This is a genomic window from uncultured Enterovirga sp. (assembly GCF_964242715.1).
In the GTDB taxonomy this organism is placed as follows: domain Bacteria; phylum Pseudomonadota; class Alphaproteobacteria; order Rhizobiales; family Beijerinckiaceae; genus Enterovirga.
On record NZ_CAXTAZ010000034.1, the window covers coordinates 1 to 54,229 of the forward strand.

The window sequence follows — 54,229 nt, forward strand, 5'->3', positions numbered from 1 at the left end:
GAACAGCCATCTCGGAAACCGAGAGGAAGGCGATGGACCGGCTGGAAGCAATGGCGTCACTGCGGGGACGCGACCAGAACCTGCGCCTTTACCCGTCTGTCTTCGGTTGCCTTTGGGACCTGAAGAAAAAAGGCGTGTAGATCGTCGCTTACAACGAAATCAATGCGGTCTATGGCTCCGTCTGGGATCCGGATCGGGCAGCCTCCAGGAAAGCGGACAGGGACGCGGGCGGATGGTCCGGCGACCAGGCGATCGCCACGGTGACCTCCTTTGGGCCGTCGGGAAGGGTCAGCAATGTCACCCCGGACCTCGGCAGCCGGGCCGCCGACGCCGGAACGAAGGCGATGCCGAGGCCCGCGCCGACGAGCCCCAGCACCGTATGGATTTGCGTCGCCTCCTGCACCACCTCGGGGACGGCCCCGATCCGCGCGAAGGCGGCCGTGATCCGGGCGTGGAAGAGCGGGCTCGTCTCGCGCGGGAACATGATGAGGGGCTCGCCCGCGAGCTGCCGCAAGGTGATGCCGCGGCGGCTTGCAAGCGGGTGGCCTTGGGGCAAGGCGAGCAGGAACGGCTCCCGGAGCACGACCTCGCTCGAGAGGTCCTGCACATCCGGCAGCAGACGCAGGATGCCGACATCGATCTCGCCTGCGCGGAGCGCGCCGACCTGCGCCAGGATCGTCATTTCCCGAAGCTGGACGGATATTCCGGGCCGGAGCGACCGGAAGCCGGCGAGGAGGGCCGGCAGGATGCCGTAGGTGGAGGAGTGGATGAAGCCGACCCGCAGGACGCCGGCGGTGCCGACTCCGATGTCGCGCGCCTGCTGCACCGCGGCCTTCAGCGCACCGAGGACGTCCCGGGCTCTGCCCGCGAAGAAGGCGCCGGCCGGCGTAAGCTCGACCCGGCGGTGCGTCCGCAGGAAGAGCGGCGTGCCGATCTCTCGCTCGAGTTCCTGGATGCGCCGGCTGAGATGCGGCTGCGCGATGCCGAGCCGCTCGGCCGCCCGACCGAAATGCAGCTCTTCGGCGAGAAACAGCATGCTCCTGAGGCGGACCTCGTCCATGCATGCAGAAACCGTATCGATAAGCCGTTGACAAGTTATTGGACGTCTCGCGGCTCGCCGGGCAAGCTTGCTTTCAAAGTTCCAGGGAGAGACGCCCCATGCCCATCGGCTTCCGCATCGCCGCGCGCGGTCCCGCCGTGCCCCGAGAGGTCATTGAGTCGCTGAGCGGGATTCCGACCTCGATCGTCAGCGACAACATGGGTCGTCTCTACGCCGGCGGTGCGGCTCTGCGGCCCTATCACGACGGGACCGTCATGATCGGGGTGGCCGTCACCGTGCGGACGCGGCCGGGCGACAACCTCATGATCCACAAGGCCATCGACATCGCCGAGCCCGGCGACGTCCTCGTGGTCGATGCCGGCGGGGACCTCACGAACTCGCTCTTCGGCGAGATCATGCTGACCCTCGCGCGCCGTCGCGGCATCGTCGGCCTCGTGATCGACGGCGCCATTCGCGACCTCGACGCGATCGCTGCCTCGAGCCTCGGCGTCTATGCGCGCGGCGTGAGCCACCGCGGCCCGTACAAGGACGGACCTGGCGAGATCAACGTCCCGGTCTCGGTCGGCGGACAGCCGGTCTCGCCGGGCGACATCGTGATCGGCGACGCCGATGGCGTGCTCGCCATCCCGGCCTCCGAGGCCCCGGAGATCGCATCGCTTGCACGGCAGCAGATGGAGCGCGAGGCCGCCATCCTGGCCTCCATTGCCGATGGCAGCATCGACCGCTCCTGGGTCGACGCCACGTTGCGGGCCAAGGGCGTCGCCCTGTGATCCAGGTCGCCGCCATTCCGCTGACGCGTTTCTGCGCGGCCGTCTTCGAGGCCGCCGGAACGCCGGCCGATGTTGCCGCGACCGTCGCGGACTCGCTCGTCTATGCGGATCTGCGCGGGGTCGAGTCGCACGGCGTGCTGCGCATGGAGATCTATCTGCGTCGCATCGGCGAGGGGTTGGTCGACCCTCGCGCCGAGCCGGTCCTTGCAGAGGATGGGGGCGCGACGCTTCTCCTCGACGGCCGCAACAATTTCGGCGCGCATGTGGGCCGTCGTGCCTTGCGGCTCGGGCTGGAGCGGGCACGTGCACACGGCGTCGCGGCGGTCGGGGTCCGTCGCTCGAATCATTTCGGCACGGCCGCCTATTTTGCCGAAGCCGCGGCCCGCGAGGGCTGCGGGGCCATCGTGGTCTCGAACGCCTCGCAGACCATGCCGCCCCACGGGGGCCTGCGGCCCTTCATGGGCACGAACCCCTTCGCGCTTGCATTCCCGACCGGTGATGGAGCGCCCTTCGTCCTCGACATGGCGACGAGCCAGGTCGCCCGGGGCAAGATCATCGCTGCCGCCAAGCGCGGGGACAGCATCCCGCCGGGCTGGGCGATCGACGCCGAGGGACGGCCGACCACGGATGCCGAGGCGGCTCTGGACGGCGCCGTCCTCCCGCTGGGCGGCCCCAAGGGCTCGGGCCTGTCGATGGGGATCGACATCCTGGCCGGGGTGCTGACCGGCGCCGGCTTCGGCCCGACCGTGAACAACATGTACGAGAATTGGCGCGATCCGCAGGATGTCGGCCATTTCTTCATCCTGATCGACATCGGCCGGTTCGGGTCCCTGGGCGCCTTCGCCGCGCGGATCGGCCAGTACATGGCCTGGCTGAAGGCCGAGCCGCGGGCCGACGGCGTGAAGGAGATCCTGCACGCGGGCGAATACGAGCACCGACTGGCCGAGGAGCGCCTCCGGATCGGCATCCCGCTCCCGGACGGCCTCGTCCGGGACCTCATCCGGCTGGGCGAGCGCTCCGGCGTGGCGTGGCCGACGGCCGCGACCGAGAGCGCGGCCCATCACGCAGCCTGAGCAACGAGAAGCGGCGCAGACCGCAAAGGAGGACTCGCCATGATACGAAGCCTGACCCTAGCCGCAGCCGCTCTCCTGGCCACGTTTCCGGCCTCGGCCCAACAAGCCCAGCCCGGGTGGAAGCCCGACCGTCCGATCCAGCTCATCGTCGGCTTTCAGGCGGGCGGCGGCACGGACGTCACGGCGCGCCTGGTCGCCCAGGCCGCCGAAGGCATCATTCCCGTCCCGGTCATCGTCGTGAACAAGCCCGGCGCCTCCGGCGCGTTGGCAGCCGAGTTCGTCGCCAATGCGGACCCCGACGGAACCACCCTTCTGGTCGGCGGCGGCAGCGAGAGCACGACCCTGCCGATCTACACGAAGTCCAACTACAAGCTGGCGGACTTCAAGGGCATCGGACGGGTCAACCGCGAGCACATGGTCCTCGTCACCCGAAAGGGGAGCGGCCTCGACTCGGTCGAGGCGCTGATCAAGCGCGCCAAGGCGGAGCCCGGCAAGCTCACCTACGGCTCCTCGGGTCACGGCGGCATTCTCCAGGCCGGTTTCCAAGCGCTGGAGCGGGCCGCCGGGATCGAGCTCAGCCACGTGCCGTACCGGGGAGGCGCCCATGCCTTGCAATCCGTCCTCGGCGGGCATCTCGACATGACGCTGATCACGCCGGCGGAGGCGAAGTCGCAGCTTGATGCCGGATCGATCCACGCGCTCGCCACGACGTCCGACCGCGCGGCCGCAATCCCCAATGTCTCCTCTCTCAAGGAGCTCGGCTTCGACGTGGATATCGAGAATATGAAGGGCCTGATGATGCCGGCCCGGACGCCGGAACCCACGGCCCGCTACCTGGTCGAGGCCTTCCGGCAGGTGATCAACAGCCCGCGGCTGCGCGACATCGCGGCCAAGACCGGGTTCGAGGTGAACTATCTCGATGGGGAGGCCTTCTTCGCAGCCATGGACCGGACCTCGAAGGCGGTCCTCGCCGCCAAACGGGATTGAGCCCATGACCAGCACCGTCGCGGTCGCTTTCTTGGGGCTCGGCGTGATGGGAAGCGGCATGGCCGCCAACCTCGTCCGCAAGGGGTTTCCGCTTCGCGTCTTCAACAGGTCGCCGGACAAGATGACGCCGCTCGTCTCAAAGGGCGCGATCGCTTCCGGCAGTCCGGCTGGGGCGGCCGCCGGGGCCGACATCGTGGTGCTCAGCCTCCCGGCGACGGCGGATGTCGAGGCAGTCCTGTTCGGTGTGGATGGGATCGCCGCGACCCTCACGCCTGGCGTGGTGGTCGTCGACACGAGCACCATCGATGCGCTGGCGGCGCGACGTTTCGCCGGACGGCTCGCCGCCTCGGGGGTCGACTTCATCGACGCTCCGATCAGCGGGGGTCAGAAGGGCGCCCAAGACGGAACGCTGTCCTGCATGGTCGGCGGAGCGCCCGACGCGGTGGAGCGCGCGCGCCCCGTCCTCGAGGCCTTCGCCACCACCATCATTCACGTCGGCGACAGCGGCGCGGGACAGATCGCCAAGGCCTGCAACCAGATCTGTGTGGCATCCGCCATGGCCGGCGTGGCCGAGGCGGTCGCGCTCGCGAGGGCCATGAATGTCGACGGGCATCGCGTGCGGGACGCCCTGCTCGGCGGTGCCGCGAGGAGCATCGTCGTCGAGCGCCACATGAAGCGGCTTCTCGATGGCGACGTGAATCCGGGCTTTCGCTCGGTCCTCATGGAAAAGGACATCGCGATCGCGCTCGATACCATGCGCGCGCTTCGGATCGCCTCCCCGGTCACGGCCTCGGTGGACCAGCTTCTCCATGGGCTCGTCGCATCCGGGCGAGGCGACGAGGATTGGTGCTCGCTCGGTCTGTACGTCCAGCGATTGTCGGAGCCGAGCGAGGCGCGCTGACCCGAGGGGCCGCGCGGGCGCCCGCATTGCGGGGCTGTCCCTCTCCGCGTCCTCGGTCGTGCGCCCCGTGGGCGGAAGACCGGCGGCCCGGTCCGTCCCTGGGCCCATTCTCCTCGGCCACAGCCGGAAGTCGGATTGCCCAGCGGACGCGAACCTGCTCAATTCCGACCGAGAGCCACCCGAGTGGCCGCACGTCGTCTAGGGAGGTTGTCTGATGGGTCGAGTGTGGGTCGGCGCGGTTGCGCTCGCGGGGTTCCTGGCATCGACGGTGCCGGGGCTCACGCAGGAGAAGCTCACGGTCTGGTTCAGCAAGGGCTTCTATCGCTCCGAGGACGAGGCCCTCTGGGCCACGATCAAGAAGTTCGAGGAGAAGACCGGGATCAAGGTCGAGCTGTCGCAATACGCGATCCAGGACATGATCCCGAAGACGGTGGCGGCGCTCGATTCCGACTCGCCCCCGGACATCGGCTACGCCGATACCTACAACAACCAGGCCGCCGGCAAATGGGCCTCCGAGGGCAAGCTCGAGGACCTGACGGACATCCTCACGCCGATGATGTCGCGCTTCGCTCCGCAGACGGTCGAGCATATGCTGCTCTTCAACGAGCAGGCGAAGAAGAAAGGCTATTACGGCTTTCCCCTGAAACGGCAAACCCTGCACACGGAAATCTGGAGCGACATGCTCGAGAAGGCCGGGTTCAAGCAGAGCGACATCCCGACGACCTGGAAGGAATACTGGTCCTTCTGGTGCGACAAGGTGCAGCCCGGCTTCCGCAAGGCGAGCGGCACGCGGGCCTTCGGCATCGGCATGCCGATGGGCGTGGAATCGACCGATTCCTTCCAGTCCTTCTACGCCTTCATGGACGCCTATGACGCGAAGCTCGTCGACAATGACGGCAAGCTCCAGGTCGACGATCCGAAGGTCCGGGCCGGGCTGATCTCGGCCCTCAAGGACTATACCGATCCCTACGTGAAGGGCTGCTCGCCCCCGTCCTCTACGACCTGGAAAGACCCGGACAACAACGTCGCCTTCCACAACAGGACGACGGTGATGACGCACAACTTCACCATCTCGATCGCCGCGAAATGGTACGAGGATTCGGTCAATCCGAACGGCACGCCCGAGCAGCGCGAAGCCTCCAAGAAGGCCTACGAGGAGACGATCGTCACGGCTCCCTTCCCGGCCCGGCCCGACGGCAAGCCGATGACCTATCGGGCGGACGTCAAGCACGGCGTGATCTTCTCGGCCGCCAAGAACAAGGCTGCCGCGAAGGAGTTCGTGAAGTTCATCATGGAGGAGGAGAACCTCCGGCCCTATGTCGAGGGTGCGCTCGGCCGCTGGTTCCCGGTCACGAAGGACGGCGTCGAGAGCCCGTTCTGGCAGGCCGACAAGCACCGCAAGGCGGTCTACAGCCAGTTCAAGTCGGGCACGGAGCCCTTCGACTACGTCAAGAACTACAAGTTCACGACCCTCAACAACGAGAATGTCTTCGCCAAGGCCATGAACCGGGTCGTGAGCGAGAAGGTCCCCTTGGAGAAGGCCGCGGACGAGATGCTGGCGCGCATCAAGCAGGTCGCGGCGCAGTAAGAAAAACGAACGGCGCGGCCGCAGCCGGCCGCGCCGTCAGGAGGAGGGCCGCGCCATGTCGGTAACAATGGCCTCGACGGTCGGCGACATGGCGGTCGCGCCCGCACGTCCGCGCCCCCGGCTCAGCCCGTGGCAGGCCTGGGGGCTGATCATGATCGCCCCCTACCTCCTCGTCTTCGTCTTCTTCGTCGTCTACCCGGTCGGTTACGGCCTTTGGCTCGCCCGTCATCCGGCGAGCTATGTCCGCCTGGCGGAAGACCCGATCTTCTCGCGCGCGGTGGTCAATACGCTGATCTTTCTCGTGATCGGCATCAACATCAAGATGATGATCGCCCTCTTCCTGTCGGGCTTCTTCACCAACGAGCGCCGCTGGATACGCTGGCTCTCCGTCATCTTCATCCTGCCCTGGGCCGTGCCGTCGATCCCGACGATCCTGTCGCTCCGCTTCATGCTGAACCCCGAATGGGGCGTCGTGAACCACCTCGTCTTCTCGTGGACCGGCGACGACGGCCCGAACTGGCTGAACGATCCCGCCCTCGCCCTTACGCTCGCCATCGGCGTTCATATCTGGAAGTCGCTGCCGTTCTGGACGCTGATCATGATCGCGGGCCGGCTCGCGATCTCGTCCGACCTCTACGAGGCGGCCTCGGTCGACGGCGCGACCGGATGGCAGAAATTCCGCTTCGTGACCTGGCCGTCGATGCAGACGCTCTACATCACCTGCACGATCCTCTCGATGATCTGGACGCTCGGCGACTTCAACAGCGTCTATCTGCTGACCGGAGGCGGGCCGGCCGATCTCACCCATGTCTTGGCGACGCTCGGCATCCGATATCTCCGGCTCGACCAGGTCGACATGTCGATGGCGGCGGTCGTCTGCGCGATGCCGCTCGTCCTGCCGCTCGCCTATGTACTGATGCGGAGGCTCTCGAAGTGAGCGCGCCCGCATCCGCCGCCGCTCTGCCCCGCACCGTGCCGCATCGGCGCGCGTCGGCGCCCAACTGGCTCAAGGCGGCCGGGACCGAGGCGAAGCTGCTGCTGGTCGGCATCCCGGTCTTCATCTGGACGATGATACCGCTCTACCACCTCTTCCTGTTCGCGATCTCGCCGAAGGAATCGGCCTTTTCCGGCAAGTTGTTCCCGGATAACCCCACGCTGCGGAACTTCGAGATCGTCTTCGGGCAGAAGCACTATTTTCTGTCCCATTTCTGGCAGCAGCTCTGGAACTCGACGCTGATCGCCGTCACGACCGGAATCCTGACGCTCCTCATCGCGACCTTCGCGGCTTTCGCCATCAGCCGGCTCAAGGTCCGGGGCGGCCGCACGGTCATGAACCTCGCGCTGTTCACCTATTTCATCCCGGCCGCCTTCCTGGCGGTCCCGATGTACAAGACTATGGGGATCTACGGGCTCCTGAACAGCCAATGGGCGCTGATCCTCGCCATGGTCACGATCGCGAGCCCCTACGCGATCTGGGTCCTGAAACAGGCCTCGGACAAGCTGCCGGTGGAACTCGACGAGGCGGCGATCATGGACGGCGCCTCGCCGATGCAGCTGTTCCGCCTCGTCTACATCCCGCTGATGATGCCCTCGATCGTGGCGATCGGCATCTACGCGCTGCTGCTGGCCTGGAACGAGTACCTCTTCGCCTTCCTGCTGCTGTCCCGCGACACCGACGTCACCTTGCCGGTGGCGCTCGGCAACTTCCTGGCTGCCGACGACAGCCCCTGGGAACTCCTGATGACGACGGGGCTGATCTACTCGCTGCCGCCGGCCGCCATCTACTACGTCTTCAAGCGGTACATGGTCGGCGGCCTGACGGCGGGTGCCGTAAAGAGCTGAGGGGCCTCAGGGCACCCGGACGCGCCCGGTCGTTACCAGCTTGAGCTTCCAATCCTCCGATTCCGTCCCCTGCTGCCGGAGAAAGCCGGCCAGAAGGAAGAGCCGGTCGGTGTCGCGCCCCTTCCCGGTGCAGAACCTGTCCTGAAGGTAGAAGGGCGGCTGGGCCTGGTAGAAGAGCGTCGCCTCGACCGTGCGGGCTTCGCCGCCGAGATTGCGAAGCGGCACCTCGTAGGTGAAGCTGTCGCCGCCGCCCATGACGTAATCCGGGTCGCCCTCGACACCGACCGAGCCGGTCTCCTTCGCGAGCTTCGCGTCGGCGCCGATCGCCATCGCGAGCTCGGTCCGGGCTTCGAGCGGCAGGTAGCCCTCCGGCAAGAGGCGGTTGTCCTTCACGCGCTTGCAGACCGACAGAAAGCTTGTGCTGAGGGCGCCCGTCGCCGGCGCCTCGTCGCCGCAGGACGGGTTGGGCCCGTCGCCCGGGGCCGCGACGAGTTCCTGGTAGATCTGGACCTCGTCCTGCCGCCGGATGGTCTGGAAATGGCTTTGATGCAGGCGCTTCGACGGTTCCAGCCGGGCCTTGCATTCCCGGTCCCACCAGACTTCGCCCGCGACCGGCTCGCCCCGGCCGTCCTGGATCACGCCCATCGTGTCCGTGCGGCCGGAGGCCCACAGGTTCCTGCCGGCCCCGTCCCGCACCACGAACTCGACGAAGGCGCGCCGGAAGCCGACGCCCGACGGAAATTTGTGGCCGGCCTTGTTCCGGACCGACACACGAGCCTTCAGAACCCCGGCCTCCTGGGTGACGTCGCTCACGGCGATGTCGGCGGTCGAATGCTGGGCCTGGTCGAGAATCGCCTGTTCGGTCCGTTTCAGGGGCGGGTAGCCGCCGCGCGGCAGCATCGGATCCTCGGTCCTGATTCCGAGGACGCCCGCGAATTGCTCCGCCATCTTGATCAGGACGATGTTCAGCCCGACGAGCGTGTGCTGGGCGAAACCGGAGCGGGGCTGAAGGTCGATATCCTTCGGCGGCAGGACGTTCTCGGCCTGCGGGAAGTTCGAATATTCCTGGATGCTGGCGATCTTGCTGACGATCGGCCGGCCCGCGGCATCGCGGCTCTGCATGTGGCAATCCTGGCAGGAGCGCGCCGCCTCGCCCGGCCCATAGGGCAGCTTGCCGGCCGTGCCCTCGCCGGACCGGTAGGCGCTGAACAGCCACTCGGCATAGGTCGCCTGCTCGTAGGCATGGGCGATGACGCGGTCGTTCTTCAGGACGGGCAGGTGGACGACGTGGCAGCTGCCGCAGACCTCGGAACTCGAGATGCTGGTCCGGTGCTCCGGCACCATGCCGATGCCGTTCCGCATCGGCTTGTCCTTCGGCGACTCGAAGGGACCGAAGACCTGGTCGGTCGCAGCCATCGGAAAGGAGCCCGTGAATGTTTTCGCGAAGCCCGTCAGGCCCGGATTGAGCGCCTCCTGGCGCTGGCTCACGCAGGCATTCTGCGGCGCTTCCGCATGGGCGACCGCGTCGGGCCCGAGCGCCTGGCGGTGGCAGGCGAGGCACGTGATGCCGTCGCGCGACAGCGCCCCGATCCTGGCCTCTCGCTTCTGCGGGTCCGTGTCGAGCGGGGTCGCATCGACGAGGTCGCGCGAGAAGGTGCCGCAGGTCTCGCCTCGCTGCACCCGGTTCACGGCGTGCTGCCGCTGGCCTGCGACGGCGTGGCAGCCGAAGCAGATGTCCTGGATCGCGGCGGCAGAGCCCGGATGGAAGTGCGTCGTCTCGCTCTCCATCTGGGAGAAGAAGAACGGGTCCCGCCCCGCGAGCCCCATCGGCGAACTGCGCCACGTCGCCCAGGGGGAGATATTCTCCATGACGCCACCCGCGCGCAGCACCGTCATGTCGAATTGCAGCCCGGTCGAGCCGGCCGCGTGGCAGCCCATGCATTGATCGGACGTGACGAACAGGTTCGCGAGCGTGCTGCCCGGCATCGACCAGGCGTTGTCATAGGTCTCCGGCGGCAGATGGCTGACGCGGGCGAAGGTGGGCAATTCCGGCCTGGCGCCGCCGAACGCGCGGAGGAAATCCGGATGGTAGCCGGGAGGCGCCACCGGGCGGCGGAACTCGGCCGGGGGCGCCTTGGCGACGAGAAGGTGCTGGTTGTCGTCCTTCGTGTTCGTGAAGAAGTTCTGGCTGAGGAAGACCAGCGGTTCGCCCGGATGGCCCTTGATGTTGCGCAGGCTCGCGAAGGTCGAGCTGCCCTTCGCGGAGGCATGGCAGTTCACGCAATACTGGCCGAATCCCAGGTTCGGGTAGGCATTGGCCTCGGTCGCCGGCCAGTCCGGCGTGTAATCGGAAAACCCGAACCACCCCCAGAACCAGCCGTCATGGGACATGGCCGAGGCCCGCACCATGATGGCGGCCCCGCTGGTCGGCTCGAGATAGGCGGGATCGGCCCGGACACAGAGGTCGGCCGGAGCCGGGAACATCTCCTTCACCATCATGGCCCCGTCCGGCACGGACGCGGCATCCTGCGGCAGGTCCGAATGGTCCGGCCGGTTCTGCTTCAGCCAGGCATACATCTCCGGCGAGTACCAGATGATCACCGGCGCATGCGTGCCGAGCATCTGGCCCGACCACCGGCCGAATTCCTGCCGGCCGATGAACGGGCCGACATCGCGGATCCTCTTGTCCGAAACCCAGCCGTTGCGCGGGTTCCGATGGCAATACTTGCCGAGATAAGTCGAGAGCGTGTCGCGGTATTGCTGTTCGGTCGGGTAGCCCGGCCGGCGCACCCTGGATTCGAGCGAGGCGCAGAGTTCGAGATCGGCAGGACGCTGCGCTTCGGTCCGGAGCGCCGGGCAGGCATCGGCCGCGCGAGTCCGGTCCGCCACGCAGCCCCCGATCAGAAGGGCGGCCAGCGTGACCGTGAGCCGGCGGCGGAGAGAAGACACAAGGCTCATCGTGCGCGGCAGGCCCGGTCGCTCGGCGGCCAGTCCTCGTCGAGGCGACTACTCGGACGCGAGCGAAAACTACCAGCGGCTGCTTAACGACTCAAGATGAAGCCGCAGCGCGGCCCGCTACGAATCCCGCCCCTCGGGCTCCAGCCAGCCGCGATAATGCACGACCATCCCGACGAGCGGCAGCGCGATCGGCACGTCGAAATGGAAGCGCCCGCCCTCCTCCCATTCGCGGGCGGCGGAGCGCGGCGCCAAGCCGAGCGGCAGCGAGAGCGGCCCGATCCGCCAGCCCCGCAACGTCATGGCGAGACCCTTTTTGTCCGAGGGCAGGTCGAAGCTGAAGCGGAGCGGCCCGAAGCGTTCGACCAGCCGGTCTCCCTCCTGTGAGAGCCGGCTTCGAAAGCGATAGCCGCCGAAATCGCGGATCCAGGTTTCGACCCCGTCCCGCTCGGCAAAGGCGACGTGGAGCGGGCATGGCCCGGCAGGCGGGAAGCCGATGATCCAGGCGGCGAGCCGAGCCAGCGGGTTCGTGCCGCGACCGACGTCGGCCTCGCCGCTGGCGCCCGCGTCTCGAAGCACGTCGTGGATGCACCGGACCGAAGCCGGCAGCGCCTCGAAACGCGGGCCGATGACTCTCCGGTAGAGCGGCGGCGGCAGCGCGTGCTCGCGCGACTCGTGCCGGATCGCGAGCCGGGCGAAGGCCGGCTCGTAATCACGGAGGTCGAGCGCTGCACCCGCATCCCGCGCTCCCGGCGCGATCTCGCCGCGACCGATCTTGGCCAGCAGGATGGGGACCGCGAGGGCGGGGATCTCCGGCCCGTCGCCCCGGTCAGCGACGAGCGTCCAGCGCCGCTCGACCCGCCGGCCCGCGACGCGGCCGAACACGCGCACGACCATGCCCGAACGCGCGCTGCCGAAACGGGAGGTCCAGCTCTGGAGGCGGAGCAGGGGTGGCGCGAGCCGGTCGATGCGCGAGACGAGCCCGCTCCGCACGAGCCAGGACAGGAGCCACAGCGCCCGGTTCGCGAGCGCCAGTTCGGTGCCGGCCCGGAAGCTCACGGCGGGGCGGCCCGGCAGCCGGCCCGGCACGAGGTCGAGATCGGGCACGTCGGCCAGGCCGACGAGCCGGCCGGAGATCGGCTTCGCGCCGGCAACCTCGAAATCCTCCCGGCGCATCTCCTGCCAGCCGAACGCCGTGATCCAGCGGCCCGCGCGCCGGAGCCGGATGGGCCGGCCGATATAGGACAGGATCGCACGCGTGACGGACGCGCCCGCCGTCGCTCGGTTCGAGGCGCTGATCGCCATCTCGACCGCATCGACCCGCTCCATGCCGCCGGTCAGGGAGCGGAGCACGGCGCCCGACAGCGCCGGAACGCTGGACGCCCCGGAGAGCACGGCCGTTCCGGCCGCGCGCGCCGCCGCGTCGAGCGCGCCGATCCCGACGACGAAATCCCGGCCGTCGGCGAGGTCGAGGTAATGGCAGCCGGCCGCGATGCAGGTTTCGGCCACGGCATAAGAGGCGCCCTGGAAGGGCCCGGCCGCATCGACCAGTGCGAAGGGGCGGTGTTTGGCCAAGGCACCGGCAAGGTCGCGATCGCGGTCGAGCGCGAGCGGGATCAGGTGCGGTCGGCCGGTGCAGAAACGCTCCGCCGCGGCCCGGCTTCGGCCTGCGACCAGAACCTCGAAACCGTCGGCCGCGAGCCGAGCCGACACGCGACCGCCAAAACCGCCATAGCCGCCGAGGACGAGGATGCGTCTCACAGGATGCGGTCCCGGTCGCCAGGCCCGGGCATCCAGCAGGTCTCGCGGCGGCCGAACCAGCGATAGCGATTGCGGGCGACCCGCCGGTAGGCGCGGTCGCGGATCGCTGGCGGGGCGATGCGGCCGGCGGCGGCGAGCCAGCGCCAGGGCGGGCCGAGTCCGGCACCGATGCCGAGCACCGCGTCCGATTCCGTCGCGACCTCGCCGTCATGGACGAGGAGCATCGTGCTGAAGCGCCGCTCGGCTTGGATGCTTCTAGTCTCGCCGGCGCTTCCGTAGGTTCCGGGTTCTCGCTGCGCGAGCCCCGGAATGACGGAGAGGTCGAGTTCGCGGTAGATCGCCTGCCCGACCTCGCCTTGCGCCGTGGTCAGCCGGAAATGGCGCGCCCGGTCATGTCGGAGCACGAATTGCGCACTTCGGGAGCAGAGGACGCATTCGCCGTCGAAGACGATCAGCGGCTCCGGAGGAAGGCGCGCCCGCAGCGCCTCGGACAGTCTCACGAGGCCAGCCCCAATCTCTGCAGCGGGCGGCCGACGAGACCGCTCACCATCGCGGCCTGGATCCAGGTCGCGGGCCAGCGGGACGCGACCGGGCCGACGATGCGGTCCCGGATGAAGGGCAGAACCCGGCTGTCGGATTGGTAGACCGGCGTGAAGACGGCGCTCATGGCCTGGTAGAGCGCGACATGGCGAGCGCGAAGCGCGACGGTTCGAGCGAGCGCATCCGCGATCCCGGCCGTCTCGCGAATTGCCTTGGCCAACGCGTAGCCGTCGAGCAGCGCCATGTTGGCGCCCTGGCCGAGCTGCGGGCTCGCGGAATGCCAGGAATCGCCGATATGGATCAGCCCCGGCTCGGCCGGGCGGGCGAGCGTGCGGTGGTGGTAGCGCGCGAAGGTGAGGTGCTCGGGGGACACGATCTGGTCGAGCAGCAGCGCGGTCGCCGGCCAGAGTGCCCGCACCTCCTCTTTCCAGGGATCGAGCCCGGCCCGCCGCCACGCCTCGAGCCGGTCCGTCCTGAGCGACCAGAAGAAAGCGGTCTGCGGCACGACTCGGCCCGGAGCCATGCCGATCGGCAGCACGCCGACCATGACGCTCGCCCGACGGTAGCGCTGGGCGAGCGCGGCGCCATCGAACCCGGCCCCGTCCGGCCAGTCGAGGCTCGCCCAGAGCGCGCCATAGGCGAGGGCGCGGCCGGTCGGGGGTGCGAGCGTCGTCGCGTTGCCGAGCGCGTCGACGACGAGCGCGAAGGGCCCCGCGCCGGTCCCGTCCGCGAAGAGCAGGCGACGCCCGTCGCTTGAGGCCGCCTCGCTGCCGGCGATGGTGCGGCCGGTCTCGATCGGGATCCCGGCCGCGACGACGGCCCGGTGCAGGATGTCGAACAGGGCGGCCCGGTGCAGGCCGATGCCGAAGCCGGCCCGCCGCCCGAGCGCCCGGTAGCCGACATCGAGCACGATCCGGCCCGATGGCGCGGCCTCGCCGTAGAGGCGGTCGATCCGGGCGCCGGCGGCCAGGACGGCCTCTGCGAGGCCGAGATGCCGAAGCACGGCGAGGCCGGTCGGCTGGATCATCAGCCCGGACCCGATCGGGCGCGGCGCCTCGAACCGCTCGAAGATCGTCACCCGATGCTCGTCCCGGTGCAGCATCAGGGCGGCCGCGAGCCCGGCCGGGCCGCAGCCTGCGACCGCGATGTCCCGCGGCGTCATCGCAGGCCCGGGCGGGCGCCGCTCACGCCTGGAGGCGGTGTTCGAAGCGGCTGATCAGCCGGATCAGGGGCCAGAGGAGGACGAGGTAGAGCGCCCCGGCGAAGACCAGCGGCGAGGCGTTGTAGGTGAGGGAGCGCGCCATGTCGGCCGAATACAGGAGTTCCGGCAGGGCGACCACGCTCGCGATCGAGGTCAGCTTCACGGCCTCGACCGTGTTCGACAGAAGGTCGGGCAGCACGTTCCGGAGCGCCTGCGGCAGCACGACCGAGCCCATGGTCTGCATCGGCGTGAGGCCGGTCGAGCGCGCGGCCTCGCGCTGACCCCGCCCGACGCTCTCGAGCCCCGCCCGGATGATCTCGCCGTAATAGCTCGACGTGTTGAGCAGGAACGCCATCGCCACCGAGGTGATCGGCGATAGCCGGACGCCCGCGAAGGGTAGCCCGGCATAGACGAAGATCAGCAGCACGAGCGGCGGCACGGCCCGGAACACGTCGACGAAGGCCGCAACGGGCCAGCGGACGAGCGGGCTCGCGGCCGTCCCGAGGAGCGCGACCACGAGGCCGCCCGCGAGGCCGAGCGGGATCACGATGGCGCAGAGGAGCAGCGTCGTGCCGAAGCCGCGCCAGATCAGCGGCGCCGCCTTGGCCATCACGGCCCAGTTCAGGAATTCTTCGGCGAAGGCCTCCATCAGGCGCGCCGCCAGGCGAAGCGGCGCTCGATCCAGCGTCCCCCGATCACGAGCGGGGTGAAGAGGACGAGATAGGCGACGGCGCCGAGCGTCAGCGGCGTCGCGTTGCCGGAGAAGGATTGCCCGGTCGTCGCCTGGTTCAGGATCTCGCCGACCCCGATCACGGTGCCGAGCGCGGTGTTCTTGGTGATCGCGATCGTCCGGTTGGTCAACGGCGGCACCGAGATGCGGAGCGCCTGGGGCAGGACGACGGAGCCGAGCGTCTGCCCGAAGGTGAGCCCGGTCGAGCGCGCGGCCTCCCATTGCCCCGCCCGGACCGACAGGATGCCGCCCCAGACGATCTCCTCCGTGAAGGCCGCCAAGACGAGGCTCAGCACGAGCCAGAGGACGGCGAAGCTCGACAGGCTGATGCCGAGATTGGGGAAGCCGAAATAGACGATCAGGATCAGGACCAGCGGCGGCAGGGCCCGCTGCAGGTCGACCAGGATGACGATGAGGACGTTGAGCGGCCGGATCCGGAAGGACCGGATGACCGCCAGCGCCACGCCGAGCACGAGGCCGGTCGCCACGACCGCCGCCGCGATCTGGATCGTGACCACCATGCCCTTGAGGATGGCCGGCCCGTAGCGTTCGGCCACCGCGGCGTTGAAGAAGGCATCGAGAAAGCGGTCGAGGCCGCTCATGACGGCCAACCGCCGCTTACCCCGGCGGAAGCCGGGGCCCAGGCGCAAGGCTGGATGCCGGCTTCCGCCGGCATGAGCGGACTTGGCTCCGTCACTGCATCAGGCTCGACACGAAGCCGCGGGTGCGGGGCTCCGTCGCCTGGCCGAAGATGCGGTCCGGCGGGCCCTGTTCGACGATGCGGCCGCCATCCATGAAGACGACCCGGTCGGCGGCGTCGCGCGCGAAGCGCATCTCGTGGCTGACGACGACCATGGTCATGCCCGAGACTTTCAGCTCGCGCATCGTCTTCAGGACGCCGCCGACGAGTTCGGGATCAAGCGCGGAGGTCGGCTCGTCGAAGAGCATGACCTTGGGTTCGAGCGCGAGCGCGCGGGCGATCGCGACGCGCTGCTGCTGCCCGCCCGACAGCTCGCCCGGATAGCTGTCGCGCTTCGCCGCGAGTTCGACCCGGTCGAGCGCGGCCAGCGCCTTGTCGCGGGCATCGCTTCGCGAGAGCCCGGCCACCTTGCGCAGCGCCAGCGCCACGTTCCCGAGCGCGGTCATGTGCGGGTAGAGGTTGAAGCCCTGGAACACCATGCCGATGCGGCGGCGCATCAGGTTGATATTCGTGCCCCGCGCCATGAGGTCGATGCCGTCGACCACGACCGACCCGGCGCTCGGCTCCTCGAGCCGGTTGCAGCAGCGCAGCAGGGTCGACTTGCCGGAGCCGGACGGCCCGATGATGAAGACGAGTTCTTCTGGCCGGACCGCGAAGTCGACGCCGCGCAGCACTTCGATCGCGCCGAAGCTCTTATGCAGGCCGCGGACGTCGAGGATGGGCGGGGTCGCCGCGGCCTCGCGCTCTCTCGATGTCATTCCGGGGCTGGCGCAGCGAGAACCCGGAACCCACGGCTTGCTCCGCCCGTGGATCGCTTCCCTTCCGCCGCCCTTCCACGGGTTCCGGGTTCCGCTTCGCGGCCCCGGACTGACGGGTTTGCTGATCCGAAGCGAGGCGTCACGAGCAGCTCGGCGCGTGCTCCGCCGGGTCGTGGCCTGCCATGCCGGGCACGCCGTAGCCGGGGAACACGGTTGCGGCCGCGGAGCCGGCGGCGGGCTTCGCGCCGAACCACTTCTCGTGGATCCGGGCGAGGGTGCCGTCCGTCTTCATGCATTCGACCGCGTTCTCGACCTGCTTACGCAGCTCGGCCGAATCCTTCCGGAAGGGAAGCGCCCAGACGAGCCCGGTCGCGTGCAGGAAGGACGTCTTCACCCGCGGGTTGTTCTTGGCCGCCCAGGCCACGACCGTGTTGCCGGCGACATTGGCATAGGCTCGCCCCGCCATCACGGCCGCGACCGCGTCCGGCTGCGTGCCGTAGGATTCGACGATCCAGCCGATCTTCGGCTCGAGCTCGCGCGCCCAGGCATCGTAGGCCGAGCCCTTGTTCACGGAGATCGTCTTCCCCTTCAGGTCCTCGAGCTTCGTGATCTCCGGCGCGTCCTTCAGGGTGAGGAACTGGAAATCCGTGTTCAGGTAGCCCTCGCTGAACAGCATGCTCTCCGTCCGCTCCTTCGTGACGGTCGTCGGCGCGGCGAGGAAGTCGTAGGTGCCGGCCTGGAGCGCCGGGACCAGCACGGAATATTGCGCGGCATCGACCGTGATCGGCCGCTTCAGGCGCTTGCCGATCTCTTCGGCCAGGTCGACGTTGAAGCCCTCGACCCCGCCCGACATCTTCGGCATCGCATGCGGCGCGAAGGTGCCGTCGACCGCGGTCTTCAGCGGCGGGCCGGACTGGGCCAGGGCCGCCGCGGGCAGGAGGAGGGCGAAGGAGGCGAGGGCAACGGGTCGGATCATTCGGGGCTCCGGTCGGGCGTCGAGGCTCGCCGATGCAAGCTCCGCGCCTTCGGCCACTCTCCGCCGGAACGCCGGCTTTCGGCAAGGGAGCCGTTCCACCAGGGCGGCGGCAGGCTGGACAAGCCGCCCGCCCCAGGTTCAACTCCGGCCGTGACCCGCCCCCGCATTCTCGTCGTGAATCCGAACTCGAACGCGGCCGTGACCCGCGGCATCGACGAGGTGTTGGCGCCTTTGCGCTTCGCCGAGGGCCCCGAGATCGCCTGCCGGACCCTGGTCGAGGGCCCGTTCGGGATCGAGAGCCAGGCCGATGTCGACGGGGTCGCGATGCCGCTCCGCCGCCTCGTCGAGGGCGACAACGAAAGCGCCGCCTTCGTGATCGCCTGCTATTCCGATCCGGGCCTTCACGTCTGCCGCGAAGGCACGGCGCGGCCGGTCTTCGGCATCGCGGAATGTGGCGTGCTGTCGGCGCTCTCCCGCGCGGACCGATTCGGCGTCATCGCGATCGCGGCGCGCTCGATCCCGCGCCACCTGCGCCAGCTTCGCCAGATGGGAGTCGCGGAACGGCTCGCCGGCGAGCGGCCGCTCGGGATGTCGGTCGCCGAGTCGGCCTCCGGCGAAGGCACGCTCGCCCGCATGGTCGAGGTCGGCCGGGCCCTTCGCGACCAGGACGGGGCCGGCGTGATCGTGATGGGCTGCGCCGGGATGGCCCGCCACCGGCGAGGACTGGAGGACGCGCTCGGGCTCCCCGTCATCGACCCGACACACGCGGCCGTCACGGCTGCGCTCGGGGCCGTCGCCCTGTCATCCTGAATGGGCTAAACCGCGCGGCCAAGCTGGAGCGCCTGATGTCAGACGAACTCGTTTTCTACACGAACCCGATGTCGCGCGGGCGCATCGCCCGCTGGATGCTGGAGGAAATCGGCCAGCCCTACCGGACCGAGGTTCTGGACTACGCTTTCAGCATGAAGGCGCCGGCCTATCTCGCCGTGAACCCGATGGGGAAGGTTCCGGCCATCCGGCACGGCGACACCGTCGTGACGGAAGGGGCCGCCATCTGCGCCTACCTGGCCGATGCCTTTCCGCAGGCCGGCCTTGCTCCCCCGCCCGGCAGCCGCGAGCGGGGCCCTTATCTCCGTTGGTTCTTCTTCGCGGCCGGGCCGCTCGAGGCCGTGATCACCAATACGGCGATCGGCGTCGTCGTGCCCGAGGGCAAGGAGCGCATGATGGGCTACGGCAACCCGGCAGACGCCCTGGACGCGATCGAAGGCGCGGTGTCTGCCGGTGAATACGTGGCAGGCGATCGCTTCACCGCCGCCGATCTCTATCTCGCCTCGCAGCTCGGCTGGGGCATGATGTTCGGCTTGGTCGAGAAGCGGCCGGCCTTCGAGAGCTATGTCGGACGGCTGCGTTCGCGCCCGGCGGCCCAGCGGGCGAACGAGATCGACGACGCGCTGATTCCGAAGGACCAGGCCTCTGCCGGGGTCTGAGCCAGAAGGGAACCTGAGGGCGGTGAATCCTTCGAGGCCCCGCTCTGCGGGTGCTCGCCGAAGGCGAGCCTCGAAGCACGCACAACGCCTCGCAGCTCGCTACGGCTTAGCCTGCCGCGCCTCCCAATCGGCGTGGCTCTCCTTCACCATGTCGAACCGGTCGCTCTGCCGCGAATAGGCGTTGGCAAACAGGCGGCCGACCGGGCGGTAGGCCTCTTCCGACACCCGCAGCGTCGTCTCGTCCAGGAGCCCGTCGCGGGCATGGAAATGGACCACCTCGCCCAGCACGATCTCGCGCTCCGGCCCGAATGAGAGCCCGACCGTTCGGCGGCATTCGAGCGCGAAGGGCGCCTCCAGAATGTGCGGCACGGCGACCTCGGTGCCCGCCCGAAGCGTCAGCCCGGCCGACTCGACTTCGCTCACGCCGGGCGGAAAATCGATCGCGCAGATGTTCATGGCCTCGGCGAGCGCCTCGTCGACGAGGTTGATCACGAAGGTACCGGTCTCGGCGATGTTGCGGGTCGTGTCCTTCAGGGCGCGCTCCTCCTTGTGCTGGAGCCCGAGCACGACGATGGCCGGGTCTTCGGAGAAGACGTTGAAGAAGCTGAACGGCGCCGCGTTGACCACGCCGTCCCGGTCCACCGTCGTGACGAGCGCGATCGGTCGCGGCACCACGGTCGCGACGAGGAGCTTGTAGCGGTCCCGCGGCGCGAGGTCGGCGAAGGAGAGCGAGACGGGCATGAGAGGATCCGAGCGGCGGGCGTGAGGCAGCATCTCAGACGCGGTAACACGAACACGTCGGGCAGATCGCGCGCGAGGCGAAGGTTGCGGTCGAATAGACCCGCTCACTCCGCGAGCGGCAGCTCGGTTCCGACCTGCGCGGTGATGCGGCCGTAATGCTCGACCCGGCGATGTCGCTTGAAGTCGAAGATCGTCTCCTTGCCGAAGCGGGTGGCGTCGAGGTCGCAAGGGTGGACGACGACGGCATCCGCCTCGCCCTCGATCTCGGCCACGATCTCCCCGTCGGGATCGACGATGCAGGTGCCGCCCATGAGGTGGTGGCCGTCCTCGTCGCCGGCCTTGGCGACGGCCACGACCCAGGTCGCGTTCTGGTAGGCGCCCGACTGGACCGAAAGCCGGTGGTGGAACAGCCGCTTCCCGAGCTTTTCCTCGCCTTTCTGCGAATTGACCGACGGGGTGTTGAAGCCGAGCACCACCATCTCGACGCCCTGGAGTCCCATCACCCGATAGGTCTCGGGCCAGCGCCTGTCGTTGCAGATGCACATGCCGAAGATACCGCCGAGGAAGCGCCAGACCGGGAAGCCGAGATCGCCGGGCTCGAAATAGCGCTTCTCGAGATGCTGGTGCGTCCGCTCGGGGTCGAACTCGACATGGCCCGGGAGGTGAACCTTGCGGTAGGTGCCGACGATCGCGCCCGCACGGTCGACCAGGATCGAGGTGTTGAAATGCCGGCCCTCGGGCGTGAGTTCGGCAAAGCCGAAGGACATCGCCATGTTCAGCGCCTTCGCCCGCTCGAAGAGCGGCCGCGTCGCCTCGCCCGGCATCTCCCGCTCGAACCAATGGTCGGCCTCGGCCCGATTCTCGTGATGCCAGCGCGGGAAGAATGTCGTGAGCGCGAGCTCGGGATAGACGATGAAATCGGCATCCTGGGAAGCGGCCTCGTCCATCAGCCGGATCATCCGGGCCACCACGGCCTGGCGGCTATCCGCCCGCTGGATCGCGCCGAGCTGAGCCGCCGCCGTCCGGATCACGCGCATGGTTGGTCTCTCCATCAAACCCGTCCGCTATTGCCGAACCGGCCACGTGCGTAAACCGGGCCATGCCTCGGGTCAGCCCTCGATCAGGACCTCCCGGGTCGCCCGATCGAGAGCCGTCTCCATGAAGGAATTGATGCTGACGCCTTGGACGGCCGCCGCCGTGGCGATCCGGGTCCGCAGCGCGTCGCCCGGCCGGAAGGTCATCTTGCCCTGCCAGCTCTTCTGCGGCGTCTCGCCCTCTTCGGCACACCAGGCGATGTAGTCGTCGACCGTCTCCCGGAACGCCGCCTCCAGCGACTCCACCGTCGCTCCGTGGAAATCGAGGACGTCGCGCATCCCGAGAACGCGCCCGTGGAAGAGCTTCGCGTCCTGGTCGACCTCGACGGTCGCGACATAGTCCTTGTAGCGCATCGTGTTCTTCATCGGCTGCCTCCGCGTCCTCGCCCCCGGCTGCAGTCGCACCCGGCCGCCGTCGGCGAGACGCCGGCATTGGCCAGGAACAGCCGGGCGGAATCCACCGCCCCCTTCTTCATCACGCCTGACGGGTGCGGCTCGTGAAAGGCGGCCCTGACCCCGTTCAGCCTGAAACGCCGCACCGATCCCGATCCGCTCTTCACCTTCTCGCCTCCGAGCGCGACGTAGAGCCGAACGAAATCCTCCCAGAGGATGTCGGCCCGCGTCGGCTGCTCCCACAGACCGCAAAGGAGGTGGCAATTGGCCGAGTTCAGCGCCATGCCTTCATGGTGTCATATGTGCCACCATAGAAGCAACCGGTAGGTCTTCGTTCGCCAAGCCCGGCCTGATGTGATGTCCTGGGCAGCCGTCAACGTCCTCCCGCCTGCATGACCGTCCAGACCTTCCGCCTCTTCCTGTCCTCGCCGGGCGACGTGGTGGTCGAGCGCCGGCGCATCGCCGCCGTGGTCAGCCGGCTGAACGGCGAATGCGCGGGCCGGGCCCGGATCGACATGATCCGCTGGGAGACCGAAACCTACCAGGCGCACGCGACGTTCCAGGCCCAGATCCCGCAGGCGGTCGAATGCGACCTCGTCCTGGCCCTCTTCAAGTGGCGCCTCGGCACGGAATTGCCGCCGGATTTCCCCGAGCGGCTGCCGACCGGCGAGCCCTATCCGAGCGGGACGGCCTACGAGCTTCTCACCGCGATCGAGGCCCGCAAGGCCGGCGCCGTCACGCCGGACGTCTTCGTCTACCGCTATGCAGGCTCCTCGCCCCGGCTCGAGCTCGACGATCCCGACCGGGACCGGATCGAGCGCGACTGGCTGCGGCTGAAGGGGTTCTTCGACCGCTGGTTCCTGACGCCGGACGGCCATTTCCTGGCGGCCTTCCAGACCTACGCCTCCGAGGACGATCTCGACACGCAGATCGAGGCGCTGCTGCGGGGCTGGCTCGAGGACAAGATCGCGGCCGGCCGCATCCTGGCCTGGCCCGACGCGATCAAGGGCTCGCCCTTCCCGGGCCTGGAGGCCTTTGGCCGCCGTCACGCGGCCGTGTTCTTCGGCCGCGACCGCGATGTCGCGCGAGCGGTGGAACTTTGGCAGGCCGTCGCCACCAAAGGAACGCCCTTTCTCCTGATCGTCGGCGCGAGCGGCGCCGGGAAGTCGTCGCTCGCTCGGGCCGGGCTCGTGCCACGGGTGACGATTCCGGGCGTCGTCGAGGGTGTCGACCTCTGGCGCGTCGCGTCGTTCCGGCCGGGCGATAGCCCCGACGGCCCGCTCGCGGCGCTCTCCGCCGCGCTGCTGGTCGGGCCGCGCGATCTGCCGCTCTCCGAAGAGGGACGCGGCCCCGCCCTGCCCGAGCTCGTCGATGGAAATGTGCAGGACGCGCCGGCGCTCGCCGGCCTTTTCGCGGCCGAACCGGCTGTAGGAGCGGCGCTCGCTGTCGAAGCGCTGGACCGGATCGGGGCTGCCGCCCAGGCGAGCGAGCGGCGCCAGCGCCTCGTCCGGACGGACCTCGTCCTGGTCATCGATCAACTGGACGAGCTTTTCGCGCCCGGACTCTCCGGCTTCTCGCGCGACAGCTTCGTCACGGCCGTGGCCGCGCTCGCGGGGACCGGCCGGGTCTGGGTCGCGGCAACGCTCCGGGCCGACCTCTACGGCGCGATGCTGGACCATCCCGGCCTCAAGGCCCTGAAGGAGGCGGGCGCGAGCTACGATCTGGCTCCCCCCGGGCCGGCCGAACTCGCCGAGATCGTGCGCCGGCCGGCCGCGGCGGCTGATCTCGCGTTCGGTCGGGATCCGGAGACGGGCGAGGGCGTCGACGAACGGCTGCTGCGCGAGGCCGACCGACCCGACATGCTGCCGCTCGTGCAGCTCGCGCTCGCCCGTCTCTACGAAGGGCGTCGGCAGGAGGGGGTGCCGGGCGAGCCCGTCCGGACCATCCTGCCCTTCGATGTCTATCGGGACCTCGGCGGCCTGACCGGCATCATCGACGAAGTCGGCGAGCGGGCCCTTGCGAATCTCGACCCGGCGGCGATCCGCACGCTGCCCCGTCTGACCCGAGATCTCGCCCAGTTCGAGACGGAGGGCGCGCTCGCCGGTACCCTGACGGTGACGCCGGTGCCGCTCGACCAGGCGGCCCCGGACCAGCCGAATCGCCGCCTGATCGAGGCGCTCGTCGCGTCGCGTCTCCTGACCCTGACCGACGCGGGCGACGGGACACTCGTCCGCCTCGCCCATCAGCGCGTCCTCACGGACTGGGCGAGGACGCGCGAGATCGTCGCCGGCAGCGCCGATTTCTATCGCATTCGGGGGGAGATCGAGCGCCGCCGGCAGCGCTGGCAGCTGAACCGGCGCCCCGACCTCCTGCTGCCGCGCGGCCTACCGCTGGCGGAGGCGGAGAACATCGTCGCCCGCTACGGCGACGAGATCGCGCCCGAGACCCGGGCCTTCGTCCGCGCCTCCCGCATCCGGGCCGGCCGCGCCCAGATGATCACGGGCGCGGCTGCCGTCATCTTCGCACTGGTGGCGGCGGGCGCGGTGTTCCAGACCTGGGTGGCGCGCCAGCAGACGGAGCTTGCCGTCCGCAATTTCGGCATCGCCCGCCAGGCCGTGCGCGACGTCGTCTTCAACATCGTGCAGGGCCTGAGCGATGTCGCCGGCATGCGACTCGACGCGCTGAGGACGATCCTGACGACAGTCCAGGCCGGCAGCGACCGGCTCGCCGAGATCGCGCCCGACGATCCCGAGCTCCTGCGGGCGCGGGCCGCCATGTTCCAGAACTTCGCCCGCATGTATCTCACGGTCGGCGACGTGCCCGAGGGCCGGACGAATGCCGAGCGGGCGGTCGCGATCCTGCGCCGGCTCGTCGTGCTGCGGCCCGAGGATCGCCGGGTCGAGGGCGACCTGTCGGTGCCGCTCGTCACCCTCGGCGACGCCGTCTCGCAGGGCGGCAACCTGTCGGGCGCCGTCCGGCATTACGACGAGGCGCTCGTCCTCGCCCGGACAGGCGCCGCGCGGGCGCCGGATGATCCGGAAATCCGCCGCCGAGTGACCCTGCCGCTGAGCCGGCTCGGCGACGCCCGCTTCCGGGCCGGCGACGAGGCCGGGTCGCTCGCGGCCTATCGCGAGCTGCTGGACATCCTGCGCCGCGAGGTTGCCGCGACCCCGGGCGACGGCGAACTCCGCGACAGGCTCGGGATCGCGCTGTTCGACCTCGGCTACGTGGCCCTCGAGGGCGGCGACCGCGACGCCGCCGAGCCGGCTTACCGCGAGGGCGCGGGGATCAGCCAGGCGCTGGCGGCGGAGTTCCCGGCGAGCGTCGGCATGCAGCGCAGCCTGTCGGTCGCCTATGTCAATCTCGGCCAGCTCGACGAGAAGAGCGGCCGTCCGGCCGAGGCGGTCGGCTTCTACGAGCGGGCGGTCGCGATCGAGCGCGAACTCGTGCGCCGCGATCCCGACAACGCGGAACGGCGGCGCACGCTGGGCATCGCGCTCGAGAAGCTCGGCAACGGCGCCTATTACCTCTCCGACTGGCCTCGCGCCCTCGCGGCCTATTCCGAGAATCTCGCGATCTTCCGGGCGCTCGCCGCCCAGAGCCCGCTCGACCTGCGCTACCTCCGCTCGGTCACGGTCGGGCTGTCGCTCGTCGGCGGCGTCAAGCGCGCGACCGCCGACGCTGCGGAGGCGGCACGGCTCTTCGAGGAGCGCCTGACGCTGAGCCGGACCCTCGCGTCGCGGCAGCCCGGGAATGCGGAGGCGCAGCACGATCTCGTCTTCGCCCTGCGCGACCTCGGCGAAGTCCGCGGCGACACGGGCGAGATGCAGGTCGGCATCGCGCTCTTCCGGGAGGCCATCGGGATCGCCCGCATTCTGGCCGGCATCGACGCTGCTGCGGTGAGACCGGTGATGGGTCTCGAGCAGCTTCTCGGAGCCCTCGCTCTCCTGCAGGGTCAGATTCAGGATTTCGACGGCGCGCTCGAGACCTATGACGAACAGGTCAAGGTGCTCCGCCGCCTCGTTGATCTCCGGCCGGCGACGGACCAATTCCGGGGGCAGCTCGCGGCCGCGCTCGTGAAGCAGGGCGCCTTCTGTGCGCTGGGCCGGGATGGTCCGGAGGGGCTGCGGATCATGGAGGAGGGCATCTCTCTCCTTCGCACGATCGCTGCGGGCGGGCATCTCACCGCCCGCACGACACTCGTCCTCGCGCTCGAGACGCGCGCCATGATCGCCGGCAGCTTCAAGCTGACCGACCTTGTCCTGGCGTCACGCCGCGAGGTCGTGGAGATCCGCCGCGTCCTCGCGGCGGGAGAGGCCGTGCCGCCCCGCCTCGCGCTCGCCGGTAGCCTCGTCCTCCTCGCCGACTCCTCGCAAGACCCGCTGGCGGCCTTGCGCGAGGCCGCGGCGATCCTCGGGGCTGTTCCGGAGGCCGAGCTCGACGACCGGAGCCGGACGCTGAAAGCGAACCTCGCCGAGCGCCTCGGCACGCTTCGCTGAGGGCGCGACGCGTTTGACTCGACGTTGCGGCCTCCCCTATTTCGGCCGCGACGGTGCCCTTCGGGGCCTAACAGGGAACGCGGTGGGGTTCGCCCGAGGCCGCGGCTGCCCCGGCAACTGTAAGCGGCGAGCCACCCGCCATGACGGCCACTGGGATCTCGGTCCCGGGAAGGCGGCGGGGGCGTCGAAGTCGCGAGGCAGGAGACCTGCCGTCAGCCGTGGTCACACGCGAGCGCGCCGGGCGGGGTGATCCGGCGAGGCCAAACCGTTCCGCTTCGGCGGTGGCGGCGAGACGTGCTCGGGGGTGACGTGCCACCACACCAGTCCTCCCGAGGTTTTCCATGTCAGCTCCCCTCTCGCCCCGTGTTCCCGTGACCGTACTCACCGGCTTCCTGGGAGCCGGAAAGACGACGCTCGTCCGCTCGCTCCTGGAGCGCGCGAATGGCCGGCGCATCGCCGTGATCGTCAACGAGTTCGGCGATATCGGCTTCGACGGATCGCTGATCGAGGATTGCGCCGCAGGCGCCTGCCGGCCGGGCGACATCGTCGAACTCACCAACGGCTGCATCTGCTGCACGGTGGCGGACGACTTCATCCCGACCATGGACCTGCTTCTCGGCCGCGACCGGCCGCTCGATGCGATCGTGATCGAGACCTCCGGCCTCGCCCTGCCACAGCCGCTCCTAAAGGCGTTCGACTGGCCGAGCGTACGCACCCGCGCGACCGTCGACGGGGTCGTCACGGTCGTCGATGCGACCGCCTTTGCGGAAGGGCGGGTTGCGCTCCACACCGACGAAGTTCCGCACGACCCGGCCCGGACTCATGACGATCCGGTCGAGGAGGTCTTCGAGGACCAGCTCCGCTGCGCCGACCTCGTCGTCCTCTCAAAGGCGGACCTCGTCTCGCCCGAGACGCTGGCCGCGATCGAGGCCGATCTCGCGCGCGACATCCGTCCGGGGGTCCGCATCGTCCGGTCGCGCGAGGCCGACCTCTCGCCGTCGGTCCTGATCGGGCTCGCGGCCGCGGCGGAGGACGACCAGGGCCCCCGGGCCGGCCACCACGATGCCGAGGAGGAGCACGACCACGACGATTTCGACAGCTTCGTCCTCGCGCCCGCCTCGGCCCCGGATCTCGAGGCTGTCCGCCGTCGCGTCCAGGCCGCACTCGAGGTCCCGGGCGTCCTGCGCGTCAAGGGCTACGCTGCCGTGGACGGCAAGCAGGCTGCCCTCGCCGTGCAGGGCGTCGGACAGCGGGTCGAACTCGCCTTCGCCCGGCCTGGCGCGGTCGCCTCGAGGCCGGCGCTCGTCGTGATCGGGCTGAAGGAGATGGACCGCGCCGCCGTCGAGGCGGCGCTCGCCGGGTAGCCGCGCGTTAGGGGATCAGCCTGTCCGCTCGGAGCTGCGTGAACAGATCGAAGAAGGCGTCGTCGGTCGGCTGGTAGGCCGCGAAACCGAGGCGGCGGCTCTTGCTCATGTCGGTCACCACCTCGATCGGGCGTCCGAGATCGGCATCCGTATGCCAGGCCGATGCGAGGCGGGCGAGGTCGGGTTCGGCGAGGCCCTCGCGCTCCGCGACGCGGCGCCAGACCGGGCCATCGTCCGCCATCTGCCCCTCGAGCGGCTGGATCGTGCCGTCGAAGGGCGCCGGCCCCAGCCCGAACCAATCGGCGATCCGGCCCCACATCCAGCTCCAGCGGAAGACGTCGCCGTTCACGACGTTGAAGGCCTCGTTCCGGGCGGCCGGCTTGGTCGCCGCCCAGAGCAGGTGACGCGCGAGCAGCCGGGCGTCGGTCATGTCGGTCAGGCCATTCCACTGCGCCGGCGACCCGGGAAACCGGAAGGGTCGGCCCGTCTCGCGACAGAGGGTGGCGTAGACCGCGAGCGTCGTGCCCATGTTCATGGCATTCCCGACCGCCATGCCGATGACGGTATGCGGGCGGTGGACGCTCCAGCCGAAGCCGTCGCGGGCGGCGGCTGCAAAGACCTCGTCCTCCTGGGCGTAGTAGAAATTCTCGATGTCGAGCCGGCCCTGGTCCTCGCGGAACGGGGTCTGGGGGAGGGCGCCTTTGCCATAGGCCTCGAAGGGCCCGAGATAATGCTTCAGTCCGGTCACGAGCGCGACATGGCGCGTGCTGCCGCCGCCGCGCAGCCCGTCCAGCAGGTTGCGAACCATCGCGGAATTGACCCGGATATTCTCCGCCTCGCTGTGCTGGCGCAGCCAGGTCGTGATGAAGACGGCGTCGGGTCTCACGTCGGCCAGCGCCCGGGTGGTGCCGGCCGCGTCCTGCAGGTCGGCGGAGATTGGCTCTACGCCGGCCTGTTCAGTCGGCCGCCGGGATAGGCCGTGAACCCGCCAGCCCTCGTCGAGCAGCCGCCGCGCCGTCGCGCTGCCGACGATGCCGCTCGCTCCCACGACCAATGCTGTCCCGGCCATCACCTGCTCCAAAACGTCCTGACCCGAGCTAGGCAGCCGCGTCGCCCTTTTGTAGGCGGCACCGGCCGGAAGGGAGGCAGCGTACCCGAACCACCATGCCGTCGGCGTCGCTCAATGCGGTCCTGCCTCCAGCGGCAGCCCGACATAATTTTCGGCGACGGTCCGGGCGGCCGAGTCCGAACTCGTGACGAATTCGAGTTCGGCCAACTGACGGCGCCGGTCGAACTCGCCGGATTCGGCGAAGCGGTGCAGCATCGAGGTCATCCACCAGGAGAAATGCTGCGCGCGCCAGACCCGCCGGAGCGCAGTCTTCGAATAGGTCTCCAGCGACTCCGACCCCTTGCCGGCGAAGTGGCGCTCCAGCGCGCGGGCCAGAACCCAGACATCGGCCACCGCGAGGTTCAGGCCCTTGGCGCCGGTGGGCGGCACGGTATGGGCGGCGTCGCCCGCGAGAAACATCCGGCCATGCTGCATCGGCTCGGAGACGAAGCTCCGCATGGCGACGACGTTGCGCTGGAAGATCGGCCCCTCGACCAGCCGGAACCCGTCTCCGGCGACCCGACGCTGGAGCTCGCTCCAGATCCGGTCGTCGGACCAATCCTCGACCCGCTCGGCCGGGTCGCATTGAAAATACATGCGCTGCACCGAGGAGGAGCGCGTCGAGATGAGCGCGAAGCCGTCCTCGTGGCGTGCATAGATCAGCTCCTCGGCCGAGGGGGGCGCCTCGGCCAGGATCCCGAACCAGCCGAAGGGGTAGATCCGGATGTAGTCCTGCCGCACCGCGTCCGGGATCGCCGGCCGACAGATGCCGTGGAAACCGTCGCATCCGGCCAGGATGTCGACCGAGAGGTCCTGGTTGCGACCTTCCGCATCCGTGAAACGGATCCGGGGCGACGAGGTCACGTCCTGCACCGAGACATCGCTCGCGTCGAACACGATCTCGCCCCCGGCCTCCAGCCGGGCCGCGATCAGGTCCTTCAGCACCTCGTGCTGCGGATAGACCGTGATGGCCCGCCCGGTCAGCGCCCGGAGGTCGATCCGGTGCCCCTCCCCGGCAAAGTGGAAGGAGAAGCCCTCGTGGACCTGGCCCTCGCGCCCGAGACGGTCGCCGAGGCCCGTCTCGACCATCAGGTCGACCGTGTTCTGTTCGAGGACGCCCGCCCGGATCGTCGCCTCGATGGCGTCCCGGGACCGGCTCTCGACGATCACCGAGCGGATTCCGGCGAGGTGGAGGAGGTGCGACAGCATCAGCCCGGCCGGGCCCGCCCCGATGATCCCGACCTGTGCGTGCATGTGGCTGTCCTGTCCTCGACCTCACGGCCGGGTGCCATGGACGGCGGGCCACGGCAACTGAACGGATCGTGAAGCGGCTTGCCCAGGGCGCCGGCCCGGCCTAAGCCTCGCCCGCAACCGGCAGCAGGCGCCCTTCCCGCAGGCCCATGTGAGCGCGTTCGTCCCCCCGTTTCCCCACCGCCCCCCCGATCGGCTGTCGGCCTTCGAGCTGATCCGCCGGGCCCGGCGCAGCCTCCTCGAGATCTGGACCGAGAAGGCCTTCGAGACCCAGTTCATGGAGACGAAGCTGCTCGCCCGCAGCGTCTTCGTGTGCAACAGCCCGGACACCGTGCAGGAGGCGTTCAGCCAGCACGCCGCGAGCTTCGAGCGGAAATCGCCGCAGATGCGGCACGCGCTGTCGCCGCTCCTCGGCGACGGGCTTTTCATCTCCGACGGCGAGACCTGGCGCCGACGCCGCAAGCTCGTCGGCCCGGTGATCCACACCTCGAAGGTGTCCCTCTTCGCGCCCGTGATGGTGGACACGATCGTGGAGGCCCGCGACCGCTGGGCCGCGCTCCCACCCGGGACCGAGATCGACGCGCTGTCGCAGATGGCCGAGCTCACGGCCGAGATCATCTGCCGCACGATCTTCGGCCGCCAGCTCGGCGGCGGCCATGCCCGCGAGGTGGTCGAGGGGTTCAGCGACTACCAGCGCCATGTCGGCCAGACGGACGCCCTGTCCCTCCTCGGCCTGCCCGACTGGCTGCCGCGCTGGCACGGGCGCGCCCTGTATCGGTCGGTCGCCCGCATCCACGCCGTGCTGGACGGCATCATCGCCGATTACCGGGCCCGTGGCGCGAGCGGCGAGACCTCGGTCATAGGCCACCTTCTCGACGCCCGCGACGAGGAGACCGGCGAGCGCATGAACGACGAGGCGCTCCGCAACGAGGCCGCCGTCATCTTCATGGCCGGCCACGAGACGACCGCGAATACGCTGGCCTGGGCCTGGTTCCTGCTGTCGCAGGCGCCCGATGTCGAGGCGAAGCTCCATGCCGAGCTCGACACCGTGCTGGGCGACCGCCCACCCGGCCTCGCCGACGTCGGGCGCCTTCCATATACCCGCGCCGTGGTCGAGGAGACGCTGCGGCTCTACCCCCCGGTGCCGATCCTGGCCCGGGAGGCGACCGAGGAGGAAACGCTTCGAGGCCGCCGCGTGCCGAAGGGCTCGCTCGTGATGGTAGTGCCCTGGGTGCTGCACCGGCACAAGCAGCTCTGGGACAGGCCGGACCATTTCGTGCCGGAGCGTTTCCTCGACGGAAGCCCGGAACCCGTCTCGCGCTATGCGTATGTGCCCTTCTCGATCGGTCCGCGGGTCTGCGCCGGGATGTCCTTCGCGACGACCGAGTCGATCCTGTCCCTCGCCGTGCTGGCCCAGCATTTCCGGCTCCGGCTGAAGCCGGGCCATGTCGTCGAGCCCGTCTGCCGCCTGACGCTGCGGCCGGGCGAGACGCTGCCAATGTTCGTCGAAAAGCGGGAGCGGAAGGTCGCGTCGGCCGCGCCTCCGGCTGCTTCCGCCTGCCCGCATCTCGCCGGATAGACCCGGGCGGGTCGGCAGCAATGTCGCGCTTCTCTCCAACGTGATCTTCACGCTTCCGGTCTAGGCAGGGTCGCCGCCACGCCTCCCGGGTCGCGGCGCGCGGGAGAATTCGCCATGTCGGCAGCTCTGTCCGAGCCGCAACCCTTTCGTCAGTCTCCCTCGCGGCGCCCGATCGCCGCGATCGCGGACGAGCTCGGCTATTCGCCGGACTGGAACTGGTCGTGGAACAGCTACAAGGCGATGGTGGTCCGGCTATCCGAGGAATACGGGCTGACCCGCCATCTCGAAATCGGCGGGGGGCGTGACACGCTGTTCACGCCCGAGGAAGCGGAGCGGCTCGGCCTGTCGGTCACCATCAACGATATTTCCGCCGGAGAGCTCGCGCTCGCACCCGCCGCCTTCGCCAAGATCTGCTGCGACGTCGCCGCCCCGGACACGATGCAGCGCGTCGCGCCCGGCAGTTACGACCTCGTCTATTCCCGCATGGTCATGGAGCATGTGCGGGACGCTCGCCGGCTCTGGCAGAACCAGTATGCGATGCTGGCGCCGGGCGGCGTGGCACTGGCCTTCGTGCCGACTCTCTACGCCCCGGCCTTCGCCCTCAATCGGCTCGTGCCCGAGGCCGTCTCCTCGGCCATCGTGAGCCGCCTCTTTCCTGATCGGCACCAGGAGGGCGACAACCCGAAATTCCCGGCCTTCTACGATCACTGCTTCGGCGATCCGGCGAAGGTCGTGCCAATGCTGGAGGGCTGCGGCTACCGCGAGACCCTGGTCCTGCCCTTCTACGGCTACAGCTATTTCTGGAAGATCCCGGTGCTCCGGCAGGTCGACGCCGCCTTCACCCGCCTGACGCGGGAACGCGACTGGCGCCGTTTCACGAGCTTCGCCTACATCATGGCCGTGAAGTAGCCCCGCCCCTGCGCGGCGCGGGGTTGCGGTCGGCTTCGGGCTCCGGCAGGGCTGTCGCAGCGCAAGCCCCGGAGATGCTGCCCATGTCCCGCACGGTGTTCGTCAACGGCGATTTCGTCCCCTACGAGGAGGCCCGGATCCCGATCATGGATCGGGGCTTCCTGTTCGCCGACGGCATCTATGAGGTGGCCGCGATCCTCGACGGCAAGCTCGTCGACAACGAGGCCCATCTTGCCCGGCTGGAACGCTCCCTCGGTGAGATCCGGATCGCGAACCCGTACAGCGCGGCCGAATGGACGGGGCTCGAGGAGGAGCTCGTCGCCCGCAACGGAATCCGCGAGGGCCTCGTCTACATGCAGGTGACCCGCGGCGTCTCCGAGCGCGACTTCGCCTTCCCGACGGATGTCGCCCCGACGGTGGTGATGTTCACCCAAGAGAAGCGCATGCGGGATGCGCCCGCGGCCGAAACCGGCGTGGCCGTCATCACCGTGCCGGACCTGCGCTGGCAGCGCCGCGACATCAAGTCGGTGGCGCTCCTGGCCCAGGTCCTGGCCAAGCAGGCGGCGGCGGAGGCCGGCGTCGCGGAGGCCTGGATGGTCGAGGACGGGCACGTCACCGAGGGCTCCTCGTCGACCGCCTTCATCATCACCAAGTCCGGCACCATCGTGACCCGGCCGCTATCGCATGCAGTGCTGCCCGGGATCACCCGCGAGGCCGTGATCCGGCTGGCCGAGGAGGCGCAGCTGCGCGTCGAGGAGCGCCTCTTCACCAAGGCCGAGGCCGTGGATGCCGCGGAAGCCTTCCTGACCAGCGCCACGATGCTGGTCATGCCGGTGGTCACGATCGACGGACAGCCGGTCGCCGGCGGGAAGCCGGGCCCGCTCGTGCAGCGTCTGCGAAGCCTCTATTTCGATCTCGCGGACGGCCCGAAAGGGCGGGCCTGAGGCCGGCTCCGGAACCCTCCTGCCGAGCGGCTGTTGTTCGGTCACAGTCTGCCTGCACGTGGCTCCCGCGTGACGGCGGCGAACGAGGGTGGAATGCGATGTTGCGCGGATATTGGCTGCGGACGGCCGTTGCCGGCCTGACGATCGCGGGTCTCGCCTCGAGCGTGCTCGCCCAAATGCCCGTGCAGCCGCAGCCGAGAGACCCGAACATGCCGGCCCCGCAGAACACGGTGCCGGAGAAGATCGAGCCCCGGACCGGCAGCGACTCGACGAGTTCGACCGGTACCCTGAGCGACAAGCTCCAGCGCAGCGACGGGGTCATCACCCCGCCCGATACGAGCCCGAGCATGACCGTACCTGCGCCGGTGCCTAATCCCGGCACGACCCCGGTCATTCCGCCGGCCGGCAGCCCCGGAAGTGCGAATCCCAACGCCGCCCCGAAATAGGCGGCGCTGACCCGGCCTCCGTCTGGCCGCGCGAGCGCAGCAACGTTAGGGTCGTCGCGGCGCTCGGAACGCTGCGGCGGGGGACGAAGGTTGGTCGACGCGGCGACGATCGAGGCGATCGACCGAGACCTGCGCCGGGCCGAACTGATCGGCGCCTATGACAAGGCGAAGGCCTGCCTGGACGCGGGAGACGATCACCCACGGCTGCGCTACCTGAGCGTTCTGGCGCTCGCGCGTGCGGGAGCGACCGCGAAAGCCGCGACGCAGTACCGGGCGCTCCGCCTGAATCGGGCCGGTGACGTCGATGGCGCCTCGCTCTGGGCCCGGATCCGAAAGGATGCGGCTTTGTCGGCGGACCCTGCGCGGCGGCCTCGGCTACTCGCCCGAGCTGCGCGATCCTATTTTCAGGTGTATCGCCGGACGCAGGATGCCTTTCCCGGCATCAACGCCGCCACCCTCTCCGTCCTGTCCGGCGACCTGGCCGCCGGCTGCGAGATCGCGACGTCGCTCCTCTCCGGTCCGGCCCTCCAAGACGCGCCGAACTACTATGCGGCCGCGACGCGGGCCGAGGCGCTCGTTATCCTCGGCCGTTGGGACGAGGCCGCGGCGGCGCTTTGCCATGCGCGCGAACGCGCGGGCGAGGATTACGGCGCCCTTTCGACCACGCGCTGCCAGCTCGCCATCCTGCTTCCCGCGCTCCGCGTGGAAGCCGATCGCGCCCGGGACCTGCTCGCGATCCTGGCGCCTCCCGTCGTCGCGCATTTTTCCGCCGACGACATCGACCCCGACGACGAGCACGATCTTGCCGGCAAGGTGGAGGCGAGCCTCCGGGAGGCGGGGGTGGGATTCGGGATCGGCACGCTCTGGACGACCGGCGCCCTCGTCATGGCCGAGCAGGTGCTGACGCGCGGGGCCGAGCTGCATCTCGTGCTGCCGTTGTCGGAGGCGGATTATCTCTCATATTTCGGCAATCGCAGCCCGCCCGAGGAGGTGGCGCGGCGCCGGAGCTGCCTCGCTCAGGCGGCGACCGTGACGTCGGCGACATCGGACGGAGACTTTCCCGATCCCGACCTCGTCGCCTATGCGGCGCTGATCGCGAGGGGCCTTGCCAGGACCCGGGCCCGGCGGCTCTCGACGGAATGTCTCGCGATCGAAGTCAGGCGAGAGAGCGCAGACGGGACCGATGCCGCTGGCCGGCCCGAGGCCGGACGGGTCGTTCCGATAGGGCAGGCGCGCGTGCACCCCCCGCGCCTGCCGGCTCCGCTCGACCCGATGCCGCCGACCCGGGAGATGCGGGCCTTCCTGTTCGCCGACGTCTATCGCTTCTCGTCCATCCCGGAATCGAGCCTCCCGGGCTTCTGGTGCGAGTTCATGGCCGGCATCGGCGAGGTCATGGACGGGTTCGCGCCGCAGATCCTCTACCGCAACACCTGGGGCGACGCGTTCTTCCTGGTGGTGGCCGAGATCGAGGCCGCGGCGGAACTGGCGCTGGCGATCCAGGAAAAGGCTGCCGGGATGCGCCGGGCCCGGCGTTTCGCCCCCGAGCTCCGCATCGGCCTCCATCACGGGCCGGTCTTCCGCGGCTGGGACCCAATCCGGGGCGTCACGAGCTATTTCGGCACCCAGGTGTCGCGTGCGGCCCGGGTCGAGCCGATCGCGCCGCCGGGGGCCGTCTACGTCACCGAGCCTTTCGCCGCGATCCTGGCCACGACCGAGGCGAGGTGCTTCGAGGCCGAATATGTCGGCCGCATGCCGTTGCCGAAGAAATACGGCGAGCACCGCATGTACCGCCTCGCCCGCCGGTGGCGGGACGCACCCGGGACGGCGCCGGTCACGGCGTGAGCGGCGGCAGCCGGTCGGAGGCGGAGACGCGGGAGGCCACGCCGTCGATCCGGATCGCGACGGCGACGTCGCCCCGGCCGGTCTCGGCGAATTCGCGCGCGAGCCGGACCGCCAGCACCCTGCCCTCCAGCCGATGCGCCGCGTGCTGCTCCTCGGACCAGAGCGAGGGCCCGCCGAGGTCGTCCGGATCGTAGGATTCGTCCCAGGCCAGTGCCCATTGATCGAGCGATCGAGCGAGGCCCCAGGACAGCCCGAGCGTCTCCGGGACGGCGCAACCGTAGCGGCCCGGTTCGTTCAGCCAGACCGGATGGCATTGATATTCCGCCATGAGGTCGACGCCCGTGACCGTCTCGGCCGGGAAGACCGGGCGCGGGGCGGGCTCGAACCGGACCCGGTCGGGTCCGAGTTCCGCGACGAGGAGGTCGTGGATCGGGCGCCCGAGCGCCTCCAGCCGGGCAAGGCCATCCGGCGCCGTGAGGCGGCAGCGGCGAGGGTCGAGGGCGTCGGCCACCTCGCGAAACAGGCACAGCCAGTCCGCGATCAGGTCGCGCGCCTCTTGGGAGAGAAGCCGCTGCCGCACCTCGAAGGCGACCGGTTCGCCCGTCTCGGCCTCCATGAGGCCGCCGCTGCCCCAGGACGGGGTCAGCATGACCTGGAGCGTCCCCGCCTGCCGGGCGAGTTCCTGCCGGCTCGACCCCTCGTCGGCCGGCGGATCCTCGAACGGATCCGGCTCGTCCGGCTCGGGTTCGCTCCAGCCGGAGGAGGCCTGCCGGCGCATCGGCCGCAAGAGCCACGCCGCATAGGCCACGAGGGCGAGGGCCGCGCCCCCGGCGACGGCCGCGATCCAGGGCTGCTCTGCGAGGGGCCGAAGAATGCCGGTCCAGGCCGCGGCCGCCACCAGCACCGACAGGGCCGCGTAGACGCCGAAGGCGCGGCAGCTCCGCTGCCGGGCTCCGGGTTCGGGCGGATCGACCGCGTCCACGAGGCGCGGGGAAGCGAGCAGATAGGCGAGCTGGCCAAGCGCGTTCAGCACGAACAGACCGGCCGCCATGGCGAGGCCCGCGACAAGCGAGATCGCTCCCCAGCCGATGCCGATCGAGCTCGCCAGGAGGTAGCGCCGCCGCCACCGGTCCGCCCGGTCGGACGCCCGGTCTACTCCCGGCGCGATCGCCGCGATGGCGTGCGACAGTAGCGCATCCATCGCCACCGCGCGGAGCCCCAGAACCGAGGCCAGCAGATAAAAGAGGCCCGCGAGCCGGAGTGCGATGTCGATCGCCTCGCTCACCGGGCTGCTCCGATCACGGCTCGGCGCAAGTCCGCACGGCTACAGCAGTCCGGGCGGCGCTACGCGCCGCGCCATTCCGGCGGCCGCTTGTTCAGGAAGGCATCCATGCCCTCCCGGAAATCGGCGCTCATGTAGCACATCAGGATCAGGTCCTCGTCCTCCTCCGCAGACGAGCGCTGGCCGAGGCGCCGCACCGCTTCCTTGGTGGCCCGCAAGGTGAGGGGGGCATGGCCGGCGATCGTGCGGGCGAGTTCGTCGGCTCGCGTCGCGAGCGCGTCGGCATCCGCGACCACCTCGCTCAGGAGCCCGACCGCCAACGCCTCCTCGGCTCCGACCAGCCGGGCCGTGAAGATGAGGTCCTTCACGCGGGCCGGACCGATCAGCCCGATCAGGCGGCCGATATTCTTCATGGACAGGCAATTGCCGAGCGTGCGGGCGATCGGGAAGCCGATCCGGGTCCAGGCGGTGCCGATCCGGATGTCGCAGCAGCTCGCGATCGCAGCGCCGCCGCCCGTGCAGGCGCCGGCGATGGCCGCGATGGTCGGAACCCGGCATTGCTCGATCACGTCGAGAACGCGCTCGATGCGGTTCTCGTAGCCGATCGCATCCTCCGGGCTGTTGAAGGCCCGGAATTGCGAGATGTCGGTGCCGGCCGCGAAGGCCTTGTCGCCCGCCCCCGTGATGACCAGCACCTTGATCGCCGGATCGTCGTTCAGAGCCGCGCAGATTTCGGCCATGCGCTCATACATGGCGAAGGTGAGGGCGTTTCGGGCCTGGGGCCGGTTAAAGGTGATCCGGGCTATGTCGCCGTCCCGCTCGTAGAGAAGGTCGGCTGTGGGAGCGGGGGCTTCGGCGAGGGAGGCGCTCATGCTCGTCCGTGTGTCCTGAGGTGTCGGGCTCGCCCGGTCGGGCCCAGATTCCACCCCCGACAGGCTCTTGGCAATCGGCTTGGACGCAACGCGTCAGCAGGGAATGTCGCTCTCGGGCGTCCCGCAAGAGATCGAGGGAAAGCGCGCCTTCAGCGCAGCATAGGGTGCCGGCACCCCGATCCGCTCGAGCCCGCCTGGACCGGCTCAGCGAGGGCGGTGTTCGTGAGAGGCCGGGCGGCCACCTCGCGCTGAGCGCCGACGATGCTGCCCGGGATGGCGAGAATGCGGTCTTCCACGCCGTGACGGGCCTCCTGCACGCTGGCGACTATCCGGCGCTACGGCTAACAAGCTGTTCCGACAAGGGGCAAAGCATCCGCGTGCAGTTCGGAAGGCGGGCTGTGTCGGGCCGAGCGGGATGACGAGGACGAGCGGATGGGCTGCGATGGCGTCGGGCGACGGACCGTCTCGTGAGACGCGGGACGGGAGTTGCGCGCTGGCTTTCCCTCGCCGGGTGGATCGTCTGCGCGCTCGCGGGAGCACCTGACGTGATCGCGGCCGGCAACGGGGCGGCCCGACCCCTCTCCTGCGGCAACACCCGGTCATGGCTCGTTCCCTTCGCGACCGCGCCCTTCCCCTATGACGGCCCGATCCCGGGCAAGGGCGTTCCCTTCCTGGACAGGGAGGAGGACGGCCGGCGTGGCCACACCTCGCCGCGCGGCGGGGTGTATTGGGAGAACCCGACCTACAGCGACAACCGGGTGCTCCTCTCGGTCCCGGCCGGTTTCGATCCAGGCCGGCCGGCCGCGATGGTCCTCTATTTCCACGGCAACAGCGCCACGCTGGAGCGCGACGTGTGCCGCAAGCAGCGTGTCCCGCAGCAGGTCGCGGCATCCGGCCTCAACGCCGTCCTGGTTGCCCCGCAGCTCGCGCGCGACGCGCTCGATTCGAGCGCCGGCCGCTTCTGGGAAGCGAATGCCCTCCGGAGCTTCCTCGACGAGGCCGCGGCGCGGCTCGGCGAGCTGACCGGGCAGAGCGGCTACCGCAGCATCCCGGTGATCGTCGTCGCCTATAGCGGCGGCTATCTGCCGGCCGTCTACGGACTCGAGATCGGCGGGGCCGGCGAGCGGATCCAGGGCCTCGTCCTGATGGACGCCCTGTTCGGCGAGGTCGAGCGTTTCGCCGAGGTCGTCGCCGCCAAGCGATCGATCTTCGTGGCGAGCGCCTTTTCCGGGTCCTCGAAGGGCCAGAACGCCCAGTTCCGCCGGATGCTGTCCGAGCGCGGGGTCGAGACGGGGGCGGGGTTGCCGGACGCGTTCAGGCCCGGGACCGTGACCCTGATCCCCTCGGCTTCGTCCGTCGGCCATGCCGACTTCATGACCCGCGCTTTCGCGGCCGATCCGCTCACGGTCATCCTCGGACGGGTGGAGGGATCGGCGTCCGGCCCACGCGGGAGAAGACGTTAAGGCGAATCACCCCTATTGCTGCCCCAATCGGATGTAAGACGCCCAGGAGGGCGGCCAGTCGCAGAATGCGTGAGACGAGGCTCGCCAGGGGACAGATGATCAAGACAGCGTTCATCGCGGCCGTAGCCGCGGCTCTGTTCGTCGGTTCGGTCGCCGTCGCGGCTCCCGGTGGTCCCGAGAAGGCGTTCGCTCCGATCCCGTCCGCGACCCAGGCGCTGATGAGCGCCCGCGACACGCAGGCCGGCGCCCCGATCCTGATGCGGGCCTTCAAGAAGGAGGCCGAGCTCGAGGTCTGGAAGCTCGCCCGCAACGGCCGCTACGTGCTCCTCAAAACCTTCCCGATCTGCCGCTGGTCGGGCCAGCTCGGGCCGAAGCTCAAGACCGGGGACCGGCAGGCACCCGAGGGCTTCTATTCGGTCACGTCGAAACAGATGAACCCGAACTCGGCCTATCATCTGTCCTTCGACCTCGGGTATCCGAACGCCTACGACCGCGCGCATGGGGCGACCGGCTCCTTCCTGATGGTGCACGGCATCTGCTCGTCCATGGGCTGCTACGCCATGACCGACGAGCAGATTTCGGAGATCTACGCCCTCGCCCGCGAGGCCTTCGCGGGCGGCCAGCGGGCCTTCCAGTTCCAGTCCTACCCGTTCCGGCTGACCGCCGCGAACATGGCGCGGGCCCGCTCGGAGCCGCATATCGATTTCTGGCGGCAGCTGAAGGTCGGCTACGACCGTTTCGAGGGGTCGGGCGAGGAGCCCGCCGTCGGCGTGAGCGGCGGGCGCTACAGCTTCGCGCCCTATCGCAATCCGGAGCGGGAGGCCGCGTCCCAGGCCCGGATCGCCGCCGAGACGGAGAAGACGGTTGCTCTTGTCGCCGACGGGGTCGCCGCGATCCGGGTCACGTACCAGGACGGCGGCATGCACGCGACATTCGTCTCCCTGAACCGGCGCGGTGTGCCGCTCGGCCCGGTGAGCCGGCCGGAGGCGCTGGCCTTTGCCGGAAAAGAACTGGTGATCACGCCCGCCCGCGTGAAGCCGCCGCTTCCGCCCATCAACGTCGCGCGCATGTCGGACCCGGCCCATGCGGCCGCGCCGGCCGACCGCAATCTCGTGGCGATGTTCGCCCGCACCCCGCTCGCGCCCGGCGGCATGGCTGCCATCGTCCCGGTGATGACCGGCTCCTTGGCCGCTATCGTGCCGGCCACCTTCGCGCCCTCCAAGCTCGACAGGCTGGCGCTCCGCGGCGCATAAGCCGTCGCTCGGTCGACCTCGGGGGTTCGTCATGGGGAGTGACGGAGCGAAGCCGCTCGGCGGCCTCCTCGTCGTCGCGCTCGAACAGGCGGTCGCCGCCCCCTATTGCTCCTCGCGCCTCGCCGATGCCGGCGCCCGGGTCATCAAGATCGAGCGTCCCGAGGGCGATTTCGCGCGCGGCTATGACGGCGCCGTGCACGGGCTGTCGAGCTACTTCACCTGGCTGAACCGCGGCAAGCAGAGCCTCACGGCCGACATCAAGGACGCGGCCGACGCTGCCCTGCTGCATCGCATCCTCGCCCGGGCGGACGTCTTCATCCAGAATCTCGCGCCGGGCGCGGCCGAGCGGGCCGGCTTCGGATCGGCCGAGCTGAGGCGGCTCTACCCGCGCCTCGTGACGGTCGACATCTCCGGCTACGGCAAAGGCCATGCCTATGCCGAGATGAAGGCCTACGACCTTCTCGTCCAGGCGGAGAGCGGCCTCGCGGCGATCACCGGCCATCCGGCCGGGCCCGGCCGGGTCGGCGTCTCGGTCTGTGACATCGCCTGCGGGATGTCGGCCCATGCCGCGGTGCTGGAGGCCCTGATCGGGCGCGGCATCACGGGCGAAGGCCGCCGGATCGAAGCCAGCCTGTTCGACGGCATGGCGGACTGGATGAACGTGCCGCTCCTCTATTTCGAGGGCACCGGGCAGGCGCCGCGCCGGGTCGGGCTCGCCCACCCGTCGATCTGCCCCTACGGCGCCTTCGCGACGCGGGACGGCAGCCTCGTCCTGATCTCGATCCAGAACGAGCGCGAATGGGCCCGGTTCTGCCAAGGCATGATGGACGAGCCGGGCCTCGCGACGCAGCCCGGCTGGGATTCGAACAATGCCCGGGTCGCGAACCGGCCCGAGGTCGATGCCCGCCTCGCCCTGGCCTTCGCGGCCCTGACCCGCGACGAGGCCGCCGCCCGGCTGGGCGCGGCCGGGACGGCCTACGGCTTCGTGAACGAGGTCGCCGCCCTGCAGTCGCATCCGGCCTTGCGGCGCGTCACGGTCGGCACGCCGGGCGGACCGGCCTCGATCGTGGCGCCGCCCGCCATCCATGACGGGGCCATGCCCGCGCTCGGCCCGGTGCCGGCGATCGGCGAGCACGATGCCGCGATCCGGCGCGAATTCGCCGACATCCGGGCGGCGGCGGAGTAGTCGCGGTGGCGACGATCTCCGAGGACGACCTCGTCACGAGCATCGCCGATGCGCTGCAATTCATCTCGTCCTACCACCCGGCCGACTTCATCGCGCATCTCGCCGACAGCTACCGGCGCGAGGAGAGCCCGGCGGCCCGCGACGCGATCGGCCAGATCCTCCTCAATTCCCGCATGGCCGCCTTCGGGCGCCGGCCGATCTGCCAGGATACGGGCGTCGCGAATGTCTTCATGCGGATCGGCATGGGCGCCCGCTTCGCGACGACCCGGTCGCTCGCCGACCTCGTCGACGAGGGCGTGCGCCGCGCCTGGCGCAGCGAGCGGAATCCGCTGCGCACCTCGATGGTCGCCGACCCGCTCTTCGGACGCCACAACACCGGCGACAACACGCCCGCGAACCTCCACGTGGAGATGGTGGCGGGCGAGGATGTCGAGATCCATGTCGCGGCCAAGGGCGGCGGCTCGGAGAACAAGGCGAAGTTCGTCTGCCTGAACCCGAGCGATTCCGTCGCGGATTGGGTGCTGCGCACGGTCGAGACGCTTGGAGCCGGCTGGTGCCCGCCCGGCATTCTCGGGATCGGGGTCGGCGGCTCGGCCGAGCGCGCCATGCTGATGGCCAAGGAGGCCCTGTTCGAACCGATCGACATGACCGAACTCCGGGCCCGCGCGCCCGCCTCGAAGCTCGAAGAGATGCGGATCGACATCTGCGACCGGGTCAACGCGCTCGGCATCGGCGCGCAGGGGCTCGGCGGGCTGACGACCGTGCTCGACGTCAAGATCCGGACCTTCCCGACCCATGCCGCCTCGCTCCCGGTCGGGCTGATCCCGCAATGCGCGGCCGACCGGCATGTGCATTTCCGGCTCGACGGCTCGGGACCGGCCACCTTCACCCCGCCCTCGCCGGACCTCTGGCCGGAGGTGGTGCTCGGCGCGGCCGCGGCCTCCAGCCGGCGGGTCGATCTCGACCGGCTCACCCGCGACGAGGTCGCGACCTGGCGCGCAGGGGAGACGCTGCTCCTCTCGGGCCGGCTGCTGACTGGCCGCGACGCCGCTCATCTCCGGTTGACCCGGATGCTGGCTGCCGGCGAGCCGCTCCCGGTCGATCTCCGCGACCGGGCCATCTACTATGTCGGCCCGGTCGACGCAGTGGCGGGCGAGGCCGTCGGCCCGGCAGGTCCCACGACCGCGACCCGGATGGACAAGTTCCTGGAGCCGATCCTGGCCGCGACCGGGCTCCTCGTGATGATCGGCAAGGCCGAGCGCGGCCCGGCCGCGATCGAGACCATCCGCCGGCACGGCGCCGCCTATCTCGTCGCGGTCGGCGGCGCGGCCTATCTCGTCTCGAAGGCGATCCGCTCCTCGCGCATCATTGCCTTCCCGGAGCTCGGCATGGAGGCGATCCACGAATTCGCGGTCGAGGACATGCCGGTCACGGTCGCGGTCGACCCGACCGGGGCTTCGATCCACCGCGACGGCCCCGCGCGCTGGCGCCGGACGGAAAGCGCGGCCGCGGCGGGCTGACGCACTTTCGCCAAAGATCGGGCCGAGCCTCCCGGCCACAATAACGGGAGGCTATCCATGACCGATCGCATTCACCTGCCGCGCCGAGGCTTCCTGGCCGGCACGGCGGCCGGGGCCGCCGCACTTTCCTGGCGCGGTCCGGCGGCGGCCAAGGCCCCGCTCGCGACCGCGCAGGCGCCCTATTTCTACCGCTTCAAGCTCGGCGACGCGCAGGCCACGGTAGTCTCCGACGGTACGCTGCCGCTCGGCGACCCGAAGACGAATTTCACTGGCCTCTCCCCCGCCGAGATGGAACGGCAGCTCACCGACAACTTCCTGCCGCTCGACAACGCGGTGCTCGAGCAGAACATCCTGATCCTGACCACCGGCGACAGGACAGTGCTGTTCGACACCGGCATGGGCTCGCTGAAGCTCTTCGGTCCCTCGACCGGCAAGCTCCTCGCCACGATGAAACAGGCCGGGATCGATCCGAAGGACATCGACGCCGTCGTCATGAGCCACGCCCATGTCGACCATTGCGGCGGCTGTGTCGCGGAGGACGGGACGCGGAACTTCCCGAACGCGCAATATTACATCAGCCAGGCCGATTACGATTTCTGGACGGACGATTCGAAGGCGACGCCGGCCATGAAGACCTTCTACGACACGGCCAAGAAGAACCTCGTCCCGAACCGCGACCGGATGGTCTTCGTCAAGGACGGCCAGGAATTCCTGCCCGGCATCCAGGCGATCGCGGCGCCCGGGCATACGGTCGGGCACACGATCTTCACCATCACCTCCGGGCGGCAATCGATGGCCTATATCGGCGACCTCGCCCACCACCCGGTGCTGCTGCTCGAGAAGCCACTGACTGAATTCGCCTATGACAGCGATCCGAAGCAGTCGGCCCAGACTCGCGTCCGGCTTCTCTCCATGCTGGCTGCGAACCGCGTGCCGATCCTCGCCTACCATTTCGCCTGGCCGGGGCTCGGCCATGTCGCGAAACAGGGCGAGGGGTTCCGGTACTATCCGCAGCCGATGAAGATGGAGCTGTAGGCTCCGTCCATCATCCCTTCTTCAGGCGCGGCTTTTCGATCCCGGCGAGGTCGCAGAGCGCGTCGCCCATGGCCGAGAAGTCCTGGCCGCCGAAGCCGCGGGCGCGGGCGGTCGAGAAGGCCTCCCGGGCCGCGGCTGCGAGCGGCATCGGCACGCGGGCCGCGTTGGCGGCGTCCACGATCAGGGTCAGGTCCTTGTGGGCGAGGTCGATGGTGAAGCCCGGCTCGATGTCGCCGATCAGCGATTTGGAGGCCCAGTTGAGCTTCAGCTGCCCGTTGGTGGCTGTCGTGCCGTGCAGGACCTCCAGCGTCTTCTCCAGTTCGAGGCCGAAGCGCTGCGACAGGGCGAGGGCCTCGGCATTCATCTGGCAGAGCGAGACCGCGAGGTAGTTGTTGACGAGCTTCGTGCGGGTCCCGCTCCCGACGGGACCGCAATGGTGGATGGTCGAGCCCATCCCCTCGAGCAGCGGTTTCACGCGGGCGAAGTCGGCATCCGAGCCGCCGACCATGAACAGGCTCTCGCCCCGATCCGCATGGCTCGCGAGCCGGCCGACGGGAGCGTCGACGTAAGTCATCCCGGCGGAAGCGGCGGCCGCCGCCATCGCGTCCGTCGTCTCCGGTGAGACCGTGCTCATGTCCATGATGAGCGTGCCGGGCTTGGCATGGGCCAGGATGCCGGCCGGCCCCGAAATCACCTCCGTCACCACGGCGGAGTTCGGCAGCATGGTGACGACGATCCCGGATTCGGCCGCGAGTTCGGCGAGGGTCGCGGCGCCGCGCGCCTGATGCCTCTCCAGGTCCTCGACGGCGGCCCGGTTCACGTCGTTCACGACGAGGCGGAAACCGCGCCGGCACAGATTCGTGGCCATGGGCCTGCCCATGCGGCCAAGGCCGACGAAGCCGACGATCCCACTCATGCCTATCCTCCCAGGCCTGTCTGGCCTTGTCGATCCAGCGGCGCCACGAGACGGAGAGGCCTGGGCCGCCCGACACGGTCGTGAGACGCGCCGCGCGGCGGCCACCCCCCGACAGACGGCCGCACGGCCTGCCTTACGCGATCAGGTCGGGATGCGCGACATTCACCCGCGCTGGTCTGGGGAGAAAAACCCTCCATATTGTGCGGTGCCGGACGAGGGTTTGTCCTCGGACGCGCGGCGTCGCGACCCGGAGGACCGAGCGTGCTGATCGAAGCCGAGACGCGTGACACGCCTGTTCCCGCACTTGATGCTCCCGTGGGCCTGTCCAGCTGGATCCGGCGCTACCGCGAGGTGCGCGACGAGACCGAGCGCCGGGCGAGCTTCCTGTCGCCGGAGGACCAGCAGGTCCAGTCGATGCCGGATGCGAGCCCGACCAAGTGGCACCGGGCGCATACGAGCTGGTTCTTCGAGCAGTTCCTGCTCGGGCCGCGCCTGCCGGGCTACCGGCCCTACGACGACCGCTTCGCCTTCCTGTTCAACTCCTATTACGTGGCCGCCGGACCGAGGCATGCCCGTTTCCATCGCGGCATGGTCACGCGACCGACGGCCGAGGAAGTCGGGGGCTACCGGGCCCATGTCGATGCGGCCGTGATCGCACTGCTCGAGAGCCTGCCGGCTTCGTCCGGCGCGGAGGTCGGCGAGATCCTGGAGATCGGGCTGAACCACGAGCAGCAGCATCAGGAATTGCTGCTGACCGACATCCTGCACGCCTTCGCCCAGAACCCGACCCTCCCGGTCTACGATCCGGCCTGGCAGCCGCCGGTCCCGTCGCAAGCCGAGGGCGAGGTCACGCTGGCTCGCGGCATCCGGCGTTTCGGCCATGATGGGCGCGGCTTCCATTTCGACAACGAGGCGCCGGCCCATGAGGGTCTGGTGCAGGATGTCCGCGTCTCGCGCCGCCTCGTGACGAACCGGGAATGGCTCGGCTTCATGGAAGACCGCGGCTACGGGCGGCCCGAACTCTGGCTCTTGGACGGGTGGTCGACCGTTCAGGCTGAAGGCTGGACGGCCCCGGGATATTGGCGCGAGGCGGACGGGCGCTGGTCGGTGATGACGCCGGGCGGTTTGCGGGCGGTCGATCCCGACCTGCCGGTCTGCCATGTCAGCCATTACGAGGCGGACGCTTTCGCGCGCTGGTCCGGCAAGGTGCTGCCGAGCGAGTTCGAGTGGGAGGCGGCGGCCCGGTCGGGCGAACTCGACGATGCCTTCGGCGTGGTCTGGCAATGGACCCGGAGCGCCTATCTCGCCTATCCGGGCTACCGTCCGGTCGAGGGCGCGCTCGGCGAATATAACGGCAAGTTCATGTCGAACCAGATGGTGCTGCGCGGCTCCTCGGTTGCGACGTCTGCCGGGCATAGCCGGGACACCTACCGGAACTTCTTCTACCCGGGGCAGCGCTGGCAATTCACCGGCCTCAGGCTCGCCGACGATCTCGCCTGAATTTCACGGATACCCTCATGAACGCTCCGGCCTTCACCCGGCCGCGCCCCGACCCCGTCGGGCGCGCGGACTCGTCCTTTCTGGCCGATGTGCTGGACGGGCTCGCGCGGTCGCAGAAGACCGTGGCTGCGAAGTACTTCTACGATCTCGAAGGCTCGCGGCTGTTCGAGGAGATCACCCGGCTGCCGGAATATTATCCGACCCGCACCGAACTCGCGATCCTGCGCGACCATGCGGCCGCGTTCGTGGCCTTGTCGCCACCGGGCGCGGCGGTGGTCGAGTTCGGATCGGGATCGACGGAGAAGATCCGTGTCCTGCTCGGCGCGATCCCGGACCTTGCGGCCTATGTGCCGATCGACGTCTCGGGCGACTTCCTTCGAGAGGAGGCGGCCCAGCTCCGGGCCGACAGGCCGGGCCTCACCGTCATTCCGGTCGTCGCGGATTTCACCCGCGACATGGCCCTGCCGGACGAGCTGGCGGGCAGGCCACTGATCGGCTTCTTTCCGGGATCGACGATCGGAAATTTCGAGCCGGAATTCGCGGGCTGGCTGCTCGGCCGCTTCGCGGCGCTTCTAGGCTCCGGCGCACTTCTCATTCTCGGGGTCGATCTCGTGAAGCCCGACGCGGTGCTGAAGGCCGCCTATGACGATGCGGCCGGCGTCACCGCCCGGTTCAACATGAACCTGCTCACCCGGATCAACCGCGAGCTCGGGGCTGATTTCGACCTGACGGGCTTCGCCCACCGGGCCTTCTTCAACCGCGAGCGGAGCCGGATCGAGATGCATCTCGAGAGCCTGCACCAGCAGAGCGTCCGGATCGGAACCGCCCGTTTCGACTTCGCGCCGGGCGAGACGATCCACACCGAGAACAGCTACAAATACACGAAGACGAGCTTCGAGGCGCTGTCCGGTCATGCGGGCTGGGCGACGGCCCGTGTCGCGACCGATCCGGCCGAGCTGTTCTCCGTCTTCGCGCTCCGGGCGTCCTGAGACGCTCAGCCCTCGATCATGCTCCGGATCCGGCTCGCGAGCGCATCGACCGGGAAGGGCTTCGTGATCATCTCCATGCCGGGATCGAGAAAGCCCGAGGCCAAAACCGCGTTCTCGGCATAGCCGGTGATAAACAGGATCCGGAGGTCCGGCCGGGTCAGCCGCGCCTGATCGGCGAGCTGGCGGCCGTTCAGGCCCGGAAGGCCGACATCTGTCACGAGGAGATCGATCCGCGCGCCCGATTGCAGGACCGCGAGGCCGGACGGTCCGTCGATCGCTTCCAGCGCCTGGTAGCCGAGATCGTGCAGCACCTCGACGACGAGATCGCGCACCACGGGCTCGTCCTCGACGACGAGGACGGTCTCGCCCGCCTCGGCCCGGTGGGCGGCGGTAAGCCCTGTCGTCGCTTCCTCCTCCCGCACGACCTTGCCGCTGCGATGGCGCGGCAGGTAGATCTTCACGGTCGTGCCCTTCCCGACCTCGGAATAGATCGCGGCATGCCCCTCCGATTGCCGGGCGAAGCCGTAGACCATCGAGAGGCCGAGCCCCGTTCCCTGGCCGATCGGCTTCGTCGTGTAGAAGGGGTCGAAGGCGCGCCCGATCACCTCCGGCCCCATGCCGACGCCCGTGTCGGTGACGCAGAGGCAGATATACTGGCCTGAGACGACGCCGGGATGCTGGGCCGCGTAATGCCAGTCGAGATGGGTGTTGCAGGTCTCGATCGTGAGCTTGCCACCATTCGGCATCGCGTCGCGGGCATTGATCGCGAGATTCAGGATCGCGCTTTCGAGCTGGTTCGGGTCGCAGAGGGTCGGCCAGAGCCCGCCCGCGGTCACGATCTCGAGCCCGATCGCCTCGCCGATGGTCCGGCGAAGAAGGTCCTCGAGCGAGGTCACGAGCGCGTTGGCGTCGGTCGGCTTCGGGTCGAGCGGCTGCCGGCGCGCGAAAGCGAGGAGCCGGTGCGTCAGGGCCGCGGCCCGGTTCGCAGAGGACATCGCGGCCTTGGCATAACGCTCGAGATTCTCCGTCCTGCCCTGCGCCATGCGGGTCTGCATCAAGTCGAGCGAGCCCACGATCCCGGTCAGGAGGTTGTTGAAGTCGTGCGCGATGCCGCCCGTCAGCTGCCCGACCGCTTCCATCTTCTGGGACTGCCGGAGCTGGTCCTCGATCTCGCGCTCCGCCGTGATGTCGCGGCCGACGACGTAGAACATCCCGCCATCCGGCACCGCGTTCCAGGTCACGGTCCGGCGGCCGCCATCCTTCTGGATCAGGTGGTCGACGTAGCCCGATACAGTCTCCCCGGCCGACAATCGTGCGACGATCTCTTCGGTCTCGGAATGGTCGGCGGGATCGATCAGGGCTGCGAAGGGGCGCGCGAGCAATTCGTCCTCGCTCCACCCCAGCATCCTGGTCCAGGCCGGGTTCACGGCTTTGAGGTAGCCGTCGAGGCCGCCGGTTCCCATGAGGTCGTTCGTGGTCGACCAGAGCCGGTCGCGCTCCCGGGTGCGCTCCTCGATCCGGCCGGCGAGAAGACCGTTCAGCCGCGCGAGTTCGGCCGCGTTCTCCTTCTGGTCGTGGACGTCGGTGTTGGTCCCGATCCAGCGAACGACAGCGCGGGCCTCGTTCCGGATCGGCAGCGCCCGGGCGAGATACCATCGATAGGCGCCGTCGTGCCGGCGGAGGCGGAACTCGGTCTCGTAGACGTCGCCGGTCGCGATGGAGCGTGCCCAACGCTCGGCGGCGAGCCCGACATCGTCGGGATGAACGACGCCCATCCAACTTGCCCCGCCGGTGCTGGCCTGGAGTCCGAAATAGCCCTGGACCTGCTGGTTCACCCAGTCGAGCCGGCCGCTCGCATCGGCCGCCCAGACCTGGTTCGGCATCACCTGCGCGAAGACTCCGAACCGCTCCTCGCTGTCGCGAAGGGCAGAAGCGGCCCGCACCCGCTCGACCGCAGCGCGCGTGCGATCGGCGACGTTGCGGATGAAGGCGACTTCCTCGGCCGACCAGGGGCGCGCCTCGGGGTGATTCGTGTAGAACAGCGCAACCGATTGGCCATGCTCCGTCACCGGCAGGTTGACGAAGGATCGGGCGCTGATCCCCTTCAGCGCCTCCGCCGTGGCGGCGGTGCGGGGGTCGATCTCTGCATCGGCGACGACGACCGCCTCGCCCCGTTTCAGGTCGTCGATATAGGTCCCGAAATCGCGAAAATGCAGCAGCCCGGCGAGGCTCGCGATGCCGGGCGCCGTCCAGTCCCGCTCGATCGTGATCGTCTCCTGGTCCGGGTCGATCGTGCCGTAGCCAGCCCTCCCGACCTCGAGTGTCCGGCCCATGATCTCGCCCGCCGCATAGGCCATCGCGGCGGTGTCGTCGCTGTCGCGAAGCCGGTCGCCGAGTTCGGACAGAGCATTGCGGCGGGCCTCTGCCTGCTTTCGCTCGGTCAGGTCGAGCATGGCGCCGATCATGCGGACCGCGATACCGCCTTCGTCCCGGATCAACGTTGCCCGGTCGAAGACATGGGCGTAGCTGCCGTCGTGCTTGCGGAAGCGATACTCGTCGCGCCAATTCGCCGCGGCCGTATCGATCGCCCCGGGGATGCTGGCCGATACGCGCTCTCGATCGCCGGGATGGATATGCGCGAGCCACCACGCGCCGTCCGGGGTCACCTCCCGCAGGTCGTGTCCATAGGCTTCGTGCAAAGCCTCGTTCCAGACGACGTGGTCGCGGACGAGGTCCCAATCCCAGACGGCGTCGTTCGTGGCGTCGGTCAGGAGCCGGGCATGCGCGGCGCCGGCGCGTTCTTCCGCCAGCGCCCGATCTCGTTCCTGCACGGCCCGGCGAAGGTCGAGCTGCGCCATCACCTGGTTGGCGACGACTTGAAGGGCGAAGCTCTGGTGGCGCATCAACCCGCTCGGGCGGGGCTCGTAATCCAGCACGCAGACGGTGCCGATAGGCACCTTGTCCGCGGTTTCCAGAAGGGCGCCTGCGTAGAAGCGCAGCTCGGGCGCGCCCGTGACGAGCGGATTTCGGGTGAAGCGGTCATCCTTCGTGAGGTCGGGCACCACGAAGATGCCGGGCTGGAGAATGGCGTGGGCGCAGATCGAGACGTCGCGCGGCGTCTCCTGGACCCCGAGACCGCGCTCGGCCTTGAACCATTGCCGTCCCTCGCCGACGAAGTTGATGACTGCGATCGGCGCCTGGCAGATCTCGGAGACGAGCTGCACCATATCCTCGAACTCGGCCTCGACCGGCGTGTCGAGAATGGCGTAGCCCTCGAGCGCGGCCAGGCGCTCGGTCTCCGTCCAGGCGGGTCGGGGCGCGGTACCGGTGTCGCGGTTCAAGGTCGGCTCGGGCTGGGTTGGCTGCCGTCCAGTAGCGTCAGCGGCAGTCGACCGGCAAGGTCGGGGCTGTCCGTCACTGGCCAACCCGGATGTCGTTCGCCCTGATCACGGGCCCCCAGCGTTCCAGCTCTGCCTGGACCACGGCCCGGAAGTCCGCCGCGCTGCCGCCATCCGGGCTGATTAACTGCGTCCGGAGACGGTCCCGCGTGGCAGGCTCCGCCAGGATATCCCTCACGGTCGCGCCGAGCTTGTCGAGGATCGGGTCCGGCAGCCCGGCCGGCGCGATGAGCCCGATCCAGGCATCCGCCTCGACGCCCGCGATGCCGAGCTCCCTGAGGGTCGGCACATCCGGCAGGAGAGGCGACCGCCGGGCGGCCGTGACGGCCAGCATGCGGATCTGCCCGGCCTCGGCCTGCGCAACCACCGATCCGGCCGGGAGCACCGACATGTGCACGTCGCCCCGGATCAGCGCCGTTACCGCTGCGGGCGAACCCGCGAAGGGGATGTGGACAGGGCGGGTGGCGCCCCGCATCGCGATCGCCTCCATGGCGAGATGCGAGAGCGAGCCGATTCCGATCGAGGCGAAGTTGTAGCGGCCTGGATCGCGGCGGAGCAGGGCGACGAGGTCCTCGACACGCCGCGCCGGGAGATCGTTGTTGACTACCAGCACGCTCGGCTGCGCACCCAGGATCGTGACCGGCGTGAGGTCCCGGAAGGGGTCGTAGGGCATGCGCGGAAACAGGAGCGTGTTCAGCGCGAGCGGGCCGACGATGCTGACGCCGATCGTGTAGCCATCCGGCTGAGCCTTTGCGACCGCGTCCGTGCCGAGATTGCCGCCGGCTCCCGCCTTGTTCTCGATCACGAAAGGCTGGCCGAGCCTCGCCTGCAGGCGATCGGCAATGACCCGCGCGGCGCCGTCCGGCGTCGAGCCCGGCCCGAAGGGCACGATGATCCTGACCGGTCGGCTGGGCCATTCCTGCGAGAGGGCGCCGAAGGCCGAGACGGCCAGCGCGAGAGCGCCGGCGAGAATTCGGATCATGATGCGCGCCTCATCCCGCCGACGGGACCGAGCGCATCCCGTCGCAAAAACGACGCGATGTCTGCCATAAGGGCACGCACATTCCGAGGACATGACACGATGATTTCGAAGACGATTTTGGCTGCCGCCGCCTTCTGCACCCTCATGGGTTCCACCGCGATGGCGCTGACGCCCCAGGAGCAGGCCGAGTTCAAGAAGAATTGCACCGCCGACTATACCCGGCTCTGCGCGGCCTTTCCGCCGGATTCCGACGAGGTGAAACAATGCTTCCAGCAGAAGATCAAGCAGGTCTCCGCCCGCTGCCAGCGGACGATCGCGAGCTTCAAGAGCTAGTTGGGGGCGGCGCCGCCCTTCAGGCGGCGCGTTTCAGGCCGAGGCTGCGCCAGGACCGGCGCGCCTCGGTCGCCTCCGGCTCGGGGAGATCCGTCCGGACGGCGTAGAAGGAGGCGTTCTGCTGACCGGCAAGCGCCTCGCCCGTGAAGCGGATCATGTGGTGGGCCACAAAGCCCATATTGAAGATGGCCTCGACCTGGCCGCGCCTCATGGCCTCCCGGGCGGCGCGCCAGAAAACCCGGCGGTAATCCGACATCAGGCCGACCCGGACCATGATGTTGAAACCGAGGACGAGCGCGCGGCGGAGATTCGTCAGCGTCAGCTGGGTCCGGACCGGGGTCTTGATCCGGTGCGCGTAGGTGGCGTCCATCTGGTGGACGAAGCGCCGGAACAGCCGCTCCGGCGTGTAGGCATGGGCGATCGAGCGCCGCCACGCGGCCAGCACTTCGGCATATGGCATCACGAACCGCACGTTCGATTGCAGGTCGGGGTCGTGGTCGAGACGGTCCGCCTTTTCGAGCCGGTCCCAGAGCGGCGTCCGGGGCAGGGCCTGGAGAAGGTTGATGGTCAGGACGGGCACGTTCGACGCATCGACGAATTCCCGGAGCCGGATTTCGCTCTCTGGGCTGTCCGAATCGAGGCCGAGGATGATGCCCGAGGTGACCTCCAGGCCGTAGCCGTTCAGCGTGTCGATGGAGTCGAGGATCGGCAGCTTGGCGTTGTGGCCCTTGTCCATCTGGCGGAGCGCGTCCGCATCCGGGGTCTCGATGCCGACGAAGACGGTGATGAAATTCGCCTCCCGCATCATGGCCATGATGTCGGGCTGCTGGGCGAGGTTCAGCGTCGCCTCGCAGGCGAATTGCAGTGGGTAGCCGTTGCGCTTCTGCCAGGCGACGATATGCGGGAGCATGTCCCGGGTCGCCTTACGGTTGCCGATGAAATTGTCGTCCACGAAATAGACCACGGCCGGCCGGATCGGCTGCGCCATGATGGCGTCGAGTTCGCCGCAGAGCTGTTCGGGGGTCTTCAGCCGGGGCTGCCGGCCATAGAGCGCCGGGATGTCGCAGAACTCGCAGCGGTAGGGGCAGCCGGACGAGAATTGCAGGCTGCCGATCAGGTAGCGCCGGAGCGAGACCTTCTCATAGGCGGGCGTCGGGAAGTCGGCGAGCGGCAGGCGCTCCGTCGTCTCGAGCCTGACCTGGGCGGGCGGTCGCGCGCAGCTCTCGTCCAGGCGCCGGACGAGTTCGTCGGTCGCGTCCCCCATCTCGCCGATGTGGAGATAGTCGAAATCGCCATACCAGTCCGGGGCGCCGGAGGCGGAGGGCCCGCCCAGGACTGTCAGCTTTCCGGCGGCCGCGGCCCTCGCCCGGATGTCGCCCATCTGGGCGACCTGGACATGCATGCCGCTGATCAGGACCGCATCGGCCCAGGCGAAGTCGGCCGCGGTCGCGGGCGCGATATTTTCGTCCACGAAGCGGACCGGCCAGGATTCGGGCAGGTAGGCCGCGATCAGCAGGAGGCCCTGGGGCGGCATGAAGGCCTTGACGCCACCCATGAGCGGATAGGCGTGGGCGAAGGTGCCGAAGGAGGGCGTATAGGCGGGAAAGACGCACAGGATGCGCCGAACTTTCTCGACTCGAACCGGACAGCGCAAACAATGCCCTCCCTGGCCCCGCATGATTCGAGGCAGGACGCCCTATCCTACACGACTTCGGACACCCGCACGCCTGCGGCCGGGACGGTACGGATCAGTGCCGCTCCCCGGTTTCGGGAGCGGGCACCCGCGGCGGCCCGAGAAAGGCCGGCACGATCACGAAGGCCGCCAGCAGCGTGTAGACGAGCGAGATCGTCAGCAGCTTGCCCATGCTGGCCGTACCCGGATGGTGCGACAGCCACAGGCTTCCGAAGGCGATGCCGGTCACGAGCGACGAGTAGAAGATCGCCCGCGTCAGGCTGGAGGCCAGCATGTCGGCGACGCCGTTCCGCCAGGCGATCATGTAG

At 69.4% G+C, this 54,229-nt stretch carries 47 protein-coding genes and 1 riboswitch; of the genes, 24 read left to right on the top strand and 23 right to left on the bottom strand.

What is annotated here, in order from left to right; all coding sequences use genetic code 11:
- Positions 1 to 169: 169 nt before the first annotated feature.
- Complete coding sequence (locus ACFE87_RS16185) at positions 170 to 1,060, bottom strand: LysR family transcriptional regulator (RefSeq protein ID WP_375460686.1); 891 nt, start codon at positions 1,058 to 1,060, stop codon at positions 170 to 172.
- A 98-nt stretch (positions 1,061 to 1,158) separates the two neighbouring features.
- On the opposite strand from ACFE87_RS16185, the gene ACFE87_RS16190 reads away from it, so the two are divergent.
- The 7 genes from ACFE87_RS16190 to ACFE87_RS16220 all read left to right on the top strand — a co-directional run bounded on the left by ACFE87_RS16190 (position 1,159) and on the right by ACFE87_RS16220 (position 8,221).
- A complete protein-coding gene (locus ACFE87_RS16190; RefSeq protein WP_375460687.1) occupies positions 1,159 to 1,830 on the top strand; it encodes an RraA family protein in 672 nt (223 codons plus the stop codon).
- Positions 1,827 to 2,903, top strand: a complete 1,077-nt coding sequence (locus ACFE87_RS16195) for an Ldh family oxidoreductase (protein ID WP_375460688.1) — start codon at positions 1,827 to 1,829, stop codon at positions 2,901 to 2,903. Before ACFE87_RS16190 ends, ACFE87_RS16195 begins: the two co-directional genes overlap by 4 nt.
- A 39-nt stretch (positions 2,904 to 2,942) precedes the next feature.
- Positions 2,943 to 3,890 carry a tripartite tricarboxylate transporter substrate binding protein gene (locus ACFE87_RS16200; RefSeq protein ID WP_375460689.1) on the top strand — a complete coding sequence of 316 codons (948 nt, stop codon included), beginning with the start codon at positions 2,943 to 2,945 and terminating at the stop codon, positions 3,888 to 3,890.
- A gap of 4 nt (positions 3,891 to 3,894) precedes the next feature.
- Positions 3,895 to 4,791 carry an NAD(P)-dependent oxidoreductase gene (locus ACFE87_RS16205; protein ID WP_375460690.1) on the top strand — a complete coding sequence of 299 codons (897 nt, stop codon included), beginning with the start codon at positions 3,895 to 3,897 and terminating at the stop codon, positions 4,789 to 4,791.
- Between the two features lie 214 nt (positions 4,792 to 5,005).
- A complete protein-coding gene (locus tag ACFE87_RS16210; RefSeq protein WP_375460691.1) occupies positions 5,006 to 6,379 on the top strand; it encodes an ABC transporter substrate-binding protein in 1,374 nt (457 codons plus the stop codon).
- Between the two features lie 67 nt (positions 6,380 to 6,446).
- Complete coding sequence (locus ACFE87_RS16215; protein WP_375460729.1) at positions 6,447 to 7,316, top strand: carbohydrate ABC transporter permease; 870 nt, start codon at positions 6,447 to 6,449, stop codon at positions 7,314 to 7,316.
- A gap of 35 nt (positions 7,317 to 7,351) precedes the next feature.
- Positions 7,352 to 8,221, top strand: coding sequence for a carbohydrate ABC transporter permease (locus ACFE87_RS16220; protein ID WP_375460730.1), 870 nt, complete (start codon positions 7,352 to 7,354; stop codon positions 8,219 to 8,221).
- Between the two features lie 6 nt (positions 8,222 to 8,227).
- Here ACFE87_RS16220 and ACFE87_RS16225 read toward each other — a convergent pair whose 3' ends face one another.
- The 8 genes from ACFE87_RS16225 to ACFE87_RS16260 form a co-directional block, all read right to left on the bottom strand.
- A complete protein-coding gene (locus ACFE87_RS16225) occupies positions 8,228 to 11,170 on the bottom strand; it encodes a hypothetical protein (RefSeq protein WP_375460692.1) in 2,943 nt (980 codons plus the stop codon).
- Positions 11,171 to 11,296: 126 nt separating this feature from the next.
- Positions 11,297 to 12,937, bottom strand: a complete 1,641-nt coding sequence (locus ACFE87_RS16230) for a DUF4166 domain-containing protein (protein WP_375460693.1) — start codon at positions 12,935 to 12,937, stop codon at positions 11,297 to 11,299.
- Positions 12,934 to 13,431 carry a thiol-disulfide oxidoreductase DCC family protein gene (locus ACFE87_RS16235; RefSeq protein ID WP_375460731.1) on the bottom strand — a complete coding sequence of 166 codons (498 nt, stop codon included), beginning with the start codon at positions 13,429 to 13,431 and terminating at the stop codon, positions 12,934 to 12,936. Before ACFE87_RS16235 ends, ACFE87_RS16230 begins: the two co-directional genes overlap by 4 nt.
- A gap of 2 nt (positions 13,432 to 13,433) precedes the next feature.
- Positions 13,434 to 14,639 carry an FAD-dependent oxidoreductase gene (locus ACFE87_RS16240; protein WP_375460694.1) on the bottom strand — a complete coding sequence of 402 codons (1,206 nt, stop codon included), beginning with the start codon at positions 14,637 to 14,639 and terminating at the stop codon, positions 13,434 to 13,436.
- Between the two features lie 22 nt (positions 14,640 to 14,661).
- Positions 14,662 to 15,327, bottom strand: coding sequence for an amino acid ABC transporter permease (locus tag ACFE87_RS16245; protein ID WP_375460695.1), 666 nt, complete (start codon positions 15,325 to 15,327; stop codon positions 14,662 to 14,664).
- Positions 15,327 to 16,010 carry an amino acid ABC transporter permease gene (locus ACFE87_RS16250; protein ID WP_375460696.1) on the bottom strand — a complete coding sequence of 228 codons (684 nt, stop codon included), beginning with the start codon at positions 16,008 to 16,010 and terminating at the stop codon, positions 15,327 to 15,329. Before ACFE87_RS16250 ends, ACFE87_RS16245 begins: the two co-directional genes overlap by 1 nt.
- Positions 16,011 to 16,101: 91 nt before the next feature.
- Entirely contained in the window at positions 16,102 to 16,866 is a 765-nt protein-coding gene (locus ACFE87_RS16255; protein WP_375460697.1) for an amino acid ABC transporter ATP-binding protein, read from the bottom strand.
- A 139-nt stretch (positions 16,867 to 17,005) separates the two neighbouring features.
- Positions 17,006 to 17,842 carry a transporter substrate-binding domain-containing protein gene (locus ACFE87_RS16260; protein ID WP_375460698.1) on the bottom strand — a complete coding sequence of 279 codons (837 nt, stop codon included), beginning with the start codon at positions 17,840 to 17,842 and terminating at the stop codon, positions 17,006 to 17,008.
- A gap of 150 nt (positions 17,843 to 17,992) precedes the next feature.
- On the opposite strand from ACFE87_RS16260, the gene ACFE87_RS16265 reads away from it, so the two are divergent.
- Both ACFE87_RS16265 and ACFE87_RS16270 read left to right on the top strand, forming a co-directional pair.
- Positions 17,993 to 18,652, top strand: coding sequence for an aspartate/glutamate racemase family protein (locus ACFE87_RS16265; protein ID WP_375460699.1), 660 nt, complete (start codon positions 17,993 to 17,995; stop codon positions 18,650 to 18,652).
- Between the two features lie 35 nt (positions 18,653 to 18,687).
- On the top strand, positions 18,688 to 19,329 hold the full coding sequence (locus ACFE87_RS16270; RefSeq protein WP_375460700.1) for a glutathione S-transferase family protein: 642 nt from the start codon (positions 18,688 to 18,690) through the stop codon (positions 19,327 to 19,329).
- A gap of 99 nt (positions 19,330 to 19,428) precedes the next feature.
- On the opposite strand, the gene ACFE87_RS16275 is transcribed toward ACFE87_RS16270, so the two are convergent.
- The 4 genes from ACFE87_RS16275 to ACFE87_RS16290 form a co-directional block, all read right to left on the bottom strand.
- Positions 19,429 to 20,070, bottom strand: a complete 642-nt coding sequence (locus tag ACFE87_RS16275; protein ID WP_375460701.1) for a flavin reductase family protein — start codon at positions 20,068 to 20,070, stop codon at positions 19,429 to 19,431.
- Positions 20,071 to 20,174: 104 nt separating this feature from the next.
- On the bottom strand, positions 20,175 to 21,107 hold the full coding sequence (locus tag ACFE87_RS16280) for an N-carbamoyl-D-amino-acid hydrolase (protein WP_375460732.1): 933 nt from the start codon (positions 21,105 to 21,107) through the stop codon (positions 20,175 to 20,177).
- A 72-nt stretch (positions 21,108 to 21,179) separates the two neighbouring features.
- A complete protein-coding gene (locus tag ACFE87_RS16285; RefSeq protein WP_375460702.1) occupies positions 21,180 to 21,530 on the bottom strand; it encodes a type II toxin-antitoxin system HicB family antitoxin in 351 nt (116 codons plus the stop codon).
- On the bottom strand, positions 21,527 to 21,841 hold the full coding sequence (locus tag ACFE87_RS16290) for a type II toxin-antitoxin system HicA family toxin (RefSeq protein WP_375460703.1): 315 nt from the start codon (positions 21,839 to 21,841) through the stop codon (positions 21,527 to 21,529). The genes ACFE87_RS16285 and ACFE87_RS16290 overlap by 4 nt, the downstream gene beginning before the upstream one ends.
- Positions 21,842 to 21,949: 108 nt before the next feature.
- On the opposite strand from ACFE87_RS16290, the gene ACFE87_RS16295 reads away from it, so the two are divergent.
- On the top strand, positions 21,950 to 26,056 hold the full coding sequence (locus tag ACFE87_RS16295) for an AAA family ATPase (protein WP_375460704.1): 4,107 nt from the start codon (positions 21,950 to 21,952) through the stop codon (positions 26,054 to 26,056).
- 34 nt (positions 26,057 to 26,090) lie between these two features.
- A riboswitch (cobalamin riboswitch) is annotated at positions 26,091 to 26,285 on the top strand.
- A 112-nt stretch (positions 26,286 to 26,397) separates the two neighbouring features.
- A complete protein-coding gene (gene cobW / locus ACFE87_RS16300; protein WP_375460705.1) occupies positions 26,398 to 27,420 on the top strand; it encodes a cobalamin biosynthesis protein CobW in 1,023 nt (340 codons plus the stop codon).
- 7 nt (positions 27,421 to 27,427) lie between these two features.
- Here cobW and ACFE87_RS16305 read toward each other — a convergent pair whose 3' ends face one another.
- Entirely contained in the window at positions 27,428 to 28,489 is a 1,062-nt protein-coding gene (locus tag ACFE87_RS16305; protein WP_375460706.1) for an SDR family oxidoreductase, read from the bottom strand.
- Between the two features lie 111 nt (positions 28,490 to 28,600).
- On the bottom strand, positions 28,601 to 29,782 hold the full coding sequence (locus ACFE87_RS16310) for a 4-hydroxybenzoate 3-monooxygenase (protein WP_375460707.1): 1,182 nt from the start codon (positions 29,780 to 29,782) through the stop codon (positions 28,601 to 28,603).
- Positions 29,783 to 29,930: 148 nt separating this feature from the next.
- Between ACFE87_RS16310 and ACFE87_RS16315 the strand changes: the two genes are divergently transcribed.
- The 5 genes from ACFE87_RS16315 to ACFE87_RS16335 all read left to right on the top strand — a co-directional run bounded on the left by ACFE87_RS16315 (position 29,931) and on the right by ACFE87_RS16335 (position 35,499).
- Entirely contained in the window at positions 29,931 to 31,358 is a 1,428-nt protein-coding gene (locus ACFE87_RS16315) for a cytochrome P450 (protein WP_375460708.1), read from the top strand.
- A gap of 114 nt (positions 31,359 to 31,472) precedes the next feature.
- Positions 31,473 to 32,267 (top strand): class I SAM-dependent methyltransferase, encoded by a 795-nt coding sequence (locus ACFE87_RS16320; RefSeq protein ID WP_375460709.1) that lies wholly within the window; start codon positions 31,473 to 31,475, stop codon positions 32,265 to 32,267.
- 83 nt (positions 32,268 to 32,350) lie between these two features.
- Entirely contained in the window at positions 32,351 to 33,211 is an 861-nt protein-coding gene (locus tag ACFE87_RS16325; RefSeq protein WP_375460710.1) for a D-amino-acid transaminase, read from the top strand.
- A gap of 98 nt (positions 33,212 to 33,309) precedes the next feature.
- On the top strand, positions 33,310 to 33,657 hold the full coding sequence (locus ACFE87_RS16330) for a hypothetical protein (RefSeq protein WP_375460711.1): 348 nt from the start codon (positions 33,310 to 33,312) through the stop codon (positions 33,655 to 33,657).
- Positions 33,658 to 33,747: 90 nt separating this feature from the next.
- Positions 33,748 to 35,499, top strand: coding sequence for a tetratricopeptide repeat-containing protein (locus ACFE87_RS16335; protein WP_375460712.1), 1,752 nt, complete (start codon positions 33,748 to 33,750; stop codon positions 35,497 to 35,499).
- Here ACFE87_RS16335 and ACFE87_RS16340 read toward each other — a convergent pair.
- From ACFE87_RS16340 to ACFE87_RS16350, 3 genes are all read right to left on the bottom strand, one after another.
- Positions 35,489 to 36,784, bottom strand: coding sequence for a hypothetical protein (locus ACFE87_RS16340; protein WP_375460713.1), 1,296 nt, complete (start codon positions 36,782 to 36,784; stop codon positions 35,489 to 35,491). The two genes, ACFE87_RS16335 and ACFE87_RS16340, sit on opposite strands and share 11 nt — an antisense overlap.
- 59 nt (positions 36,785 to 36,843) lie before the next feature.
- Positions 36,844 to 37,653, bottom strand: a complete 810-nt coding sequence (locus ACFE87_RS16345) for an enoyl-CoA hydratase/isomerase family protein (RefSeq protein ID WP_375460714.1) — start codon at positions 37,651 to 37,653, stop codon at positions 36,844 to 36,846.
- A gap of 149 nt (positions 37,654 to 37,802) precedes the next feature.
- Positions 37,803 to 37,970 carry a hypothetical protein gene (locus ACFE87_RS16350; RefSeq protein ID WP_375460715.1) on the bottom strand — a complete coding sequence of 56 codons (168 nt, stop codon included), beginning with the start codon at positions 37,968 to 37,970 and terminating at the stop codon, positions 37,803 to 37,805.
- Between the two features lie 150 nt (positions 37,971 to 38,120).
- Between ACFE87_RS16350 and ACFE87_RS16355 the strand changes: the two genes are divergently transcribed.
- The 5 genes from ACFE87_RS16355 to ACFE87_RS16375 all read left to right on the top strand — a co-directional run bounded on the left by ACFE87_RS16355 (position 38,121) and on the right by ACFE87_RS16375 (position 44,110).
- Positions 38,121 to 39,116, top strand: a complete 996-nt coding sequence (locus ACFE87_RS16355; protein ID WP_375460716.1) for an alpha/beta hydrolase — start codon at positions 38,121 to 38,123, stop codon at positions 39,114 to 39,116.
- Between the two features lie 95 nt (positions 39,117 to 39,211).
- Positions 39,212 to 40,369 (top strand): L,D-transpeptidase family protein, encoded by a 1,158-nt coding sequence (locus ACFE87_RS16360; RefSeq protein ID WP_375460717.1) that lies wholly within the window; start codon positions 39,212 to 39,214, stop codon positions 40,367 to 40,369.
- A 31-nt stretch (positions 40,370 to 40,400) separates the two neighbouring features.
- Positions 40,401 to 41,555: a CaiB/BaiF CoA transferase family protein gene (locus ACFE87_RS16365; RefSeq protein WP_375460718.1), complete on the top strand. Its 1,155-nt coding sequence runs from the start codon at positions 40,401 to 40,403 to the stop codon at positions 41,553 to 41,555.
- Positions 41,556 to 41,560: 5 nt separating this feature from the next.
- Positions 41,561 to 43,075, top strand: a complete 1,515-nt coding sequence (locus ACFE87_RS16370) for a fumarate hydratase (protein WP_375460719.1) — start codon at positions 41,561 to 41,563, stop codon at positions 43,073 to 43,075.
- A 57-nt stretch (positions 43,076 to 43,132) separates the two neighbouring features.
- Positions 43,133 to 44,110 (top strand): MBL fold metallo-hydrolase, encoded by a 978-nt coding sequence (locus ACFE87_RS16375; RefSeq protein WP_375460720.1) that lies wholly within the window; start codon positions 43,133 to 43,135, stop codon positions 44,108 to 44,110.
- Between the two features lie 10 nt (positions 44,111 to 44,120).
- On the opposite strand, the gene ACFE87_RS16380 is transcribed toward ACFE87_RS16375, so the two are convergent.
- On the bottom strand, positions 44,121 to 45,131 hold the full coding sequence (locus tag ACFE87_RS16380) for an NAD(P)-dependent oxidoreductase (RefSeq protein ID WP_375460721.1): 1,011 nt from the start codon (positions 45,129 to 45,131) through the stop codon (positions 44,121 to 44,123).
- Positions 45,132 to 45,287: 156 nt separating this feature from the next.
- Here ACFE87_RS16380 and egtB point away from each other — a divergent pair, with 156 nt between their 5' ends.
- Together egtB and egtD are read left to right on the top strand one after the other, a co-directional pair.
- Positions 45,288 to 46,526 (top strand): ergothioneine biosynthesis protein EgtB, encoded by a 1,239-nt coding sequence (gene egtB, locus ACFE87_RS16385; RefSeq protein WP_375460722.1) that lies wholly within the window; start codon positions 45,288 to 45,290, stop codon positions 46,524 to 46,526.
- 17 nt (positions 46,527 to 46,543) lie between these two features.
- Entirely contained in the window at positions 46,544 to 47,515 is a 972-nt protein-coding gene (gene egtD, locus ACFE87_RS16390) for an L-histidine N(alpha)-methyltransferase (RefSeq protein ID WP_375460723.1), read from the top strand.
- A 5-nt stretch (positions 47,516 to 47,520) separates the two neighbouring features.
- Here egtD and ACFE87_RS16395 read toward each other — a convergent pair whose 3' ends face one another.
- Together ACFE87_RS16395 and ACFE87_RS16400 are read right to left on the bottom strand one after the other, a co-directional pair.
- Complete coding sequence (locus tag ACFE87_RS16395) at positions 47,521 to 50,856, bottom strand: PAS domain-containing protein (RefSeq protein ID WP_375460724.1); 3,336 nt, start codon at positions 50,854 to 50,856, stop codon at positions 47,521 to 47,523.
- A gap of 73 nt (positions 50,857 to 50,929) precedes the next feature.
- Complete coding sequence (locus ACFE87_RS16400) at positions 50,930 to 51,895, bottom strand: Bug family tripartite tricarboxylate transporter substrate binding protein (protein WP_375460725.1); 966 nt, start codon at positions 51,893 to 51,895, stop codon at positions 50,930 to 50,932.
- A 99-nt stretch (positions 51,896 to 51,994) separates the two neighbouring features.
- On the opposite strand from ACFE87_RS16400, the gene ACFE87_RS16405 reads away from it, so the two are divergent.
- On the top strand, positions 51,995 to 52,228 hold the full coding sequence (locus tag ACFE87_RS16405) for a hypothetical protein (protein WP_375460726.1): 234 nt from the start codon (positions 51,995 to 51,997) through the stop codon (positions 52,226 to 52,228).
- A gap of 19 nt (positions 52,229 to 52,247) precedes the next feature.
- On the opposite strand, the gene ACFE87_RS16410 is transcribed toward ACFE87_RS16405, so the two are convergent.
- Both ACFE87_RS16410 and ACFE87_RS16415 read right to left on the bottom strand, forming a co-directional pair.
- Positions 52,248 to 53,882, bottom strand: a complete 1,635-nt coding sequence (locus tag ACFE87_RS16410) for a B12-binding domain-containing radical SAM protein (RefSeq protein WP_375460727.1) — start codon at positions 53,880 to 53,882, stop codon at positions 52,248 to 52,250.
- Positions 53,883 to 53,976: 94 nt separating this feature from the next.
- The coding region (locus ACFE87_RS16415; protein WP_375460728.1) for an MMPL family transporter at positions 53,977 to 54,229 on the bottom strand (253 nt) is incomplete at its 5' end.

Bases quoted from the DNA above. Each gene is read 5' to 3' on its own strand.
- ACFE87_RS16185 (WP_375460686.1), bottom strand. From the start codon at position 1,060: ATGGACGAGGTCCGCCTCAGGAGCATGCTGTTTCTCGCCGAAGAGCTG.
- ACFE87_RS16190 (WP_375460687.1), top strand. From the start codon at position 1,159: ATGCCCATCGGCTTCCGCATCGCCGCGCGCGGTCCCGCCGTGCCCCGA.
- ACFE87_RS16200 (WP_375460689.1), top strand. From the start codon at position 2,943: ATGATACGAAGCCTGACCCTAGCCGCAGCCGCTCTCCTGGCCACGTTT.
- ACFE87_RS16205 (WP_375460690.1), top strand. From the start codon at position 3,895: ATGACCAGCACCGTCGCGGTCGCTTTCTTGGGGCTCGGCGTGATGGGA.
- ACFE87_RS16210 (WP_375460691.1), top strand. From the start codon at position 5,006: ATGGGTCGAGTGTGGGTCGGCGCGGTTGCGCTCGCGGGGTTCCTGGCA.
- ACFE87_RS16215 (WP_375460729.1), top strand. From the start codon at position 6,447: ATGGCCTCGACGGTCGGCGACATGGCGGTCGCGCCCGCACGTCCGCGC.
- ACFE87_RS16240 (WP_375460694.1), bottom strand. From the start codon at position 14,639: ATGACGCCGCGGGACATCGCGGTCGCAGGCTGCGGCCCGGCCGGGCTC.
- ACFE87_RS16245 (WP_375460695.1), bottom strand. From the start codon at position 15,327: ATGGAGGCCTTCGCCGAAGAATTCCTGAACTGGGCCGTGATGGCCAAG.
- ACFE87_RS16250 (WP_375460696.1), bottom strand. From the start codon at position 16,010: ATGAGCGGCCTCGACCGCTTTCTCGATGCCTTCTTCAACGCCGCGGTG.
- ACFE87_RS16255 (WP_375460697.1), bottom strand. From the start codon at position 16,866: ATGACATCGAGAGAGCGCGAGGCCGCGGCGACCCCGCCCATCCTCGAC.
- ACFE87_RS16260 (WP_375460698.1), bottom strand. From the start codon at position 17,842: ATGATCCGACCCGTTGCCCTCGCCTCCTTCGCCCTCCTCCTGCCCGCG.
- ACFE87_RS16270 (WP_375460700.1), top strand. From the start codon at position 18,688: ATGTCAGACGAACTCGTTTTCTACACGAACCCGATGTCGCGCGGGCGC.
- ACFE87_RS16275 (WP_375460701.1), bottom strand. From the start codon at position 20,070: ATGCCCGTCTCGCTCTCCTTCGCCGACCTCGCGCCGCGGGACCGCTAC.
- ACFE87_RS16280 (WP_375460732.1), bottom strand. From the start codon at position 21,107: ATGCGCGTGATCCGGACGGCGGCGGCTCAGCTCGGCGCGATCCAGCGG.
- ACFE87_RS16285 (WP_375460702.1), bottom strand. From the start codon at position 21,530: ATGAAGAACACGATGCGCTACAAGGACTATGTCGCGACCGTCGAGGTC.
- ACFE87_RS16290 (WP_375460703.1), bottom strand. From the start codon at position 21,841: ATGGCGCTGAACTCGGCCAATTGCCACCTCCTTTGCGGTCTGTGGGAG.
- ACFE87_RS16295 (WP_375460704.1), top strand. From the start codon at position 21,950: ATGACCGTCCAGACCTTCCGCCTCTTCCTGTCCTCGCCGGGCGACGTG.
- cobW (WP_375460705.1), top strand. From the start codon at position 26,398: ATGTCAGCTCCCCTCTCGCCCCGTGTTCCCGTGACCGTACTCACCGGC.
- ACFE87_RS16305 (WP_375460706.1), bottom strand. From the start codon at position 28,489: ATGGCCGGGACAGCATTGGTCGTGGGAGCGAGCGGCATCGTCGGCAGC.
- ACFE87_RS16310 (WP_375460707.1), bottom strand. From the start codon at position 29,782: ATGCACGCACAGGTCGGGATCATCGGGGCGGGCCCGGCCGGGCTGATG.
- ACFE87_RS16320 (WP_375460709.1), top strand. From the start codon at position 31,473: ATGTCGGCAGCTCTGTCCGAGCCGCAACCCTTTCGTCAGTCTCCCTCG.
- ACFE87_RS16325 (WP_375460710.1), top strand. From the start codon at position 32,351: ATGTCCCGCACGGTGTTCGTCAACGGCGATTTCGTCCCCTACGAGGAG.
- ACFE87_RS16330 (WP_375460711.1), top strand. From the start codon at position 33,310: ATGTTGCGCGGATATTGGCTGCGGACGGCCGTTGCCGGCCTGACGATC.
- ACFE87_RS16345 (WP_375460714.1), bottom strand. From the start codon at position 37,653: ATGAGCGCCTCCCTCGCCGAAGCCCCCGCTCCCACAGCCGACCTTCTC.
- ACFE87_RS16360 (WP_375460717.1), top strand. From the start codon at position 39,212: ATGATCAAGACAGCGTTCATCGCGGCCGTAGCCGCGGCTCTGTTCGTC.
- ACFE87_RS16365 (WP_375460718.1), top strand. From the start codon at position 40,401: ATGGGGAGTGACGGAGCGAAGCCGCTCGGCGGCCTCCTCGTCGTCGCG.
- ACFE87_RS16375 (WP_375460720.1), top strand. From the start codon at position 43,133: ATGACCGATCGCATTCACCTGCCGCGCCGAGGCTTCCTGGCCGGCACG.
- egtD (WP_375460723.1), top strand. From the start codon at position 46,544: ATGAACGCTCCGGCCTTCACCCGGCCGCGCCCCGACCCCGTCGGGCGC.
- ACFE87_RS16400 (WP_375460725.1), bottom strand. From the start codon at position 51,895: ATGATCCGAATTCTCGCCGGCGCTCTCGCGCTGGCCGTCTCGGCCTTC.
- ACFE87_RS16405 (WP_375460726.1), top strand. From the start codon at position 51,995: ATGATTTCGAAGACGATTTTGGCTGCCGCCGCCTTCTGCACCCTCATG.